We start from the raw sequence: 54,700 nt of genomic DNA on the forward strand, positions 1-54,700 counted from the left end.
GGCAGCTGCGCCCAGTCCACCGCCGTGCGGGTGTCCACCGGCCACGCCAGGGCCGCTTCGGCGGCGCTGAGCGGTTCGCGCTCGGCAAGCTGGCGCGTCAGCACCGCTTCGGTCGCTTCGGAGGGGTCGCCGCCGGCGGCCGCGCGCCGGCGCACGCGCTCGCGCAGGACCGGCTCGGGCGCGTCGAACAGCAGGATGCGGCAGGGCACCCCGAGTTCGCGCGCCAGCGCGATGAATGCGCCGCGGTGCGCGCGCTGCAGAAAGGTCGCGTCCACCAGCACCGGCTGGCCGGCGCCCAGCACGGCGCGTGCGCGTGCGCGCAGCTCGGCATAGGTGCGCGCGCTGGCGTCGGACGTGTAGATGCCGCCGGCAACGCCCGCGCTCGACGCGCGCGGCGCCAGGCCGAACAGGCGCTTGCGCTCGACGTCGGAATGCAGCGCGACGATCCCGCGCTGCTCGATGAGCGCCTGACTCTGGCTGCTCTTGCCGCTGCCCGATACGCCGCTGGCCAGCCACAGCACGGGTGCGCGCGCCTGGCTGAATTGGCACGCCAGTCGCAGGTAGCGCACGGCCTCCTGGGCATGCGCGTCATCCGCCGTGCCCGCGCGCAGCGCCGCCACCTTGGCGCGCACCAGCGCGCGATAGGCGCTGCAATATGGCAGCAGCGCGACGCCGGCGTGGTCGCCCGTCTCGTCGAGCCAGGCGTTCAGCAGGCGCCAGGCCAGCGGCGCCAGGGCATGCGCGTGCAGGTCCATGAACACGAAGGCCACGTCGGCCATGACGTCGATCCAGCGCAGCGCAGGGTCGAACTCGAGCGCGTCGAACAGCACGGCCTGGCCATCGAGCCACAGCAGGTTGCCCAGGTGCAGATCGCCATGGCACTCGCGCACCCAACCGCCGGCCAGGCGCTCGGCCATCAGCGGCGCCAGGCGCGTCGCCTCGGCCCGGCACCAGCGGGCCAGCGCGTGCAGCTCGGCCGCGTGGGGCGTGCCGGCCAGCAGGCGCACCAGCGGGGGAAAGTTGTCGTTGACCAGGCGGGCCAGCGCCTGCGGCTGCCCGAAAGGCCCATCGGGTGCGGCGCGCGCCGCGCCGGCATGCAGCGCCGCCAACTGGTGCGCCAACGCGTCGATGTGCGTGCCTTGCAACTCGCCGCGCGCCGCCATGTCCTGCCATTCGGCGCGGGTGGGAAAGCGGCGCATGTGCACCGCCCAGTCCAGCACCGGGCCGGCGCCGCCGATCTCGGGCGCATCGGGGTGGCCGGTGATGGGCACCACGTCCAGATAAAGCGTCGGCGCCGTGCGGCGGTTGATGCGCAGCTCTTCCAGGCAGGCCGCGTGGCGCCGCTCGAGCGTGCTGAAATCCAGAAAGTCGAGCTTGAGCGGCTTCTTGATCTTGTACGCATCATCGCCCGCCAGCAGCACCCAGGAGATGTGTGTCTCGACGCAATGCGCCCCCGCGCGCGCCGGGCACAGCTGGCGCACCACCCGCGCACCGGCCGCCACGGCGGGCGGATCGGCCGACGGCGGCGCGGCGGCAGACACGTTCAGACGTTGAACAGGAAGTTCATCACGTCCCCATCCTTCACCACGTACTCCTTGCCCTCGGCGCGCATCTTGCCGGCGTCCTTGGCGCCCTGCTCGCCCTGATACGTGATGAAGTCGTCGAAGGCGATGGTCTGCGCGCGGATGAAGCCGCGCTCGAAGTCGCCGTGGATCACGCCGGCCGCCTGCGGCGCGGTGTCGCCGATGTGGATGGTCCAGGCGCGCACTTCCTTGACGCCGGCGGTGAAGTAGGTCTGCAGGCCCAGCAGCTTGAAGGCGGCGCGAATCAGGCGGTTCAGGCCCGGCTCGGTCTGGCCCATTTCCTCCAGAAAGATGGCCTTGTCCTCGTCGCCCATCTCGGCCATGTCGGCCTCCAGCTTGGCGCAGATCGCCACCACGGGCGCGTGCTGGCTGGCGGCGTAATCCTGCAGGCGCTGCAGGAAAGGGTTGCTCGCGAAGCCGTCCTCGGCCACGTTGCCGACGAACATCGCCGGCTTGGCGGTGATCAGGCACAGCGGCTTGATGAGCGCCTGCTCTTCTTTGGATAGCGCGAGCGTGCGCACCGGCCGGGCCTCGTTCAGTGCCGCCTGCACGGGTGCCAGCACCTTCAGCATGGCGGCGGCTTCCTTGTCGTTGCCGCTCTTGGCCGCCTTGCCGTAGCGCTGCACGGCCTTCTCGACCGTGCCCAGATCGGCCAGGCACAGCTCGGTCTGGATCACCTCGATGTCCGAGATCGGATCGACCTTGCCGGCCACGTGGATGACGTTGGGGTCCTCGAAACAGCGCACCACGTTGACGATCGCGTCCGTCTCGCGGATGTGCGCCAGAAACTGGTTGCCCAGGCCCTCGCCCTTGCTGGCGCCGGCCACCAGGCCGGCAATGTCCACAAACTCGACGATGGCCGGCACGATGCGCTCGGGCCCCACGATCTCGGCCAGTTGCGCGAGGCGCGGATCAGGCACCTCGACCACGCCGGTGTTGGGCTCGATGGTGCAAAAGGGATAGTTTTCGGCGGCAATGCCGGCCTTGGTCAGGGCGTTGAAAAGGGTGGACTTGCCCACGTTGGGCAGGCCCACGATGCCGCATTGCAGGCTCATGGCGCAGGTCTCGGATGGATTCGGGGAAAGCGGTGATTGTACCGGCGCGGCGAGAGTGCATCCGCTGGCGGTTTATGAGCTAAATAGGCCCGCAGCGCCCGTCAATCAAGCGCAAGCAGCTATCAAAATGGAATCGACCCGACCGATGTTGCAGGCGATGGCCTGCATCGCAGGGTTGACAGGCTGGCGCGTCACTCCAGTGCCACCACGGTGTCGTACAGCCCGACGTGGGTCAGCCCCTCATGACTCTCGATGCCGGTGTAGCGCAGCGACGCATCTTCGTAGCGCCTGAAGGCAAACACCGCCTGGTTCATCTGCTCGGTGTTGAAAACCTTCAGCCGAACCAGCAGGTGAAAGTCCGCCACCGTCAGGCCGGTCACGATCTGGAACAAGTCCGGCTCGATTTTGGTGATGACATCCTGCAGCGTGTTCTCGCGAAAGTCCGTCAGGTACATGAAGGCCGGGATGCGCGTGGCGAACTTGATCAGCTTTTCCTGCACCAGCCGGCGCTTAGCTTTGAATTCCTTTTCTTCCTCGGTGAGCTGCCTTTTTTCCTTTTCGGTCAGCTTGCCGTCCTTGGCTTTGTTCTTCAGCGCCTTGATCTTCTCGGCCTTGTTGATGATGGTCTCGATCACGTTGTCGCCCAGCGCGCGCCAGCCCTCGATGCGCTCCACGGCGGCCATGGCATCGGCGTCGTTCAGCACGCGCCGCAGCGTGTCGTTGTCCACGTTGACCAGCAGCGCGCTTTCCACTTGCGCGCCAGCAGCGTGGCCGAGGTGCCCGACATGGCAATGTCCAGAATGCCGCCGGCGTCGATCTGCGTCATGTTGGCGCCGTCGTAGGCCAGCACCGGCAAGAACGACACCAGGTCCTTCACCGCCGTCTCGGGTTGGGCTCGTTCGGCGACAGGCCGATGCCGTATTCCGACAACTGGCGCAGCGCGCGCGTGGGCGCAAAGTCGAACACGAAGCACGCCGGCTTGAGCACATCTTCCTCATTCGGGTTGTCGCCGTTGGGGTTCTTGATCGACCACGGCGACTGCACCCGAAACGCTGACTGGAAATAGGTCTCGGGCGACTTGAGGTTGCGCAGCATCAGGATGGCCGACCACTGCGCCACCGTCACGCCGGTGGTCAGCTTGCCGCACGACAGCGTGATGGTCTTGCTGTCAAAGCCGCTGCCAATGGCCGCGCGCACCGGCGGCAGCGCCTCCAGGCCAATGCCGGCGCCCGCCCCCGCGGCCGTGACCACGGTGTAGTCGTGCCAGAACACGTTGTGCCTTGCGGCCAGCAGGTTTGCCATGGCGTGGCACGCCGCCACATTGGGCAAGAACCAGAACGAATGCTGCAGGTAGGGCAGCAAGCGCGTGTCCGAATACGGAAAGGGCGGGCGGGTGCCGGTCTTCAGGTGTTCGGCTGTGCGGGGCATGTAGGCCCCGCGGATGATGTCCAGCCACTTCTGCACATCGTCCAGGTGCTTGAACCTGGCCGCCCCGCCCGTGCCAGTGGCGGCAAAACTCGTTCAGGTCGAACTCGTCGAACTCGCCCGCGCTGGCCACGGCCAGCAGTTCATCGGGCATCTGGTAGGTGAGCAGCCGCATCTGCGGCAGCGCACCGTAGGGTTCCACTGGCCCGGGTGCTTTGCGGCAAACGCTTCCTTGGCGCGCTGCTCGTCGGTGTAGGTCCAGTTGAAGATTTGTTCTTCGATGAACTCGCCCGTGGCCAGCGCCCTGAACGGCGTGCCCGACAGGTACAGGTACGCGCGGGTGGTGATGGGCAGAAAGTCGGCGTCCTTCTCGGTCAGCACCTCCAGGTCGTCGTTCACCCCGTCCAGGTCGGCCGCGTATTCGAGCTTGGTTTCCTTCCTGGCGTCGGCCTCGTCCTCGCCCTCGAACAGCTCCCGGGCCGTGTCGCGCCACGCGCAAAGTGGTATTCGTCAAACACCACCAAATCCCAATTCACCGTGTGCAGCCATTCGTTGCGCGGCTTGATCGCGCCCGTCGCGCGGTCACGCCCCAGCAGGTCCTGAAACGAGCCGAAATACACCACCGGCTTGGCTTTGTCGATCTGGGTGGGGTCGCGCCCCGACGCCTTGGACAGGTACTGCCAGCCCTCGAAATCGAGGTGGCTCTCCAGGTCGGTCTGCCATGCATCCTCGACGGCGGGCTTGAAGGTCACCACCAGCACGCGCCGGGCGCCCAGCTCTTTGGCGAGCTGGTAGGTGCTGAAGGTCTTGCCAAAGCGCATCTTGGCGTTCCACAGAAAGCGCGGCACCGCGCGCGCATCCTCCGCCCAGCGCGAGCGGTAGTAGGCGTGCGTCAACCGCACCGCCTCAGCCTGCTCGGCGCGCATGGCAAAGCGCTCGTGGCGCGCACCCGTCAGCTTTTGGCCCGTGCGCAGCTCGGTCAGCACGGTTTTCACGTCCGCCACGGTGCAGCGCATCCATTCCCGGCCAACGCCGGTCACGTTTTCGTGTTTCTTCGCAATCAGCGCGGCACGCACGTCATGGTCACGGAAGAAGCTGCCGTCGTCGCGCTCGGCGGGTTCATCCAGCTCAATCTTGACCGTCACACCCGCGGTCTTTACCTGCTCGGCGATGCGCTGCTTTACCTCGCGCGCGGTTTGCCCGACCTTGAGCAAGCCCTTGTGCGCGGCGTCGGCAATGGAATAGGCGTAGATGCGCGGGCGCGCCGTCGGTTTGGGGGCGAGGATTTCGTCGATGGGTTTTACTCATCGTCGTCCTCGTCGCCAGCCGCATCGTTGGAAGGTCGCTCTGTGATCAGGAATCGACAAACGCAACTTGGTCCTCGTCGATCCCATATCGTTTGAACAAGGCCTTATCCGTCCAAAGACGATCCATGGGCAACGCGGGTACGAACTTGTAAGAGTCGCGCGTAATGTTCTGCGTTATTTTCCGAAGTGAAACGAGGAACCGCACGAACCGTGTCCGCATGTATGCGGCAAGGTTTCGCGCCTCGTCCTCTGACGCGCAAACGCCAATGACAAGATACGTCTCTGTGCATGCCGAGCCTGGCCCGGCCACCACGGGTTCACCAAGAATGGTGACGTCATCACGTCCGCTCGTACCATGCGCCTTTACGAGCAAGACTTTCCACGCATCAATCCAATCTGCGTTGTTGGTGATCGCAGCTCTCGGCAAATAGGATGTGACCTGATTGCCGAAAATTAGAATCGGATTCTTGACGCCAGTCGTTGTGGGCTTGCCGCGTTGATTCGTAAGTCCGAACGGCTTTCTCGCCGAAACTTGCCCTCCAAGGTTTGTCTCGGGCTTGCCCTTTACCCGGTATCCCGTCACCTTGTCGAGTATGCGGACAGCCTCGTTTCTGCGAACCAGAACATCATAGGCATCCAGCATTCGCACTACTGGCTGTCCGATCACTTCATTCCCGATCATGGTGACGACCTCGCACCCGCCGTCATGCTCTCTCCCCCACAGCCAGTAAGAGACACCACCCCGGATTTTTACGCCAGGAAATACGTCGTACAACTGCGGAAAATCGACCAACTTGACGAAACGATGATCGCGCAACATCCGATCGCGGAAATCGTCCAGTCCCTTACCGCCCGAGAACCACCTCGATGGCGTAATCATCACCGCATAGCGAGGCTCCAGTGCCAACGCTGCATCCACGAACAGGTTATAGATCGGGTAGCAGACGCACCGCCACCGCCGCCGCCATCGCCGAGCTGATACGGCGGATTCCCAATGATCACGTCGAACTGCATGCTGCCTCCAAAAATCTCTTTGATGCGCGCCTGGATGTCGCCGGCATGAATGAACGCATAGGCGTGCGTTTCCATCGCCTCGCCGCGATCCAGCGTTTTTTTGCTGGCCCCGCAGAACGTGCATTTGTCGCCGTCCCACGCGTGCTCCACGCGCTCGAACCAGATGTTGCCCGCGTCGCTGGCAAACGACCTGGCAATCGAATGCGCGCCCTGGGCGTGCTTGCATCGCAGGGTTGACAGGCTGGCACGTCACTCCAGCGCCACCACCGTGTCGTACAGCCCGTCGTGGCTCCAATGCCGGTGTAGCTCAGTGACGCGTCCGGCATCCGGCCCGCCAGCCCTTGCGTCAGCCGCGTGGTGATTTCGCGCAGGAACACGCCGGACTTGGTGCGGGGGTCAAGAAAGCGCACCGTCGGGCCGGCCCAAATATCCGCGCCGCCGTGGCCGGCGGCCCAGGCCTGGGCCTCGGTGTCCAGCATGCGATTCACAAACTCGGACGGGGTGAACACCTCGTCGTTGCTCAGGTTGGCAATGCAGGTCAGCACGTCGGGGTTGCGCCCGCGCAGGGAGAATCCGGATTTCTCCGTGCTCATGCTTGTGGCCTCAGAACAAACCGGGCCTGTTCTGTGCGCAGCATCTGGAACGGCGTCATGTAGCGCACACCAAGCCCAAGGCATGCATTCGGAATCTTGATGCGTGCGTTCGATGTGGCGGGTGTCTCGTTCGTCACCAGCACATGGTCGCCAGCCAGCGCATACGCCACCAGGTAGAAGTCAGCCACTTGCAAAAAGGTATTGATGGCGGCGGGCGCGAAATGCTGACTGGTCGCCCAGGCGCTGACTTGTCCGAACTGCGCTGCCAGGGATGCGGGTGTACGGCGAAACAGGTTGCTGCCGTGATCGACCGCCCAAGTGGACAAGGCATCGCTGCCTGCAGCAATTTCGTCGGCCACCTTGTCGATGCTGAACACGGTGCCGGTGTTTCCTTTGTGAATCAGCCAATCCCAGAACGCAGGACAGAAGTCCAGGCCGTAATGCAGGTTCTTGGCGGAGATAAAGACATTGGCATCCAGAAGGTAGCTCATGCCGTCACCCCAAGCTCGCGTGCAGCTTCGTAAAAGGTTTCGGTTTTGCGCACGCCGAGCATGCGAAAGGCATCCGTGAAGGGGGTCAGTCCTTCCAGAGTGCTGGACACAATGGCGCGGGCAAAGCGCTTGCTCGTGCGAGCGCCCAGCGAGTTGTAGAAGTCACCACCGCCGCTGTCTTTGCGCTCCAGCGTACGCAGCCGATCGAGTTCCTCGCGGTAGTGCTGCCAAAGCACGGCTTGATTGATGTACCCCGCATCGAACAGGCGGCGCAGTGCCACCAGCGTGCTGACCTTGAACAGACGTGCCAGCCGCTGAATTTCCTGCACAAGAGGCATTCCCGGCTCATGCGCGGCGCGCAGCGCTTGCATGGGCATCAACAGTTCCGCCGCCACCTGATTGCACCAGCGCTCGACCCGCTGCTCCGGCACGCGCCCGGTTTCAACATCGGACACTCCCGAAGCCCCCAGCCAGAGATGCGCCAGCTCGTGGGCCAAGGTGAACATCTGCGCGGACTTGCTGTCCGAGCCGTTCAGAAAGATCAATGGCGCCAGATCATCCGCCAATGCAAAACCACGGAATTCGCCAACGTCCAGCTTGCGATGGCTGTTGCTGCCCACGACCGAGGTCGCCATCACCATGACGCCTGCCTCTTCGGCCCTGGCAATCAACTGACGCAGCGCCTCTGTCCACGTGGAAAGGCGTTGCCGCCCCTCGGCAGCCAGCGCCAATGTCTCTCGCATCTGCTGCGCCACGGATTCAGGGGTTTCCTGGATGGTGGCACTGCCGACAAAGGGAAGTTTCGGGAAGCCATGAAGCCGTGCGTGATCGCGGAACCAGTCTTGCCGCTGTTGGCACAGGTAGATTGTGTCAAGCAGGTTGCTGCTGGGTTCGCTGATCACTTCGTCGTGCAGGGTGCGGAAGTCCGGGATCGGCAGCGGCAAGCTCGGAGGTTGCGGCAGGAAGAAGTAGCCGATGGCGGTATGCGTGCGATTGGCGAAGTCCTCCAGCTGTCGCAGGGTGGGCTGCGCTTCGCCGCTGAGCCACAGCGGCCACTTCGGGTAGTGCTTGGTCAGAGCGGCACCATCCAGTCCTGCGCGTTGCGCAGCCCATTGAATGACGGGAATGGATGCGGGTACGGTATTCATGAGGCAGCCTCAGACCGGTGCTTGGGCCAGGGCCTCGATTCAGCCATGTTCATGACGGACAGCAGCATGGGCTTATGGCCCCACGGCAATTGTCCAACAGCCTGTTGGACAATTTCAGCATCTGGCCATGCTTCGGCGAACGCGCGCATGTACATCAGATTGGCGCGTGAGAACCCTTTCATATCCGGAAACGCAACGCGCAAGTCTTGCGACAGTCGCAAGATGACTTTGGCGCCCCAGCCTTGCCGGGCCTGGCGCGCGAGGATGTCGCGGCCGATCTGCCAGTAGAGCAGCACCAGCTCGCGGTTGACCGCCAGCGCCGCGCGTTGCTGGGTGCTGTGGATGCGGGTTTTCAGCTCGGCCAGCCAGTCGGCGTAGCCCTCGGGCGGTGCGCTGAGTTTTGGCGCTCGCCCGCTCATGGGTTCTCGCCCTCCATTCGCGCCAGGTCAGCCACGGTCATGGGCGGGTGCTCCTGGGTCGGGGTGAAGATTTCATGCTTGCCGAGGTGGGCGAACAGCGAGTCCTCGGCACTGAAGGCCGATGAATGCGTGAGCACGTCGAACCGGAAGTCGCGCCGCAGGAATTTGCCCTTGCCCAGATAGCCCCATTCGGCAAAGGTGGCCTCGACCAGCCACGGCGGGGTGAACACCTCTCCGTGGTCGGCGACGCGCTGTTTGGATTTGACAAGGCTCATCGAGATGCTTGGCTTCGAACGGCAACGGCAGACAGGTCCTCACCGATTGGATGCTTGCTTTGAGGTGACACGAAAACACCTTGCATGCGCTTGAACGATTCTACCGACAGGCCTTGGCAAAAAGTCGCTCGATATGACAAGCCAAATCGGCCGCCAGCGCCCGCCCATCCTGCGCAAACAGCTATCGATTTGGCAGTCTCAATCAAACCGCCAGTCCGCCGCCACCGCATCCCCTACGCGCAGCGTGCGACCCACGCCGTCGCCGATGATGGCGTTCATGCCAAAGGTCAGTGCCCCGTCCACGCGCGCATCGGCGCGGTACTGGCTCAGCATGGCCAGCACCTCGGGGCTGCTCTCGGCGGTTTGCGGGTCGATGTTGGGGATGGGGCAGCGCGCGCAGGGCTTGACAGGTTTGAGGATCACCTCGCCCTCGGCCGTGGCGATGCGCAGCTCGGCCAGGCGGTCCTCGTCGTGCGCCTGCACATCGGCCAGCACCAGGTTGGGCCGCAGGCGCTCGATGCCCACGGCGGCGTGGCCGGCGGCCTGCAGGCGGCGGTTGAGCTCGGCCAGCGAGGCCTCGCTGGTGACAAGGAACGGGTAGCCGTCGGCAAACTGGTTGACGGCCTCCACGCCGCCCGTCCATTGCAGGCTGGACAGGCGCCGCACCTCGGGGTCAAAGCGCGCCAGGCGCAGGCCGGGTTGGCCCAGAAAATCGCTGAACCACTGGCTGGCGATGTCGCCCATGTCCCAGGCATCGACCTCGTCCTTCCACACGCGCACGCGCAGGGGGCGCTCGACCTCGTTCAGCCCCAGGTGCAGCGCCAGCATGCCGGGCGCGCGCAGCACCACCTCGCTGGTCTTGATCTGCGGGCGGATCAGCGCCATGCGCGGCCATTCGCGCTGGGTCAAAAACTGGCCCTGGGCGTCCACCACCATCCAGCTGCGGTCCAGGTCCAGCCCGGTCTCGGCCACCAGCGCTTCGTTCAATTCCACGCCGGCGCAGGACTTGACGGGGTAGACAAACAAGCGCGCCACGCGGGCGCGCACATCGGGTTCGGGCTGCGACATGATGATGGGAGCGGGCAGAAAGTCCGTCATTGTCGGCGCAACGGCAACCGACACCCGGCTGCATGCGGGCAACGATGCGGATCGAGCCGACCGGCCCGGACCCATCTTGCGGCCTCGCGCGCTACCATGACCGCCCGGCACCCGCGCCGCAACCCCCTGCATCGCCCATGACCCGCAAACTGTTCAGCTGGCTCGTCGCCATCGCGCTGCTGGCGCTCGCCGCCTACTGCGCCGGCATTGGCTGGCAGTTGTCCAGCGGCGTCAAGCAAATGGTCACGGTGGGCGGGCCGTTCACCAACCCGCCGCTGCAAACGCGCGACCCGCTGGCGCTGGACTACGACGGCGACCCTGAGCGCGCCTTCGGCTGGTCGTTCGAAACCATCTCGATTTCGTCCGAGCTGGGGCCCCTGCCCGCCTGGGTGGTGCCGCCCGCGTCCGGCCGCAGCGCCACCTGGATGATCTACGTTCACGGCATCGGCGCCGTCCGCGAGGATGGCTACCGCGTCATGAGCGTGGCGCGTCCCCTGGGCATCACCACCTTGCTTCTGGCCTACCGCAACGACGCCGGCGCGCCGCGCTCGCCCGACGGCCTCTACCGCTTCGGCCTGAGCGAGTGGCGCGACCTGGACGCCGCGGTCCAGACCGCGCGGCGCCTCGGTGCGCGCCGCATCATCCTGGCCGGCCAATCGATGGGCGGTGCCATCATCGGGCAGTACCTGCGCCACTCGCCCCAGGCCGCAGACGTCACCGCGGCGGTGCTGGACGCCCCGGCGCTGGACCTGCGCGCCACCTTGCGGCACTTCGTTGAAAGCAAGCACCTGCCGCTGAGCGGCGCGGTGACCTGGGTGGCCACGCAGATCACGCCGTGGCGGGTGGGCATCGACCTGGACGACACCCTGACCTTGCCCGTGTTTGCCACCCGGCCGCGCTTTTTGTTCGATGCGCACGGCGACACGGACGCCCTGGTGCCCATCGGCATCAGCGACGAACTGAAGCGCCTGCGCCCTGACATGACCTATGTGCGCACCCACGCGCGGCATGTCGAATCCTGGTCGGAAGACCCGCAGCGCTACCAGGCGGCGCTGCACGGTTTTCTGCAGAAGGTGCTGGCCGCGACGCCATAGACTGACGCCACGGGCGCCAGGCGGTCCGCCCGCACGCGCGCCGCCACCGCGCCTTCATACAATCGGCCCATGGCCTTCGAGCACGATCTTTGCATTCGCGGCGCCGGCATCGTCGGGCGCACGCTGGCGCTGCTGGCGGCGCGCGAGCGGCTGCGCGTGGCGCTGGTGGCACCCACCGCGGCCACGCCCGGCCATGCCGACGTGCGCGCCTACGCGCTCAGCCCCGCGTCACAGGCGCTGCTGCAGTCGCTGCGCTGCTGGCCGGCCGAATCCGCGGCCACCCCCGTGCTGGCCATGCAGGTGCAGGCCGACGGGCAGGGCCACGTGCATTTCAGCGCCGCCGAGCAGGGCGTTGCGGCGCTGAACTGGATCGTGGACGTGCCGGCGCTGGAGCAGCAACTGGCGCAGGCCGTGCAATACCAGGGCCACATCGACGTGGTGAGCGCGCCGGTGGCCGCGCCGCTCACGGTGGTGTGCGAGGGCCGCGCCAGCGCCACGCGCGCCGAGCTGGGCGTGGACTTCGACAGCGTGCGCTATCCGCAGCAGGCCATCGCGACGCGGCTGGATTGCGAGCGGGCGCACGAGCAAATCGCGCGCCAGTGGTTCACGCCCGAGGGCGACATCCTGGCCTTCCTGCCGCTGGGCGGCCCGGCCGGGCGCGAGGTGGCGGTGGTGTGGTCCGTGCCCAGCGAGCGCGCCGCGGCCATCACCGACTGGGACGACGCCACGCTGGCCGCCCATCTGCACGAATTGAGCGGCGCGGCCCTGGGCGCGCTGCAAGTCAAGGGCGCGCGCGCCAGCTGGCCACTGGTGCTGGCCCACGCCCGCCGCTGGGTGGGCGCCATGCCTGGCCGCGCGGGCGAGAGTTTTGCGCTGGCCGGCGACGCCGCCCACGCCATGCACCCGCTGGCCGGCCAGGGCCTGAACGTGGGCCTGGGCGACGCCGCCGAGCTGGCGCGCGTGCTGGGCGCGCGCGAGGCCTGGCGCGGCCTGGCGGACCTGCGCCTGCTGCGCCGCTACGAGCGCGCACGCCAGGGCGAGTGGCTGCGCATGCGCCTGGCCACCGACGGGCTGCAGCTGCTGTTCGGCCAGCCCGGGCCGCTGGCCGGCGCGCTGCGCAACTGGGGCATGACGCTCTTCGAGCACAGCGGCCCCCTCAAATCACGCATCGCCAGGCTGGCGATGGGAACCGTCTGAGCGCCCTGCCACTCTGATCGTGTCCGCCCATATTCGAATCGACCTTTTCAAACCACGACCATGAACCTGCCCTCGACCCTGCGCCGCGCCCTGGCCCTGCTGGCCCTGGCCCTGCCCTTGCTGGCCCCCGCGCAGGAGGCCACCATCCGCAAGGCGCTGACCGAGCGCATCCCCGGTTTGAGCGGCATCGACGAGATCAGCAAGAGCCCCATGCCCGGCCTGTTCGAGGTGCGCATCGGCAACGACATCTTCTACACCGACCCCGAGGGCAACTACCTGATCCAGGGCGCGCTGATCGACACCCGCGCGCGCAAGAACCTGACCGAAGAGCGCATCAACAAGCTCACCGCCATCGACTTCAAGGACCTGCAGCTGAAAAACGCCTTCACCGTGGTGCGCGGCAACGGCAAGCGCAAGGTGGCGGTGTTCGAAGACCCCAACTGCCCCTACTGCAAGCGCTTCGAGAAAGACCTCGAAAAAATCGACAACGTGACGGTGCACACCTTTCTGGTCCCCATCCTGGGCGCCGATTCGACCGAAAAATCCAGGCGCATCTGGTGCGCCAGCGACAAGGCCAAGACCTGGGACGACTGGATGCTGCGCAACGTCGCGCCCAAGGAGGCCGGCGCCAAGTGCGACACCGCCGCACTCGACGCCAACGTGGCCTTTGCCCGCAAATACAACATCACCGGCACGCCCACCCTGGTGTTCGTCGACGGCCACCGTGTGCCGGGCGCCATCAACACCCAGCAGATCGAGCAACTGCTCGCGCGCTGAAGTGAAACACCCCCAGTCTCCACTCGCTTCGCGATGTTCCGCCCACCCCCTGAAGGGGGCATCGCCCCTGGCCGGGGAAACCCCGGCCACGGCGATCGCTGGCCTGGCCTGCTCCGCGGCCTCCGGACTCTTTGGGTTTGCCGCAGTGCCGTCGCATCGAGTGGATGAGCACCCCAACGTCTCAGGTTCATGACCGTTGCCCCGGACCTCCACTATTTCGTTGACGTCGCCAACCGGCACGGCCACTCTTTCGCCGTCGAGTTGCGCATCGCCAAACCCGCGGCCGAGCAGACGGTGTCGCTGCCGGTGTGGATTCCGGGCAGCTATCTGGTGCGCGAGTTTGCCCGCCACCTGAACGGGCTGACGGCCCGGCAGGGTGACGCCGCCTGCACCGTGCGCCAGCTGGACAAGTGCAGCTGGTCCATCACTTGCGACCCGCGCCAGGCCTTGGTATTGCGCTATGAAGTTTATGCATTCGATACCTCGGTGCGCACCGCCTGGCTGGACGCCGAGCGCGGCTTTTTCAACGGCACCAGCCTGCTGCTGCGCGTGCACGGACAAGAGCAGGCCGCGCACGCCTTGACGGTGCAAGCGCCGGCCGATGCCCCCGACTGGCACCTGGCCAGCGCCATGACGCCCCGGCGCGTGGATGCGCGCGGCTTTGGCCAATACACCGCCGCGGACTACGACGAGCTGGTTGACCATCCCATCGAGATGGGCGCATTCTGGAGCGGCGAATTCAGCGCCTGCGGCGTACCGCACCGCTTTGTCGTGGCCGGCGCACCCGCCTCGTTCGACGGCGAGCGCCTGCTGCGCGACGCGCAAAAAATCTGCGAAGCCGCCATCCGCCTGTGGCACCCCGAGGACGCGCCGCCGCACGATCGCTACGTCTTCATGCTGAGCGCCGTGCACGACGCCTATGGCGGTCTGGAGCACCGCGCCAGCACCGCCCTGATCTGCAAGCGCGCCGACCTGCCGCGCATCGGCGCGCCCGACACGGCCGCCGCCGTGGGCGATGGCTACGTCACCCTGCTGGGCCTGATCAGCCACGAGTACTTCCACACCTGGAACGTCAAGCGCCTGAAGCCCGCAGAGTTCGCGCCCTACGACTACACGCGCGAGAACTACACCGAGCTGCTGTGGTTCTTCGAGGGTTTCACCAGCTACTACGACGACCTGCTGCTGCGCCGCGCCGGCCTGATCGACGACGCCGCCTATTGCAAGCTGCTGACCAAGACCGCCAACCAGGTGCTGCAGGCGCCCGGGCGGCACGCGCAGTCGGTGGCGCAGGCCAGCTTCGACGCCTGGGTGCGCTACTACCGGCCCGACGAAAACACCCCCAACAGCACCATCAGCTACTACACCAAGGGCGCGCTGGTGGCGCTGTGCCTGGACCTGACGCTGCGCGGCGAAGGCCATGCCACGCTCGACGATGTCATGCGCGCGCTGTGGCAGCGCTGCCAGGGCGGCCCGCTGCGCGAGGACGACGTCGCCGCCGTGCTGGCCGAGCGGGGCGCTCGCTCGTTTGCGCCCGAGCTGGCCGCCTGGGTGCATGGCACCGATGAGCTGCCCTTGCAGACGCTGCTTCCCGCCCATGGCATCGAGGTGCTGCAAGACCCCTCGCCGCTGGCGCAGGCGCTGGGCCTGCGCGTGAGCGAGCAAGCCGGCATCACCATCAAGGTGGTGCTGGCCGGCAGCCCCGCCGCCGCCGCCGGCCTGGCCGCTGGCGATGAATGGCTGGGCCTGGAAGTGCCGGTGCCGGCTGCGTCGGGCGGCCACGCCAAAGGCCGGCGTGCGCCCACCAACGCCTGGCGCCTCAGCGGACTGGACGACATCCCGCTGTTTGCCGGCCCGGTGCGCGAGGTCACCGCACTCATCGCGCGCGATCAACGCCTGCTGCGCCTGCCCCTCACCCTGCCCGAGCCCGCGACCACCTGGCGCCTGGCGCCCCGCAAGGACCAGCCCGCGCCCTCCCCGTGGCCCGGCGGCTGAGCTCCCGCACCATCGACCGCGGCGATCGGCGGGCCCTGCTCGTCACCCTGGCGGTCGTGCTGCTGCTGCACGCGCTGGCCATCGCGTTTTTCTCGCAATTCTTGCAGGCGCCCAGCCTGCTGGCGCACATGACAGCGCCCATGTACACCCGCACCATCAGCGTGCAGGCGCCGGCGCCCGAGTCCACGGCGCCGGCGCCCATGGCCGAGGCCGCGCCCGATCGACCCACCGCGCGCATCGAAACCCCGCAGCAGGCCGCCCGACGCAAGGCTGCGCGCCCACCGCCGCCCCGCGCCGCCGCCAGCCAGGCACCGCCTGCGATGGAGCGTCCCGTCCAAACGCCGCCGCAGGAGCCCGAACCCGCGGCATCCCAGGCGCTGGCGGCAGCATCGGCCCCCGAGTCCACGCAATCCGCCCAGGCCGCCAGCGCCACACCGCCCGCCGAGCCGGCCGCGTCCGCACCCGCCCCTGTCCCGGCGCAAGCCGGCGCCAGCGCGGCGGCGCCGGCCTATCTGGCTCAGTGGCCGGCCGACACGCGCCTGACCTATCGACTGGGCGGCAACTACCGCGGCGAGCTGCACGGCAACGCCCAGGTGCTGTGGCAGCGCCAGGGCACGCGCTACCAGGCCAGCGTGCAGATCGACCTGGGCCTGCTGCTGTCCATGCGCTTGACCAGCCAGGGCGAGATCACCGAGCAAGGCCTGGCGCCCGAGGTGTACGAAGAGCAGGTGCGCCAGCGCCGGCGCGGCGTGCGCATCGGCGAGGACGTGCGGCTGAACAACGGCGAGCGCGTGCCGCGCCCGCGGGATGTGCAGGACACCGCCAGCCAGTTCGTCGAAATGGGCCACCGTTTCGCCACCGATCCGGCCGCGCTGAAGCCCGGCTCCGAAATCCGCCTGTGGCTGGCCCGCCCCGGCGGCGTCGACGAATGGACCTACGACGTGGTGGGCGAGGACACCCTGCAGCTGCCGCGCCTGGGCGCCGTGCCGGCCTATCACCTCAAGCCGCGCCCGCTGGACAAGCCGCGCGGCCCCATCAAGGCCGAAATCTGGATCGCCCCCACCGTGCAGTACCTGCCCGTGCGCATCCGCCTGACGCAGGGGCCGGACACGTACATGGACTTGATGGTGGAGACCATCGAGCAGCAGTGAAACTATTTATTTGATAGCTGTTTGCGCTTGCCAGTCAAGGGCTGCGAACTCTTTTGATGGCGGTGTTGAACGGCGCGCCGCGCCCCTCACCCCAGCCCTCTCCCCAAAGGGGCGAGGGAGCAAAGCCCCATCGTTCCCCCTCTCCCGCCTGCGGGAGAGGGTTGGGGTGAGGGCCGGCGGCGCCCCACCCACCCGCAGCCTTACTTCTTGCGCAAATCCACCACCCGCCGCGCCTTGCCCACGCTGCGCTCGATGCCGCCTTCGGCCTTCAGCTCGATCTCGACGCTGCTGCCCACGTAGATCTTGATCTCGTGCTGCAGCAGCTTGGCGGCGGCGCGCGCCTCGATGCCTTCGGGGCTCAGGCCCGGGGCGGTTTCCACGGCCACCTTCAGGTTGTCCATCGGGCCCTCGCGCGTCAGCACGCACTGGTAGTTGGGCGAAAGCTCGGGGCGCTTCAAGATCAGCTCCTCGATCTGCGTGGGGAACACGTTGACGCCGCGGATGATCATCATGTCGTCGCTGCGGCCGGTGATCTTCTGCATGCGGCGCATGGTGCGCGCGGTGCCGGGCAGCAGGCGCGTGAGGTCGCGCGTGCGGTAGCGGATGATGGGCAGCGCTTCCTTGGTCAGGCTGGTAAAGACCAGCTCGCCCTCCTGGCCGTCCGGCAGCACTTCGCCGGTGTCGGGGTCGATGATCTCGGGGTAGAAATGGTCTTCCCAGATGGTGGGGCCGTCCTTGGTCTCCACGCACTCGTTGGCCACGCCCGGGCCCATCACCTCCGACAGGCCGTAGATGTCTACCGCGTCGATGCCGGCGCGCTGCTCGATGGCGTGGCGCATCTCATTGGTCCAGGGCTCGGCGCCGAAGATGCCGATGCGCAGACTGAGCGCCTTCGGGTCCAGCCCCATGTGCTCGATCTGCTCGCAGATCGCCAGCATGTAGCTGGGGGTGACCATGATGATGTCGGGCTTGAAGTCCTGGATCAGCTGGATCTGCTTTTCGGTCTGGCCGCCGCCAAAGGGCACCACCGTCAGGCCCAGGCGCTCCGCCCCGTAGTGCGCGCCCAGCCCGCCGGTGAACAGGCCGTAGCCGTAGCTCACGTGCACCATGTCGCCCGGCCGCGCGCCGCTGGCGCGGATCGAGCGCGCCACCACGTCGGCCCAGGTGTCGATGTCTTTCCTGGTGTAGCCCACCACCGTGGGCTTGCCGGTGGTGCCGCTGCTGGCGTGGATGCGCACCACCTGATCGCGCGGCACGGCGAACATGCCGAACGGATAGTTGTCGCGCAGGTCGTGCTTGGTGGTGAACGGGAACCTGGCCAGATCGGACAGTTGCTTGCAGTCGTCGGGGTGCACGCCGGCGGCGTCGAACTTGGCCTTGTACACCGGCGAATGCTCGTACGCATGCGCCAGCGACCACTTCAGGCGCTGCAATTGCAACGCGCGCAGCTCGTCGATGCTGGCTTTTTCGATCGGCTCCAGCGGGAAGGTCTTGGTGCTCGCGTTCATGCGCGCGTCTCCGGTTGTTGGACTTCATCGGGCAGTACATGGCCCTTGATCTGCGCGCTCTTGCCGCGAAACAGCGCCACCACCTGGCCGTGCTGATCGCTCACGCGCATGTCGTACACGCCATGGCGACCGCTTTGCACCTGCTCCACGCCCTCGCAGGTGAGCACGTCGCCCTCGTGCGCGGGCCGCAAAAATTCAATGCTGCAACCCGCCGCCACGGTGTTGTGGTTGCGGCTGTTGCAGGCAAAGGCAAAGGTCGAATCGGCCAGGGTGAAGATGAAGCCGCCGTGGCAAATCTGGTGGCCGTTGAGGTGCAGCGCTTGCACCGTCATGCGCATCACGGCGCGGCCGGGCTCGCAGGCCAGCAGTTCCATGCCCATGGTCTCGCGCGAGGCGCGATCGGCCGCAAACATGGTCTCGCCCACGCGGCGCGCCAGGGCGTTTTCGTCGCTCATCGTCATTCGCCCCTGAACTGCGCGGGGCGCTTTTGCAAAAAGGCCGTCACGCCCTCGATGTAGTCGTGCGTGAAGCCCAGGCGCGACTGGATGTCGCGCTCGATGTCCAGCTGCTCGTCCAGGCTGTGCGTGTGCGCGCCGCGCAGCAGGTGGCGCGTGGCCACCAGCGCGCGCGTGGGCATGGCGGCCAGGCGCTCGGCCATCGCCTTGGCGGCGCCCAGTGCATCGTCCTGCACGTCCCAGATCATGCCCATGGCCTTGGCGTCCTGCGCACTCAGCTTGTCGCCCGTCAGGCACAGCGCCATGGCACGCGCCAGGCCCACGCGCTGCGGCAAAAACCAGGTGCCGCCGCTGTCGGGCACCAGGCCGATCTTGCTGAAGGCCTGGATGAAGCTGGCCGTGGGGGCGGCAATCGTCACGTCGCACGCCATCGCCACCGACGCGCCCGCACCGGCGGCCACGCCGTTGACGGCACACACCGTGGGCACGCGCACCTGCATCAGCCGGCGGGTGGTGGGGTTGAAGGCCTGGTCGATCACCGGGCCCGGGTCGGCGCGCTTTTCAAGATCGGGGCCGTCGGCAAAGTCGAATTCCGACAAATCGGCGCCGGCGCAAAAGCCGCGCCCCGCACCGGTCAGCACCAGGGCACGAATGGCCTTGTTGCCCTCGACCCGGTCCAGCGCCGACCACAGGGCGCGGTGCATGCTGCGGGTAAAGCTGTTGAGCGATGCGGGCCGGTTGAGCGTGAGCACGGCAACGGCGCCCTGCTCCTCGTACAGAACATCGGTGGAAGTGGGTTGATTCATGGGGCCTTGTCTCCGAAACGTGAAATCTACCATTAACCAACCGCTTGGTCGGGTAACCGGATGGCGCGGGCGGGCTCGCTATAGTCGCTGATTTCACGGCATCGAACCCAGAGGAATCGCCCATGCCCTACGAATTCATCAACGTGCGCACCGAAGGCGAGCGCGTCGGCATCATCACGCTCAACCGTCCCAAGCAGCTCAACGCCCTCAGCCCCGCGCTGATGGTGGAGCTGGGCCAGGCACTCAAGGCCTTCGAGGCCGACGACGCCATCGGCTGCATGGTCATCACCGGCAACGAAAAGGCCTTTGCGGCCGGCGCCGACATTGGCGCCATGGCCACCTACACGTTTGCCGACGTGTACGGCGACGACTACATCACGCGCGACTGGGAAACCATCCGCAGCATCCGCAAGCCGGTGATCGCCGCCGTGAGCGGCTTTGCCCTGGGCGGCGGCTGCGAGCTGGCCATGATGTGCGACTTCATCATCGCCGCCGACAACGCCAAGTTCGGCCAGCCCGAGATCAAGCTGGGCATCATCCCCGGCGCCGGCGGCACCCAGCGCCTGCCGCGCGCCGTGGGCAAGGCCAAGGCCATGGACATGGCACTCACGGCCCGCATGATGAATGCCGAGGAGGCCGAGCGCGCCGGCCTGGTCAGCCGCGTGGTGCCGCTGGACAAGCTGATGGACGAAACCCTGGCCGCAGCGCTGACCATCTGCGGCTTTGGCCGCCTGGCCACGATGGCCGCCAAGGAATGCGTCAACCGCGCCTTCGAGGGAGCCCTGGCCGACGGCGTGATGTTCGAGCGGCGCCTCTTTCACGCCCTGTTTGCCACCGCAGACCAGAAGGAAGGCATGGATGCCTTTGTCAACAAGCGCGCGCCACAGTTCAAGAATCGCTGAGCCGAATCGCGCCAGCTTCACCGTATAATCGCGGGCTTTCGGTGGTATAGCTCAGTCGGTTAGAGCGTGGGATTCATAACCCCAAGGTCGGTGGTTCGATTCCACCTACCACCACCAAGTCGTACGAAAAAGCCAGCCTGGATGGGCTGGCTTTTTTCGTTCCTGACCCTTTGGATTTCCGTGGTGAAGCTACAACTGCGACTCCAGCGGCAGCCAGCTCACCACGCGCGCGATCAACCGCTTGAGCAGCGGTGCGCCCGGTTCGCGGTCCAGCTGGATCAGTTGCCCATCCTCCTTGGCCGTCCAGCGCAATCGGCCTGTCTCGGCATCCCAGTGCACGCGGTAGCTGAAATCGGGCGCGGTCTCCAGCGCGAACAACTTGCCCATCTCGGCGATCAACGCCGGGCTGTCGAAGACGATGCCCATCTCGGTGTTGAGCGAGAAGGAACGCGGGTCGAAGTTCAGCGAGCCGATGAAGCCCTCGCGGTCGTCCACCGTGAAGGCCTTGGTGTGCAGGCTGGCGCTGCTGGAGCCGTACAGCGAGTAGCGCACCGCTCCGGCGGACGGCCGCAGCTCGAACAGCGCCACGCCGCCCTGCAGCAGGCGCGGCCGGTACGGCGCATAGCCGCCATGCACGGCCGCCACATCGGTGGCAGCCAGTGAATTGGTAAGCACCGAGACGGCCACGCCGCGGCCGGCCAGCGCCACCAGGGCATCGGTACCCTGCTCGCCCGGCACAAAGTACGGTGAGGTGATGTCGAGTCGCACGCGCGCCGAGCCGAGAATGGGCAGCAGCTCGTGCATGAGCCAGTTGTCGCCCTGCTTGCGAAACACCTTCTCGGGCGGATCGGTGATCAAACGGGCCTGTGGGCACCAGTGCAGGTGGTACGTCAGCAGATCGGGCAGGGACACGCCCTGGCGCACGCGCTCCACGTAGGGGCGAGCCTCGTCGCTGTCAGCCAGTTGTCGCAGTTGGTGCTTGAGATTGGCCAGCGCATGGTCTTCGGCGCGCGCCAGGGCGGCGATGGGCAAGGCGGCGGGGCTGTTCCAGTAAGCGTCGAACATGCCCTCGGTCTGGTCCACCACGGGACCCAGGGCGAGCAGATCCAGGTCGCGAAAGAAGGTGCGTTCGCCCGCGCCGAAGTATTCGTCGCCCACGTTGCGGCCGCCCACGATGGCCACGCGCCCGTCGGCAATCCAGGCCTTGTTGTGCATGCGCCGGGTGATGCTGAAAGCCCGCAGCACCATCTCGATACCGCGCCGCAGGTTGCCGGCGCGCGCCCGCGTGGGGTTGAAGAGTCGCACCTCGATCAGCGGATGCGCGTCGAGCGCGAGCAGACTGGGGTCGTGACTGCCTGCGCCGATGTCGTCCAGCAGCAGGCGCACACGCACGCCCCGGTCGGCGGCAGCCACAGCCTCGGCCATCAGCAGGCGGCCGGTGAGGTCGCGCTTCCAGATGTAGTAGATCAGGTCCAGCGATCGCCCCGCGCCGCGTGCCGACAGGGCGCGCGCGGCGAAAGCGTCGAGATTGGACGAGAGCATGGCCAGCCCGCTGTGTCCCGCGCGTCCCTCTGGGCTGTCCAGGAGGGCGTTGATGCGCCGATCCAACGGCGTGACTGCTTCGCCGGGGGGCAACGCGTATGAAGGAACGCCTTGGACACGCTTGGCAAAGCGGCCGTAAGCCGCGACAGACAGCAGGGACATCGCCACCAGCGCGACAGCCACCGCGAAGGTCCACCCAAGCCAGCGCCGCATGCTCAGAAGCTGCCCAGCCAGGTGCCCAGCACCACCACCACGGTCAGTGCCAGCAAGGCGCTGACGATCGAGGCCATCACGATGTCGCGATAGCTCTCACGGTGCGTGCAGCCGCACACGGCCAGCAGCGACACCACGGCGCCGTTGTGCGGCAGGCTGTCGAGCGTCCCGGCACCGATCACCGCCACGCGGTGCAGCAACGCGGGATCGATCTGCGCCTGGCGCGCGATCTCCATGAAAGCCGGCCCCAGCGTCTCCAGTGCGATGGTGAGACCGCCCGAGGCCGAGCCCGTCAGCGCCGCGAGCAGGTTGGTGGACAGCGCCAGCGACACCAGCGGCCCCGCGCTGATGCCCATGACCCAGTCGCGCACCATGGCAAAGGCCGGCATCTCGGCCACCACCGCGCCAAAACCCACCAGACTGGCCACCGACATCACGGGCAGCACGGCAGCGTTGGCGCCCGCATCCAGACTGGCGCGCAGGTCGGGCAGACGCTGGCGGTGCAGCAGCAGCAAGGCCAACAGCCCCGCAGCCAACCCCAGCAACACCGCCCACACGCCCGCCACTTGTTGCACCTGCAGGCCGCCGAAGCGCGGCTCGGCCAGGTAGCCCAGGTCGGCGCGCGGCAGCACCCACAGGCCGGCCAGCATGTTCACGACGACCACGGCGCCCAGCGGTACCAGGGCCAGCAGCACGCCGGGTCCGCTGCCGGCAGCCGCATCGGCGGCGGGTCGCCGGCCGTGGGCCATCTCGGCCGGGTCGAAGTGCGTGGCGGTGCTGCCGCGCTCGCGCAACACCTCGTCATTCGGGTCAGCCCCGGGCTGCGCCGGCGCCACATAGCCTTCGGCGCGCGCGCGGGCCTGCTTCTCGCAGTGGCCCAACCACCACAGGCCAAAGCCGGCCATCACCGCCGCGGCAATCAGCCCCAGCCCCGGCGCGGCAAAGGCCGTGGTGCCAAAGAACGGCATGGGGATCGCGTTCTGGATGGCCGGCGAACCCGGCAGGGCTGACATGGTGAACGTGGATGTGCCCAATGCGATGGCCGCGGGCATCAGCCGGGGCGGCAGGTTGGCCGCGCGAAACAGCGCATGTGCCATGGGCGCCAGGACAAAGAAGGCCACGAACAGGCTGACGCCGCCGTAGGTGAGCAGCGCCCCGGCCAGCACCACGGCCAAGATGGCGCGCTTGGGTCCCAGCCACTGCGTCATGCCACGCGCGATGGATTGCACGGCGCCGCTGTCGTCCATCAGCTTGCCAAAGATGGCGCCCAGCAGAAACAACGGAAAGTACTGGGCGACAAAGCCCGCAGCGGCGCCCATGAAGGTAATGGTCCAGTGCGCGAGCAACGGCTCGCGCGAGAAGCCCGCTGCCACCAGGGCCGCGATGGGCGCCAGCAGCAGCACGCTCCAGCCCCGGTACGACAACCAGACCAGCAGGCCCAGCCCCAACAGGATGCCAATGAAGCCCATGGTGTCAGACCTCCTCGTCCAGCAGTGCGTCCAGGTCCAGCGTCGAGCGCTGGCCCAGGTCGTCGCCGTGCGCCGCCAGGAAGGCCTCGGCCGCGCGGCGTCCTTCATCGCGCAGCATGCAAAGAAAGGGCCACTCCGCGAGCATCTTGGACGAAGCGCTCAGGTTCTCGATGGCGTCGGTGCCGATGCGGTGCATGCGCATGTGCGCCCACTGTCGGCCCTCGCTGTGACCCGGGTCCGCCACCTGGCGCAGCAGCGCCATCATGCGCAGCTCTTTCAGCAGCGGCGCGTTGAACGAAATCTCGTTGATGCGGTTGAGGATGGACTGCGCGTCCTTCCTGTCCTGCTGGCGCTCGATGGGGTTGATCTGCACCAGGATGGTGTCTTGCGAACGGCAGTGGCGAATCAGCGGCGTGATCGTGGGGTTGCCGGCAAAGCCGCCGTCCCAGTACGCCTCGCCATCGATCTCCACCGCATGAAACATGGTCGGCAAGCAGGCCGAGGCCAGCAGTACGGCCGGGCTCAGTTCCGCATTGGTGAACACGTGGCCTCGGCCGGTACGCACCTGCGTAGCGGTCACGAACAGCTTGATGGGCGAAGCCGCCAGGCGCCCGAAGTCCACATGCTTTTCAAGCAGGCTGGCCAGCGGGTTGCCCCCCAACGGGTTGACCGCGTAGGGCGACCACAGGCGCGCGGCCAGGTCGAACATCAGGTACATGGGCGAGGCGTCGAGTGACCAGCGACCCAGCAGCACATCCAGCGGACCGCGCTGCAGCGGCGACAGCCGAGCCGCATCAGCGACGGCGCGCCAGAAGGCTTCGAGCGAAGCCTGGGCGTCGGCCCGGCCGCCGCGCTCCAAGCCACTGAGCATGACAGCGGCGTTCATCGCTCCGGCCGAAGTGCCGGAGATGCCATCCAGCCACAGCCAGCGCTCATCCAGCAGCCGATCCAGCACGCCCCAGGTGAAAGCGCCGTGCGAACCGCCGCCCTGCAAGGCCAGATCGACCATCACCTCGCGCGACGGCGGCGCCGTGCGAGGTGATGATTTGGCGCTGGAAGTGGAAGACGCGTTGCGCGGCATGGTCCCGATCCTTTCTGCGTGGCCGACAGTTTCCACCAATTTTCAGCCACCGCAGTCCGGGATTCATTCACAGCCAGTTGCAAAAAAGCCGATCCATCCGGACTGGCTTTTGTTCTGGTCGATGTCTCCCCGCGCGTCAGGGCACGGGTCGATCCATGGGGATGCCAGTGGCCGGCAGGTTGGACTTGGCCGCCGCCCCGACGCCCGGCCAGCGCCGCACCACACGCTGAAAGATCAGCGCATTGGGAATCTGCAGCAGCCGCCGCTGCTCGCCCTCGCCTTCTTCCAGCGTGGTGTAGAGCAGGTTGATGTCCTTGACCCGCCCCCTGGCGCCGGGCTTCTCGGCGGTGTCCAGCACCTCGATGTCGTCGCCCAGGCGAAACGGCTGCACCGTCATGATGAGCAGCGCGCAAAACAGGTTGGACAGCACGCTCCAGGCCGCAAAGAAGGCCACCGCGCCGACGGCGGCAAAGCCGGTGAAGGCCGTCCACAGCACTTCGCCCGACACGCCCAGGCGGCCCAGCACCAGCAGGCCGGCGGCCAGGATGATGATCCAGCGCACGATGCCGCGCAGCGGCACCATCAGCTTGAGCGGCAGGCCGTAGTGCCGCTCCAGGCGATGCAGCGCGTGCTTGAAAAGGCCGTTCAGGGCCCAGGCCAGCAGCACGATCAGCGCGATCTGCGCGCCGGGAACGATGACGTCGAGCCAGTCCTTCACCCAGTCGGGCAGACGGCTGCGGTAGTGGCGGATGAGCTCGATCATGGTCGGCAGCGGACGGTGCCCCGGTGCGTGCTCCGAGGGGTGATTCAAGATCAAAATGGCCTCTGACGCCCGTATTGATTGCGCCACAAGCTCCTAATTTCGTAGTATCGCACAGTCCGCCCGGGGCCAACCCGGCGTTTTCCCGATGCGCGCCAGGGAGCTGCGCCATGTAACATGGCGCGCCACACCGACTCCCAACCCAACCCACGCCACCCGCCCGTGACCGCCCCCTCGACACCGCCCCGGCTCGAACTCGTCGGCATCACCAAACGCTATCCCGGCGTGCTGGCCAACGACCAGATTGCGCTCACCGTGCAGCCGGGCGAGGTGCACGCCGTGCTGGGCGAGAACGGCGCCGGCAAGAGCACGCTGATGAAGATCATCTACGGCGCGGTCAAGCCTGACAGCGGCGAGGTGCGCGTCAACGGCCAGCCGGTGGCCGTGCGCAACCCGCAGCAGGCGCGCCACCTGGGCATTGCCATGGTGTTTCAGCACTTCAGCCTGTTCGAGACGCTCAGCGTGGCCGAGAACGTCTGGCTGGGCCTGGACAAGTCGCTCACGCTGGCCGAGGTGACGCGGCGCATCGAGAGCACGGCCAGCGCCTATGGCCTGGACGTGGACCCGCAGCGCCCGGTGCACACCCTGGGCGTGGGCGAGATGCAGCGGGTGGAAATCATCCGCGCGCTGCTGACGCGCCCGCGCCTGCTGATCCTGGACGAGCCCACCTCGGTGCTGACGCCGCAGGCGGTCGACAAGCTGTTCGTCACGCTGCGCCAGCTGGCGGCCGAAGGCTGCTCCATTTTGTACATCAGCCACAAGCTGCACGAAATCCGCGCGCTGTGCACCGCCTGCACGGTGGTGCGCGCCGGCCGCGTGACGGGCGTGTGCGATCCGCGGCAGGAGACCAACGCGTCGCTGTCGCGCCTGATGATCGGCGCCGAGCCGCCGCCGCTGGACCACGTGGAGCGCACACCGGGCCCGGTGGTGCTGGCGGTCAAGCAACTGAGCCTGCCGCGCGAATCGCCCTTTGGCGTGGACCTGGACGGCATCTCGCTGAACGTGCACGCGGGCGAGGTGGTGGGCATCGCCGGGGTGTCGGGCAACGGCCAGCGCGAGCTGCTGTTTGCGCTGTCGGGCGAGGATCGGCGCGCGCCGGCAGCTTCGATATCCATAGCAGGCAAGCCGGCGGGGCAACTGCGGCCGATGCGCCGGCGCGCGCTGGGCCTGCACTTTGTGCCGGAGGAGCGCCTGGGCCGCGGCGCCGTGCCCGAGATGAGCCTGGCGCACAACCTGCTGCTGACGCGCCGCGAGGCCGTGGGCCGCGGCGGCTGGCTGCGCGTGAAGGCGCTGCGCGCGCAGTCCGCCGGCATCATCGAGCGCTTTCGCGTCAAGGCCAGCGGGCCGCTGGCGGCGGCGCGCTCGCTGTCGGGCGGCAACCTGCAAAAGTACATCATGGGCCGCGAGATCGACGCCAAGCCCACGCTGCTGATCGTCTCGCAGCCCACCTGGGGCGTGGACGTGGGCGCGGCGGCGCAAATCCGCGCCGAAATCCTGGCCCTGCGCGATGCGGGCTGTGCGGTGCTGGTGATCAGCGAGGAGCTGGACGAATTGTTTGAACTGAGTGACCGCCTGCACGTGATTGCCAAGGGGCAGCTGTCGCCCAGCCTGCGCCGGCGCGAGGCCACGGTCGAGCAGATCGGGCAGTGGATGAGCGGGCTGTGGCCCGGCGCCGAGGTGGCCACGGAGGACAGCCATGCTGCGGCTTGAACTGCGCCCCGCCCCGTCGCGCCTGTGGGCCTGGGCCTCGCCGCTGCTGGCGCTGGCCATCACGGTGGTGCTGGGCGTGCTGCTGTTCACCGTGATGGGCAAGGACCCGGTGCGCGGCCTGCAGATCTTCTTCTGGGAGCCCATCAAGTCGGCCTACGCGCTGGGCGAGCTGGGCATCAAGGCCACGCCGCTGCTGCTGATCGCCCTGGGCCTGGCGGTGTGCTTTCGCTCCAACATCTGGAACATCGGCGCCGAGGGCCAGTACATCATCGGCGCCATCTTTGCCGGCGGCGTGGCGCTCACGGCCGGCAAGGACACGGGCGGCTGGATCGTGGTGGCGGTGCTGCTGGCCGGCGTGCTGGGCGGCATGCTGTGGGCGGCCATCACCGCCTTGCTGCGCGACCGTTTCAACGCGGGCGAGATCCTGGTCAGCCTGATGCTGGTGTACGTGGCGGTGCAGGTGCTCAACTTTCTGGTGTTCGGCCCCTGGAAGGACCCGGCGGGCTACAACTTTCCGCAGACGCGCACCTTCGAGGCGGTCACGCGCATTCCGCGGCTGATGCAGGGTTCGCGCGTGACCATCGGCGCGGTCATCGCGCTGGTGGGCGCGGGCCTGCTGTGGCTGTACCTGTTTCGCACGCGCAGCGGCTTTGCCCTGCAGGTGGGCGGGCTGGCGCCGGCGGCGGCGCGCTATGCCGGCTTTTCGTCGCGCCGCGCGCTGTGGACGGCGTTTCTGATCTCCGGCGGCGCGGCGGGCCTGGCCGGCGCGCTGGAGGTGGCCGGCCCGGTGGGCCAGCTCACGCCCTACATCCCCGCCGGCTACGGCTTTGCCGCCATCATCGTGGCCTTCGTCGGGCGGCTGCACCCGCTGGGCATGGTGCTGGCCGCCATCCTGATGAGCATGTTCTACATCGGCGGCGAGCTGGCGCAGTCGCGCCTGGGTCTGCCCAAGTCGCTGACCGACGTGTTCCAAGGGCTGCTGCTGTTTTCTTTGATGGCCTGCGACACGCTGGTGAACTACCGCATTCGGCGCAGCGCTGCGCGCCAGGGAGCCCACTGATGGACGCCTACCCGCTGCTGTTTGCCAGCACCTTGAGCGCCGGCACCGTGCTGGCGCTGGCCGCCCTGGGCCTGCTCATCAACGAAAAATCCGGCATCGTCAACCTGGGCGCCGAGGGCATGATGCTGTGCGCGGCCATTGCCGGCTTTGCCACCGTCATCCACACCGGCAGCGACTGGCTGGGCTTTGCCGCCGGCATGGCGGCCGGCAGCGTGATGGCCGCGGCCTTTGGCTGGCTGGTGATCTGGCTCAACGCCAACCAATATGCCTCGGGCCTGGCGCTGACGCTGTTCGGCGCGGGCCTGTCGGCCTTTGCCGGCATCGGCTACGTGCAGGCCAAGATGCCCGAGCGCCCGCGCTTCAACTGGCTGGGCCTGGGCGACCTGCCCGTCATCGGCCCGGCGCTGCTGCGCCAGCACCCGCTGGTGTATGCGGCGATGGCGCTGTGCGTCGGCCTCATCTGGTTCTTGTATCGCACCCGCGCCGGCCTGGTGCTGCGCTCGGTGGGCGAGTCGCCCGAGTCGGCGCACGCGCTGGGTTACCCGGTACGGCGCATCCGGCTGGCGGCGGTCGTCGCCGGCGGCACGCTGTGCGGGCTGGCGGGCGCCTTCCTGTCCATCATCTACACGCCGCTGTGGGTCGAGGGCATGGTGGCCGGCAAGGGCTGGATCGCGCTGGCGCTGACCACCTTCGGCACCTGGCGGCCGGCCCGCGTGCTGCTGGGCGCCTACCTGTTCGGCGGCGTGACCATGCTGCAGTTCTACCTGCAGGGCCAGGGCGTGCAAATCCCCAGCCAGTTGCTGACGGCCATGCCCTACCTGGCCACCATCGTGGTGCTGGCGCTGATCTCGCGCAACCCGACCTGGATCCGGGTCAACATGCCCGCGTCGCTGGGCAAGCCGTTCTATCCCGGGTCCTGAAAATGGCTCACCCCCAGCCTTCACTCGCTTCGCGATGTTTCGTCTCCCCCCTGCGAGGGGGCGCACCCACTGACCGGGGGGACCCCGGGCAGGGGTGCCCGTGCATGGCCTGCTCCGCGGCCCTCGGGACTGCGGCATGTTGATGCCAACGTCGTCGAGTCCGGCGCCTTCATAGAATCCTCTTTTTTACCCACCGCCCATCCATGGAGGCAACTTGATGATCGATCTGAACAAACGCAGCGCCTTGCGCCTAGCCGCGCTGTCCGCTGCCGCCCTGGCCCTGGTGGCCTGCGGCAAGAAGGAAGAAGCCGCGCCGGCCGCCGCGCCCGCGCCCACCGCGGCTCCGGCACCGGCCGCGGCTGAACCGCTGAAGGCCGCCTGGATCTACGTCGGCCCGGTGGGCGACGGCGGCTGGAGCTACGCGCACGACAACGCGCGCAAGGCCGTGCAAAAGGAATTCGGCGACAAGATCATCACCAGCTTTGTCGAGAACGTGCCCGAGGGCGCCGACACCGAGCGCGTGGCGCGCGACCTGGTGGCCCAGGGCAACAAGCTGATCTTCGGCACCAGCTTCGGCTTCATGGAGCCGATGCTGAAGGTGGCCGCCGACAACCCGGGCGTCAAGTTCGAGCACGCCACGGGCTACAAGTCCAGCGAGAACCTGCGCACCTACGACAGCCGCACCTATGAAGGCGCGTACATGGCCGGCGTGATTGCCGGCGCCATGACCAAGTCCAACGTGCTGGGCGTGGTCGCCACCGTGCCGATCCCCGAGGTGGTGCGCAACGTCAACAGCTTCACGCTGGGCGCGCAGCTCACCAACCCCAACATCAAGACCAAGGTGGTGTGGATCAACGAGTGGCACAACCCGCCCAAGGAGACCGAGGCCGCCACCTCGCTGATCAACGGCGGCGCCGACGTGCTGTTCCAGAACACCGACTCGCCCTCGGTGCTCAAGACCGCCGAGTCAATGGGCAAGCGCGCCTTCGGCTGGGACTCCGACATGACCGCCTACGGGCCCAAGGCGCACCTGGGCTCGGCCGTCATCAACTGGGAGCCCTACTACAAGAAGTCGGTGTCCGAAGTGCTGGACGGCACCTGGAAGACCGGCCCCAACCAGTGGTGGGGCGTCAAGGAAGGCGCGATCGACCTGGTGTCGGTGGCCGACGACGTTCCGGCCGAGACCAAGGCCAAGCTCGACGAAGTCAAGGCCGGCCTGAAGGCGGGCACCTATCACATCTGGAAGGGCCCGCTGGCCGACAACGACGGCAAGGAAGTCCTGGCCAAGGACCAGGTGGCCGACGACAAGTTCCTGGGCGGCGTCAACTTCTTCGTCAAGGGCGTGGAAGGCAAGGTGCCGGGCGCCAAGTAAGCGGCGCCATCCTGGCCAAGGCGGCGGCAGGCCCAACCTGCCGCCGTTTTTTTTGCGCGCCGTTCGTACACTGTGCTGCACCGATACGCGGCAACCCGCCACGCCGGCACGCCCCGAGAATGCCCATGACCGCATCGATCCCGCCCATCGCCCCCGCGCATTTGCCCGCCCTGCTGGCCGCAGCCCCAAAGGCCGAGCTGCACATCCACATCGAAGGCTCGCTGGAGCCCGAAATGGCCTTTGCCCTGGCCGCGCGCAACGGCATCACACTGCCCTACGCCGACAGCCAGGCGCTGCGCCGGGCCTACAACTTCAGCGACCTGCAAAGCTTTCTCGACCTGTACTACCAAGGCGCCGGCGTACTGCTGACCGAGCAGGATTTTTACGATCTGGCCCGCGCCTACCTTGCGCAAGCTGCTGCAAACAATGTAGTACACGCCGAAATTTTCTTCGACCCCCAGACGCACACCGCGCGCGGCGTGGCGATGCAGACGGTGATCCGCGGGCTGGCGCGCGCGCAGGAAGAGGCCCGGCGCGAGCTGGGCATCACGAGCGCGCTGATCCTGTGCTTTTTGCGCCACTTGAGCGAGCGCGAGGCGTTCGAGACCCTCGAAGACGCCCTGCCCTTTCGCGAAGCATTCATCGGCGTGGGGCTGGACTCCAGCGAGCTGGGCCACCCGCCCGAAAAGTTTGCCCGCGTGTTTGCACGCTGCCGCGAGCTGGGCCTGCACATCGTCGCCCACGCCGGCGAAGAGGGGCCGCCCGCCTACATCTGGGCTGCGCTGGACGTGCTGAAGGCCGAGCGCATCGACCACGGCGTGCAGGCCGTGAACGACACCGCGCTGATGCAGCGCCTGGCGCAAGAGCGCATCCCGCTCACCGTCTGCCCGCTGTCCAACCAGAAGCTGCAAGTCTTCCCCGACCTGTCGCGCCACAGCCTGCCCGCCCTGCTGGACGGCGGCATGTGCGCCATGGTCAACAGCGATGACCCGGCTTACTTCGGCGGCTACGTCAACGCCAACTTTCAGGCCGTTTTTGCGGCCACCGGCATGGACGCCCGCGCCGCTTGGCAACTGGCGGCCAACAGCTTCGAGGCCAGCTTTGCGGAGGCCGGACAAAAGCAGCGCTGGCTTGAACAATTGAACGGGAGCTTCGAGCGCGCGCACGACGCGGCCCGGTAAAATCACCCTCCGCAGCGCTGCCGCCCCGACGGCGCCGCGCCTTCATTCACTCGGGGCCATGTCGAGGACAACCATGTACAAAAACCTCGTGGCCGCGCTTGCGGCCGCCTGTTTTTTTGCCCCCCTGCACGCCCAATCGCCCGCGCCGGCCCAGCCGCCCACGCGCGCCGCCTGGGTTTACGTCACGCCCATCACGCCCACCGGCTGGACGCACCAGCACGAGCTGGCGCGCCAGGCGGTGCAACAGGCGCTGGGCGAAGCGGTCAAGACCAGCGATGTCGAGAACGTGGCCGAGGGCCCCGACGCCGAGCGCGTGATCCGCGACCTGGCGCGCCAGGGCAATGACATCATTTTCACCACCAGCTTCGGCTACATGGAGCCGGTGCTGCGCGTGGCGCGCGAGTTCCCGCACGTGCGCTTCGAGTGCCAGACCTGCGTGCAGCGCGCGCCCAATGTCGCCACCTCCAACGCGCGCTACTACGAGGGACGCTACCTGTCGGGCATCGCGGCCGGGCGCATGACGAAGACCGGCGTGGTCGGCTACGTGGCGGGCTTTCCCATCCCCGAGATCCTGCAAAGCATCAACGCCTTCACGCTGGGCCTGCGCAGCGTCAACCCCACGGCCACCGTCAAGCTGGTGTGGCTGAACGAATGGTTCAACCCGCCGCGCGAGCGCGAAGCCGCCATGACCCTGATGGACCAGGGCGCCGACGTGCTGGCCTTCAACAGCGCGTCCACCGCCGTCATGAGCGCGGCCGAGGAGCGCGGCAAGCTGGCCATCGCCTACCACTCCGACATGCGCAGCGTGGCGCCGCACGCGCAACTGGCCGCCGTCACCCACCACTGGGGCGCCTACGACACGGCCCGCGTGCGCGCGTTGCGCGATGGCACATGGAAAAGCATGGACACGTGGGGCGGCGTGAAGGACGGCATGGTGCGCATCGAGGCCTTCGGCCCCAAGGTGCCCGCGGCCGTGCGCGACGAGGTGCTGGCGCGGCAAAAAGACATTGCCGCCGGCCGCCTGCGCCCCTTTGCCGGCCCCATCACCGACAACACCGGCGCGCTGCAGGTGCCCCAGGGCCAGAGCGCCAGCGACGCCGAGATCCTGAAGATGAACTACCTGGTCGATGGCGTGCAGGGCAGCCTGCCGCGCTGAGCCTGCGGTTCAAGGCAAAATGCCGGCTTTGCGCTGGGCCATCTTGCGCAATCAGCTATCAATAGATGAGTAACGCGTCATGAGCATCAAGAGCGACAAGTGGATCCGCCGCATGGCGCAGGAGCACGGCATGATCGAGCCCTTCGAGCCCGGCCAGGTGCGCCAGGTCGATGGCCGCAAGATCGTCAGCTACGGTACCAGCAGCTACGGCTACGACATCCGCTGCGCGCCCGAGTTCAAGATCTTCACCAACATCCACAGCACCGTGGTGGATCCGAAGAACTTCGACGAAAAGAGCTTCGTCGATTTCCATGGCGACAGCTGCATCATCCCGCCCAACAGCTTTGCGCTGGCGCGCACGGTCGAGTACTTCCGCATCCCGCGCAACGTGCTGACCATCTGCCTGGGCAAAAGCACCTACGCGCGCTGCGGCATCATCGTCAACGTCACGCCCTTCGAGCCCGAGTGGGAAGGCTATGTGACGCTCGAATTCAGCAACACCACCCCGCTGCCAGCCAAGATCTATGCGGGTGAGGGCTGCGCGCAGGTGTTGTTCTTCGAGAGCGACGAGGTCTGCGAGACCAGCTACAAGGACCGCGGCGGCAAGTACCAGGGGCAGGTGGGGGTGACCTTGCCCAAGACGTGACCCGTTGGCGCCGAGCCGTCGAACCGTCTGCCGAAGACGTGACCCGTTGGATGCCACACGTCGGAATCGCTTCGCGGTTCCGACCTACCCAGGAATAGCCGCCCTCGTAGGTCGGAACCGCGAAGCGATTCCGACGGTTTGGTGACAACGATGCCAACTCCGAAGTCGTTGGTTCACTCCCCCCGCACATCCACCGCCTCCCCAGCCGCCCAATCGGCAGGGTATGTTCCGCGCCTTACGTGCTGAGCAAAACTCGAATGCGGCCACTCGACCGGCGTCTCGGCCCAACCGTGCTTGACCGGGTTGTAGTGGATGTAGTCCATGTGCCTTGCCAGATCGGCGTCGTCCCGAATCTGATGCTCCCAAAAACGCCGCTGCCAGATACCGCGCTCGCCCGTTTTCTGTCGCACGGCTGAGCGGGGCTCCGCCACCGGCAGCGCTTTCGAGAAATCCGTTTTGATGCGCCGCCAGCGGATTGAAAAATCGGCATCCTGCGGCGACAAACGCCACAGCCAATGCATGTGCTCGGGCAGCACGACCCAGGCCAGGATGGCAAAGGGCCGGCGCGCGCGCTCATCGGCCACGCACGCGCGCAACACGTCGATGTGCCGCACCAGCAAGTCGTTGCCGTGGCGTTGCAGCAGATTGACCGTAAAGAACCACGTGGCGCCCGGTGTGTTGGCGCGGATGAAGCGGGGCATGGGCGGCTCGATGTTGAACGTTTGTTCGTCGGAATCGCTTCGCGGTTCCGACCTACCCGCAAAACACCGCCCTCGTAGGTCGGAACCGCGAAGCGATTCCGACGGTTCGAGACGGTTCGAATTCAGACAACGTCATTCACGCGGATCACTCCCGCATCGCCAACCGCGCCGCCGCCAGATCCCACCCCGCCCAGCCGCAGCTCTTGAACAGCACCGGCCCGCGCCCATCACGCTGGCCGGCGCGCACCACGTCGCCCAGGCTCGGGCAGGCCCCAACGTCGATGCCGGCCTGCAGCAGATCACCCGCCTCGTGCTCGGCCTCGCGCGTGTCCACCACGATGCGGCCGCACGCCGCCACGTGGCGGCACAGCCCGGGCGCCAGCTCGACCATCTGCGGCGTGAAGGCACCCACCGCCGCGATGAAGGCGTCGACACGCGGCAGCGCACGCAGCACCACGCCGCTGGCGGGCGTGCAGGTGACGATGAGCGGGCAGTCGGCCAGGACGGCATCAGCGTCGGGCACCACGTCGGCTTGCAGACCCAGCGCTTGCGCGTGATCGACCAGGGTTTGGGCACTGGCCGCGCTGCGCGAGGCAATGCGAAAACGCCGCACGCCCAGCACCTGGGCAAACACCTCCAGATGCGCCCGCCCCTGCACGCCGGCGCCGACGATCAGCATGGGCCCGGCGGTGTCGGGCGCCAGCCAGCGCGCACCCAGCGCCGACACGGCGGCGGTGCGGCGGGCGGTGATGGTGGGGCCGTCCAGGATGAGGCGGCGCGTGCCGCTGGCGACGTCGAACACCGTCACGTCGCCCTGGATGGTGGGCGTGGCGCTGCCCACGTTGGCGGGCGTGAAGCTGATCAGCTTGGTCATGGCCACGCGCGCGTCGCAGCCCGGCATGACAAACAACACGGCACCGTGCGCGGTGGGCATGACGATGCGCTCGGGCACGCGCACGCTCAGGTCTTGCAGCAACGCCTCGATCTCATCGACCAGCGCGGGCCAGGGCAGGCGCTCGGCGGTCTGGCGGGCGTCCAGCGTGGTGGCCATCAGTCGATTGCTCCCGCACCGCGGCGCGCGTCGTGCGCCACCGTCAGCGCCGTGCGAATACCGATGCGCAGGCCGTCCACCATCTGCGCCAACGGCATGCCGTGCCCGGCCTGTTCGGGCAGTGGCGGCACATGGATGAAACCGCCGCGCGTGCGCGCAAAGCCGCGCGTGCTGGCCAGGTGGTGCATCAGCCCGTAGAAGACGTGGTTGCAGACAAAGGTGCCGGCGGTTTGCGACACCTCCACCGCGATGCCCGCCGACTGGATGGCCGCGTGCATGGCCTTGATGGGCAGGCGCGTGAAATACGCCGCCGGCGCACCCGCGATCACGGGCAGGTCGATGGGTTGCGCCCCGGCGTTGTCGGCAATGCGCGCGTCATCCACGTTGATGGCCACGCGCTCCAGCGACAGCGCCGAGCGGCTGGCCGCCAGCCCCAGGCAGATCACCAGCGCCGGCCGGTGCTCGGCCAGCAGTGCGCGCAGCCGCGTGAGCGATGCGCCGAACTGCGTGGGCAACTGCGCCGCCACCACCCGGTGGCCGGCGATCTGGCGTCGGTGCAGGCGCTGGGCCGCCAGCCAGCTGGGGTTGATCGGGTCACCGCCAAACGGGTCGAATCCGGTCAGCAACACCGATTTGCATTCGACGGGCTTTTTTGGCGGATGGCGAAAGGACGATGGCGCTACCATCACGCCAATTTAGCGCAAGCCGCGCGGCACCGGGAGCCAGGCATGAGATGGGAAGACCAACGCGAATCCAGCAACGTGGAAGACCGCCGCGACGGCAGCGGTGGCGGCGGCTTTGGCATCGGCGGGCGCAGCATCGGTGTGGGCACCATCGTGCTGGCGCTGATCGGCTGGGGCGTGTTCGGCATCAACCCGCTGACCACCATCGGCGTGCTGTCGGGTGGCAGCCCGGCGCCGGTGCAGCAGGGCCCGGCGCACGCGCCGCCCAGCAACGACAAGAACGCCGCCTTCGTGTCCGTCGTGCTGGCCTCCACCGAGGACGTGTGGAGCCAGATCTTCCAGCAGGCCGGTCAGCGCTACCCCGCGCCCAAGCTGGTGCTGTACCGGGGCGCCACGCCAACGGCCTGCGGCACCGGCCAGTCGGCCATGGGGCCGTTTTATTGCCCGGGCGACCAGAAGGTGTACCTGGACATGGACTTTTTCGACACCATGACGCGCCAACTCGGCGTGCCGGGCGAGTTTGCCCGCGCCTACGTGGTCGCGCACGAGGTGGGCCACCACATCCAGAACCTGCAGGGCATCACCGGCAAGGTGGACGGCATGCGCGGGCGCATCAGCGAGGCGCAGCAAAACGCGCTGTCGGTGCGCCTGGAATTGCAGGCCGACTGCTACGCCGGCATCTGGGCCAACAAGTCGCAGCAGGCCAAGCAGTGGCTGGACGCGGGCGACATCGAGTCGGCCATCAACGCCGCCCAGCAGATCGGCGACGACACGCTGCAAAAGCGCAGCCGGGGCTATGCCGTGCCCGACAGCTTCACCCACGGCTCCAGCGCCCAGCGCGTGCGCTGGTTCACGCAGGGCTACAAGACGGGCAGCGTGCAGGCTTGCGACACCTTCAACGCGCAGGGCCTCTGACGTCACGCGCGGGCTGCCCTGTTCCGGGGCGGCGTCATGCTTTGTTGCACTTCAAATGGGTCAAAGTGCGACAATAGAAGGTTAATGACGACCAAATACTCCGATCTCGCGCTGGCCGAGCCCCTCAAGCGCGCCGTGGCCGACATGGGCTACGAGACCATGACCCCCATCCAGGCGCAGGCCATTCCGGTGGTGCTGGCGGGCCAGGACGTGATGGGCGCCGCGCAGACCGGCACCGGCAAGACGGCGGCCTTCTCGCTGCCGCTGTTGCAGCGCCTGCTCAAGCACGAAACCGCCTCGCTCTCGCCGGCGCGCCACCCGGTGCGCGCGCTGGTGCTGCTGCCCACGCGCGAGCTGGCGGTGCAGGTGGCCGACCAGGTCAAGCAATACGCCAAATACACGCAGCTGCGCAGCGCCGTGGTCTTTGGCGGCATGGACATGAAGCCGCAGACCGCCGAGCTGCGCCAGGGCGTCGAGGTGCTGGTGGCCACGCCCGGGCGCCTGCTGGACCACATCGAGGCCAAGACCGCGGTGCTGAACCAGGTGGAATACGTGGTGCTGGACGAAGCCGACCGCATGCTCGACATCGGCTTCCTGCCCGACTTGCAGCGCATCCTGAGCCATCTGCCCAAAAGCCGCACCACGCTGCTGTTTTCGGCCACCTTCTCGCCCGAGATCAAGCGCCTGGCCGAAAGCTATCTGAGCAACCCCATCACCATCGAGGTGGCGCGCCCCAACGCCACCGCCTCCACCGTCGATCAGCACTTTTATCTGCTGGACGACGACGACAAGCGCCGCGCCATCCGCCAGGTGCTGAAGGACCAGCAGCTGCGCCAGGCCTTCGTGTTCTGCAACAGCAAGCTGGGCACGGCGCGGCTGGCGCGCGCGCTGGAGCGCGACGGCCTGAAGACCACGGCCCTGCACGGCGACAAGAGCCAGGACGAGCGCCTGAAGTCGCTGGAGGCCTTCAAGGCCGGCGAGGTCGATCTGCTGGTGGCCACCGACGTGGCCGCGCGCGGGCTGGACATCAAGGACGTGCCGGCCGTCTTCAACTACGACGTGCCCTTCAACCCCGAGGACTACGTGCACCGCATCGGCCGCACCGGCCGCGCCGGCGCATCGGGCCTGGCCGTGACCCTGGTCACCAAGCACGACCAGCGCCTGATGGGCGAGCTGGAAAAGCTGCTCAAGACCAAGGTCGAGCTGGAGCACCTGGAGTTCGACGACGAGCGCCCGCGCGGGCGCGCCAACGATGGCCGCCGGCGCTGGCAGGGCGACGAAACCGGCGACAGCCGCGACGACGCCCGGCGCGAGCGCAGCGAGCGGCGCACCCGCACGCCGCACGCCGCGCCGCGTGCCGAGTCGCAAGACCCCTTCTTCAGCCAGCCCTACAGCGCCACGCCGGCTGCGGCCGACGAGGCGCCTCCCGCCTGGGACACGCCCCAGCGCCAGCGCACCGGACGCTCGGCCAACATCAAGCCCAAGCGCACGGTGGCGGCGCTGCTCAAGGCTGCCGCGCCGGTTTCGCAATAGTCGGCGGGACGCGGCACGGCGTGCGCTGTCAGCACTTGGGGACCACCTGGCGCCGGTGATTCGCTCTGCGCCGTTGCCCCTCACCCCAGCCCGAGGGTTGGCGGCGAGGCGCCACCACTCTTTTGGCCGTCCAGTTCCGCGCAGGCGCAACCGGAGCCGCGGCCTTCAGCCCCAAAGGGGCGAGGCAGCAACACCCCTCAGCGTTGGGGCATGTCCTTGTAGGAATAGCCCAGGCTGATCGTGGCGTCGTCGGGGATGGGCGGCATGGTGGCGTTCCAGGCCAGCCAGTCGGCGCGCATCGCATCCAGGCGCGCGGGCTCTTTCCTGGCCAGGTTGGCGCGCTCGCGCTCATCCTGCGGGATGTTGAACAGGTATTCGTTGTCGTCCACCTTCAGGTACTTCCAGTCGCCCATGCGCAGCGCGCGCTGGTCGCGGTGGTTCATGCGAAAGTGCAGCGGGCGGTCAAACGCGTGCGCGGCGTCGCGCAGCACGGGCAGCAGCGACACGCCGTCCAGCGGATAGTCGGGGTGCGCAGCCACGCCGGCCGCATCGAGCATGGTGGCTGACCAGTCCATCGTCATGCACAGTTGCGCGCTGTCGCCGCCCGCGCGGATGACGGCCGGCCAATGCGCGATCCAGGGCACGCGGATGCCGCCTTCGGTCAAATCCATCTTGCCGCCCACCAGCGGCCAGTTGTCCGAAAAGCGCTCGCCGCCGTTGTCGCTGGTGAACACGACCAGGGTGTTGTCCGCCTGGCCCGTGCGGCGCAGCGCCTGCATGATCTGGCCGATGCCCTCGTCCATGTGGTGGATCATGCGGCGATAGACGTGGATGTTGCCCGCGGCCAGGTCGAACAGGTTGTCCCGGATGGTGGGCGCGCGCGCGGCGTCGTCGCGCGTCTCCCACGGCCAATGCGGCGCGGTGTAGTGCAGGCTGACGAAAAACGGCGCGTCCTGCGCGGCCATGCGCTCGACGTACTCGACCGTGCGCCGGGACAGCAGGTCGGTCAGGTAGCCCTCCTGGTGGTGCTCCACGTCGTTTTCCCACAGGTCGTGGCGGCCGCTGGAATCGCAATGCGTGAAGTAGTCCACCCCGCCGGCCAGCGGGCCAAAGCTTTCTTCATAGCCCGACTTGAGCGGCCCGAAATGGGGCGCAAAACCCAGGTGCCACTTGCCGATCAACGCCGTGCGGTAACCCGCGGCGCGCAACAGCGAGGGCAGCGTGGGGTGCTCGGGCGGCAGGCCCAGCGCGGTGCTGCCGCGGCTCTTGCTGTTGATGGGCTCTTCGGCCGCGCCGCGCAGGCGGTACTGGTAGCGCGCCGTCATCAGCGCAAAGCGCGTGGGCGAGCACACGGGCGAGTTGCTGTAGCCCTGGGTGAAGCGGATGCCGTCGGCCGCCAGGCCGTCGAGCACCGGCGACACGGGGCCCCAGGGCTCGTCGCGCCCGCCGTAGCAGCCCAGGTCGGCATAGCCCAGGTCGTCGGCGACGATGTAGATGATGTTGGGTTGGTTTTTGGTCATTTCAACCTCTGGCCCTTGTACGACAAGCGCAAACAGCTATCAAAAATCCAGCATCACTCGACGTGCATGCCGGTCGCGCGAATCACCCGCTCGTAGCGCGCCGACAAGTCCGCCAGCCGCTTGCTGGCGGCCGCGCCGGTCAGGCCCTCCTGGAACATGTCCAGATCGAGCAGGCGCTGCTTGACCTGGGGCTGGGCCAGCGCGTCGGCAAAGCCTTTTTGCAGGGTCTGCACCACGGCGTCGGGGGTGGCGGCGGGCACCATGGCCACGTACAGCACCTCCTGCTCGAGGTTCTTGTGACCGGCCTCGGCCACCGTGGGCACGCTGGGCGCCAGGGCCGAACGCTGGCGGCTGGTGACGGCCAGCGCGGTGATCTTGCCGGCCTTGACGTGCGGCAGCATGCCGGGCGTGGCCAGCACGCCGGCGTCCACCTCGCCCGACAGCACGGCCATCACCGCCGGGCTGTTGCCCTTGTAGGGCACCTGGGTGATCTTCATGCCCGTGGCTTCCTTGAACAGCTCCACCGCCAGGTGGCCGGGGCTGCCCGAGCCGGCGGAGCTGAAGGTGACGCCCTTGCCTTTGCCGGCGGCAATCAGGTCGGCCAGCGTCTTGTAGCCCGTGCCGGGGTTGGCGCCCACCAGCAGGCCGGACGAGGCCATCACCATCACCGGCTTGAAATCGGCGGGCTTGAACGGCAGGCTCTTGTAGATGTGCGGGTTGACGGTGAAGGCCGTGTCGATGCCGATCAGCACCGTGTAGCCGTCGGGCGCGCTCTTGGCCACCTGGTCGGCACCGATGTTGCCCGAGGCGCCGGGCTTGTTCTCGACGATGAAGGACTGCTTGAGCGACTGCTGCAGCTCGTGCGCCAGCGAGCGCGCGATGATGTCCGAGGGGCCGCCGGGAGGGAAGTTGTTGACGAACTTCACCGTGCGGGCCGGATACGCATCCTGGGCAAACGCGGCGGCACCCAGGGTGAGCAGCGCGGCAGCGCCGGTCAGCAGAAATCGTTGAAGGATCATGGCAGTGTTCATGAATTCACGGGTCAGAAGTCAGAGGTCAGCGGCCAGAGAATGCAAGGGAGCAGCAGCACATCCAACGCAAAGAGCCCAATGGCCGCGGAGCAGGCCAATTCAGTTGTCCATAGCGCTGCGCGCCACCCGCAGGGCGTGAAACCCAAAGGGACCAATGGCCGCGGAGCAGGCCAAGCCAGCGATCGCCGTGGAAGGGCTTGGCCCGCCCACAGGCGATGCCCCCTGAAGGGGGCTGAGGTCTGCGGCTCCAGACCTGCCTGCGCAGGTCTGGACAGACCGAAGGGCCGCCGCCTCTGGCGGCGAGCACCAGGCGCAACATCGCGCAGCGAGTGAAGACTGGGGGTGCGCGTCATCTCACGGTTGATAGCCGGACTTTTGCACCACCGGCGCCCACTGCGCGCGATAGGCCTTGAGCATGGCCGCGGCTTGCGCGGGCGTGCTGGCCACGGCCACCATCCTGGCGTCGTGAAACAGGCGCTGCGTATCGCTTTGACGCATCACCTGCTCCACCGCCGCACCCAGACGCGCCACGCGGTCCTTTGGCATGCTGGCCGGCGCAAACAGCGCGTTCCAGCCGGTACCCACCAGGTCCAGTCCCGCTTCCTTGAAGGTCGGGATGTCGGCCGAAAAGGGCGAACGCTTGGCCCCCGAGGTAGCCAGGATGCGCAGCTTGCCCGCCTCGTGCTGCGGCAGCAGGGTGTCCAGCGTGTCCACCGCCACCGGCACCTGCCCGCCGATCAGGTCGGTGGCCAAGGGGCCCGAGCCGCGATAGCCCACCACCTGCACGTCGATGTGCGCACGCTCGCCCATCATCAGCGCAAAAAAATGCGGCAGGCTGCCCGTGGCCGGCACGCCGATGTTGGCCTGCTTGGGGTTGGCGCGCAGCCAGGCCAGCAGGTGGCTCAGGGCCTTGACCGGCACCGAACTGGACACCGCCACGCCAAACTCGTAGTCGGTGACCTGCGAGACGGGTTGAAAGTCCTTGTCGGGGTCATAGCCGTTGTTCTTGAACACCAACGGCGCCACCACCATGGTGGCCGGGTTGGCCAGCACCAGCACGCTCTGGCTGGCGGCCACGCCCTTGGTCTGCTGCATGGCCACGCGCCCGCCGGCGCCGGTCTTGTTCTCGACGATCACCGTCTGGCCCAGCACGCCACCCAGCTTGTCGGCGATGATGCGGGCGGCGCGGTCGCTGGAGCCGCCGGGGGCATAGGGCACCACGATGCTCAGGGCGCCACCGGACTGCGCGCGCGCCAGACTGGCGAATGGAGCGGCCACGGCGGCCGCGGTGGCTTGGAGTGCAAGGCGTCGAAACATGGTGAAATTCCTCGGAGGTGAACATGTAGTGACCAAAGTCAAGCACTGTAGATGCCCCAGATCAATTGACAAAGTCAATCCTTGCCCGGAATTACCCGCATGCCCGACCGCCACCTGCTTGCTCCCCGAACGCTGGACGACATGCTGCTGTACGCCATGTGGCAGCTGCAAACCAGCGCCGGCCAGGTGGTCACGCGCGTGGTCGAGGGCGAATACGGCATCACGCGGCGCCAGTGGCGGGTGCTGGCGCTGCTGGCCACGCATGAGGGAGTGCTCTCGTCGCAACTGGCCGAACGCAGCGGGCTCGACCGCGCGCAGACCTCGCGCGCGCTCACCGTCCTGGCCGGCAAAGGGCTGGTGCAGCGCACCCCGCGCCCCGGCGACCGCCGCGAGGTCCTGGTGCACCTGAGCGCGTCCGGCCGGGCGCTCTACGCCGCGCTGCTGCCGCGCGTGATCGAAATCAATCGACAGCTGCTGTCGGCGCTCGACGCCGACGAAGTGAGCGCGCTGGCCAAAAGCCTGCAGCGCCTGCAAGAACAGGCCGAGCGCATGCGCCTGCAGGGGCGCTGCTGATCGAGCGCCAGGGCCGTGCAAAACAAAAAGCCCGGACGCCTTGAGCGTCGGGGCTTTTTGCATGAATGTCCTGGTCGGGGTGAGAGGATTCGAACCTCCGGCCTCTACGTCCCGAACGCCTATTTATTGTCAATAAAATCAATGTGTTGTACGATTAAAACCATTATTTGGGACACTTCGGGGACACGGGCCGGTGGGCACTATTTCAAAACGCGGAGAGTTGCAGTGGCAGGCCAAGGTCAGGCGCCGTGGCTTCCCTGCTCAGTCACGAACCTTCTCCTACAAGGAGGATGCCGAACGTTGGGTTCGGGCGATGGAGCGCGAGTTGGAGACGACCGGTTTCATCGACCGCCGGGAGGCCGAGCGCAACACCTTGGCCGACATCCTTGTTCGGTATGAGCAAGAAGTCACGCCGCAGAAAAAATCGGCAGCGATGGAGTCCACCAAGATCAAGGTCTTGCTCAAGGACGCAGCCCTTACCCAGATCAAGACCTCGGCCTTGAGCAGCTCGATTGTTGCTGCCTGGCGTGACCGCCGCCTCAAGCAGGTCAGCGGGGCGACGGTCAACCGCGAGATCGACATTCTGTCGGCGGCGATCAACCACGCGCGGCGTGAGTGGGGCATTCACATCGAAAACCCCATCCCCTTGGTGCGGCGGCCGGAGAAGGCCAAAGCCAGGGACAGGCGCTTCTCGGATGAGGAGATGGTGTATCTACTCGCGGCCTTGACAGGCGGTGAACGTCTGGTCGATGGCACGTTCAGCAAAGGAGCGCGCAACCCCTGGCTGCAGCCCTTGGTGGAGTTGGCTGTGGAGACTGCCATGCGCCGAGGTGAGTTGTTGTCGCTGCGGTGGGAATGTGTGAATCTGGCCCGGCAAACGGCGTTCTTGCCCGACACCAAGAATGGCGACTCGCGCATGGTGCCCTTGTCGCGCAAGGCGGTGGCGATCCTGCAGGAGCTGCAGGTCGTGGCTGGCGCAAACGACGCCCATGAAGGGCCTGTGTTCCAGACGACGGCCATGGCTTTGCGCAAAGGATTCAAGCGAGCGTTGGAGCGCGCCCAGCAGCAGTACAAGGAAGACTGTCGAGCCGCCGGTAAACGCGCAGTGCGGGGCTTTCTGGAGGATGTCCATTTCCATGACACCCGCCACGAAGCAGCGTCGCGTTTATCGGAAAAGCTGAGCAACGTCCTGGAGCTGTCCGCCGTGACCGGGCACAAGGACTTGCGCATGCTCAAGCGTTACTACCATCCCCGCGCCGAAGACTTGGCGAAGAAGCTGGGGTAGGTGGCCCGCTCGACTGTGGACAAGGCTGTGTTCTGAACGGGTTGTCCTCGTTATATCGCCCCTTGAGAGTTCGATACATCGCCCCTGATCGTGTTCTGGGGCGGGGTTCGTTAGATCGCCCCTCATTGGTTCGTTAGATCACCCCTTGTCTATACCTATAGGATGTTCTGATTGCTTTCCTATAGTTCTTGCTGGTAGCGCTTGCAGTTTCGGTGGAAAAGTCTGCAGGTTTGCTGGAGCCAGATCAAGCTCCATTGCCTGAAAGCGTGTGACAGACTAAAATGTCAAATATTTTAGACATTTTCAAATGCGCCACCAACCATGAACCTGATCGAAATCGGCCATGTCGTGGGAGCCCGGCGTGTCGAGCTGGGCCTGACCCAGGTGCAACTGGCGCACCTGAGCGGCCTGTCGCGCCAGACCCTGGTGGGCCTGGAAAACGGCACCTTGAGTGATCTGGGTATCAACCGTGTTGGGCACGTCATGGCAGTGCTGGGGCTTGATAGCGCCAAGCCTGATACTCAGGCACGGCGCAAAAAACGCGGCTTGTGGATGGCGGCCAAGACGGCCAGTGTCAGCTATGCGCATGAGTTGGCTCCCGAGGTACTGGAGCAGGTTCTGGCCAGTGGCGATGTGTCGCCTTCGTTCGCCCCGCACCTGACCCATCTGCTGGATGAGGCCCCCGTGCCCACCGTCGTGATGGCGGTGGAAGAGGCGGCCGCACATGCGCACCTGCCGCCTCGGCAGGTCTGGCGCAACGTCGCAAAACTCGCAGAGGCGCTATCCGTCCATCGCCGGACGCTGTGGACATGACAGCCGATGCGTTGCCCGGCGGGGCTTGGGAGAGCCTGTTTCCGCGCGCGTTGGCGTTGATCGACGAGATCAGCAAGTACGGCGGCATAGCAGACCCGTTCTGGACCTTGGGCGGTGGAACCGTGTTGATGTTCCGCTACCGTCACCGGCTGAGCAAGGACATCGACATTTTTGTGCCTGATCCCCAGTACCTGGGCTTTGTCACCCCACGGCTGAGCGACACGGCGGCGGATATGACCGAGGACTACACGGAACAGCCGGGCATGTTCGTCAAGCTCCAGTTCGACGAGGGTGAGGTGGACTTCGTATCCGCCCCCAATCTGCTCGATGACGCCTGGGAAACCTGGGATATCCAAGGCCGCGCCGTCAAAGTGGAAACGGCTGCCGAGATCATCGCCAAGAAGATGTATCACCGTGGCGACCGCGTCACCGCGCGCGACCTGTTTGATTTGGCGCTGGTGATCGAGCGAGAGCCTCTGCAGCTTCTTGCGGCAAAGCCATTTTTGCTGCGCCACCGGAGTGCTTTTCTGGCTCAGATTCGGCAGCCGCATCCCAGTCTGCGGGCTGCGTTTGACGCCATCGCCACGCTGGATTACACGCCGAGCTTCGACCACTGCGTGGCCACGGCTGGCGGATTCTTGGACGGCCTGTAGTGGTTCAGTCGGCGCAACTGAACCAAGCTGGCCTTGCCGTGTCAGCGGGAAGGGTTTGCAGGGTTGTTGGACGGTTTGCCGAAGGGGCTCACTTGATGAAATGATCAATAATTTGACCAATATAATTATTTTGGTTAAATTTATTATCAAATGACTGGTGGTGAATCACATCCTCTCCTTGAGCGCCAACTGCTTCTGCAGCTGGGCGACCGCCTCAAGCGCCTGCGCAAGGCCCAGCGCCTGGGCACGGTAGAGCTTGCGGCGCGCGCAGGCATGACACGTAACACCCTGCGCGCGGTCGAGTCGGGCGACCCGGCGCCTTCCATCGGCACCTACCTTCGCGTCATGTCCATCCTGGGTGTTGGTGGCGATCTGGCATTGTTGGCGGGCGATGTCTTGCAACCGGCACCAGCAGGTTCCGCTGCAGCACGTTCCCGGCATCCTGCGCCCGTGGTACAGGTACGCGTGCGTGCCGATCCAACCAGGCACCAGCTGCAGGATTTGCAAAGCCTGGCCCTGCACGAAGAAGCCGTGCGGCTGGCCAAGGCCGACCCTGCTCAGGTGCAGCAGGCACAGGACACGCTCCAGCGTTGGCTGGCCACCGGGGATGTTCGCTCTGCAGCCTTGTGGCGTGAGTGGGAGGACATTCTGAAAGCGGGCGCCTGGCGCAAGGTGTTGGCCCGCACCCGCCGCGCGCAGCAACTGCGCCAAGCATCACCGCTGGTCACGACCCTGCCGCCCCAGACCCGTCAGGCCATCCTGCAGCAGGTGGGCGAACTCAAGAATGGACTTACGATCGGCGATGAATTGGGCGATGCGCCCGAGGAGCAGCCGTGACGCGCGAAGAGCTGGAGCACATCATCCGTGCCAGCGGTGATATCACCGACCAGTACGAATTCGTCATCGTCGGCAGCCAATCCATCCTGGGCGCGGTGCCCAGGCCCGAGGATGTGTTCACGGTGTCCATGGAAGCGGACATCTACCCCCTGCAGGCACCGGAGCTGGCCGACAGAATCGACAGTGCCATCGGCGAGGGCTCGCAGTTCCATGACACCTACGGCTACTACGCACAAGGCGTGGGGCCGGAAACGGCGTGCCTGCCAGCGGGCTGGATGCAGCGGGTGCATCGCATCCAGAACCGCAATACCCAGGATCGCATCGGGTATTGTCTGGACGTTCTCGACCTATTCTTGGCTAAGGCTGTGGCCGCCCGCGAGAAGGATCGGATGTTCTGCATCGCGCTGCTGCAGTTCGGCTACGTGAACCTAGAAGCCGCCTTGGCGCTGGTGGGCGACATGCCCCTGGATGCCAAGGCGCAGCAGACATTGCGGGCGACGATACGGCGGTGGGCAAGGAGTGCTATCTGAACCGGCTGTATCGCGAATATCAACACCCATCCCCCCGTGCGCCGCATGTTGGCGAAGACTCTTACATGCACCGAGCTCCCGAAAGCACCAGTCGGGTTACCTGATTGGACTTCTGCATCTGCGGATCGGCGATCACGTCTTTGCTGATGAGCGCCTTCGTGCCTGCCGTGTATGGGCCGACGACGATGGGCTCGTTGCGGATCAGACCACCGGCATCGTTGAACATGCCCGCGTTGAACATCAGCATGTTCTTGCAGCTCTTGGCGTAGGCCACGTCGCCAAGCAGTTTGTCGTAGAACTTCGATGCAGCGGGGCCGGGGATGCCGCTGCCTTCGCCCTTGCCGTAGGAGAGATTCACCGTCATGCCTTTGGGCAGCGCCGAAGCGTCCACTGTTTGCTTCCCGTACAGCATCTCCGTCCAGCCGGAGTTCATCTTGCGGTTGGTGCTTTCTGCCCATTGATCGTAGCCCGCGCAGCCAGCGAGCGTCGAGATCGAGGCTGCGAAAGCCGCGACCTGAAAAAGTTTCTTCTTCATTTTTTCTCCGTGGTGAAATGAACTTGGTTTCCAGACGGCTCACTTGAGCTGCTGACAAGCCACCGCCGATTGGTACTTGATGCTGTCGTTGCCCATAAAAAGCTCGGACGCCGCGCCGACCAGCAAGGTCGTCTTCTTGCTGGTCTGCTTGAAGTAGGACGGCTCGTCGGTGTCCGCCTGTTCGTCGATCCGGTTGACGCCCAGGCGTTTGGCAAGTTGCTTGCCTGTCTGGCGTTTGAGATATACGAACGCCTTCTTTTCGCCGTCGGCGGCAGTCACCAGCGCGGCCACCACTTCGTCCCCGAACAGCAACGGTCGAGGGCTTTTCTGTGGAATCAGAAAGAAGCCATCGGCCCCTTTGACCAGGCCGATGGCGCGGAGCTTGGATTCCACTTCATCGGTCTTCAACACCGTTCCGGCCTTGCATTGCAGCAAGGCTTCAAGCTGCTGTGCAGCGGCTGAGGCTGTTGGAGCATTGGTATCGAGCAGTGGCACTGGCATTTGTGCCCACGCCAGGCCGACGCCAGATAGGGCCAGGCCGCAAACCATCCAGCGGCGCAGAGCGCGAAGATTCCGATTCACAGAGAGTTCCTTTCTGAGCGACGTTGCAACCGCCACTGCTGGCGCTCCAGCAGGGCCTGAAAATGATCCTCACCGGGCGCATTCCACTGCGGCCACTCGGGCGGCAGATCGGGCTCGGGGCGCGGGGCCATGCGCAAGGCCAGCAACTCCAGCCGCCCCGGAAAATGCCTCAGCAGATCGGCGGCCAGGGACTGCTCCTGCCCCACGATGACGTTGACGCACAGCAGCAGGTCTTGCGCGGCCTTGCGCAGCTCAGCCGCCAGCTCGGCGGCTTCGGTGGTGTTCATGGATGGCATCCTTTGACATCAGGTGACTGCATCCGCAGCCCGGCATAAACGTAGGTACGTGCCTCGGGTGCGTAGGCAATGAGCTCACCGCTATCCCACAGCGGGAAGGTGCAGACTGCTTTCTCCATGCGCAGGAACTCCTGCCGCACGTACTGCGCCAGGGCCTCCAGGTCATGCAGCGCAATGTTCTGCGGCGGCTCTGCCGCAGAAATCACCAGATCGGTGGGCGCCACATGCACCAGCTCCAGGCCGACGCGATGAAACGCCAGCACCACCAGCGAGCGTGATGGTTCCTGGTCAAGATAGTCCGGCAGGGCGGCGAGCGTTTCTTCATAGTGCAGCGGCTTGCGCTTGGCCATGATGAACTCGCGCAGCCGCGCAAACGCATCGTCGAGCGCCTGCAGGCCCTTGGTGTTGATCTTGGTGCCGATGTCCCTGTCCTGGTTCAGCTCGCCATAGGCATCACTGGTCAGCCAGGCATGGCGCGTCACCGTGTCCACCACGCAATGCAGGATGTTCTGCGCCAGACCGTCAGTGCGCTCGACCAGGCCGAACTCGATGGCGTCCAGTCCGTTGAGCGTGACCGTGGCCCACAGGCCATTGCGCTCGTCCCCGTGCAGGCACTGTGTGGCCATGCCCTGCAGTGGAATGATGAAACCCAGTTCCTCCAGCTTGCCCAGCAGCAGCTCGACCGTGGCGTTGATGGGCGTTGGCGGCGGGGTGGGGGCAGCGGCGTCCTGGGGCGGCTCGGGCTGGGCCGGTGGCAGCCGCCCGCCAAACCGTGCCTCGTACCACTCGCCCAGGATTTCTGTCGCGAGTTCGGACTCGCGCAGGCCACGTGTCTTGGCTTCGTGCCGGATCGCATCCGTCAGGCGCACGTCCAGCATCCAGTTGGTTTGCGCCATGGCGCCCTGGGTTTTTTTGCGCTCGCGGTAGCGGCGTTGGTATTCGGCGGAGGTCTGCCTGCCGGTTCGTGGACGTGCCATGCTTGTTTAATTAACAACACTAGTTAAACTAACTATCCATGAAATTGCCGATCCATGCAAGCCCATGCGTGTGACAACAATCCTTCGCGGGAGATGAACATGACAGCCAGCAATCCCCAACCCATGAGTCAGAAGCAGGCCGACGCCCTGCCACGGGCATTGACCCGGCAGGAATTGCTGGCCAGCGTGCCCATCCGCAAGGCGGAAGGCGGGCGTCCCATCGTCGAGTGGGTGGAGCGTGCTGCCTACGCCTGGGACAGGGAGGGTTGGGTGGAGAACCAATTGCCGACGGGGAGGGCGCCATGATTTACTTCTTTGGCGACACCCACGGCCACTTCCGGCATGTGCTGGAGATCGTCTCCAGGGATCGTCCGGCAGCCATCGTCTTCCTCGGCGACTTGCAAGCGCAGCGCCCGCTGGACGTGGAGCTGGAACACATCCTGGGGATGACCGAAGTGTGGTTCATCCACGGCAATCACGACACGGACTCCGATGCCGACTATGACCACCTGTTTGGTTCGGCACTGGCAGACAGGAATCTGCATGGCCGCGTCGCCGTGGTCAATGGCGTGCGCATTGCCGGGCTCGGTGGTGTGTTCCGGGGGCAGGTGTGGACGCCGCCTGTGGATTGGCTGTACGAGAGCTCCAAGGAATTCACTGCGCGCTGCGGCAGGGGCAATCGCTGGCGCGACGGTTTGCCGCGTAAGCACCGCAGCTCGATCTTTCCGGAGGACTACTTTCGCCTGGTGTCCCAGCGCGCCGATATTCTGGTGACGCACGAGGCGCCCAGCGCTCATCCGCATGGCTTTGATGCCATTGATGAATTGGCGCGCAGCCTGCGTGTGGGCAAGGCGTTCCATGGGCACCACCATGACTGCCTGGACTACAGCCGTGATCAGGTGCGGTTGGGGTTCGCGGCCTTTGGTGTGGGGTTTTGCGGGGTGACCGACATGAATGGCGACTGCATTCAGCCGGGGAAGTTTGACTATGCTCGGGCAGGGCGCCTGCGGTAAAGGAATAGATGACTCACCCTGTTCCTACAAGGTCGAAATCACGGTGACGAGTCACATCTGCCCTGCGTGTATCGGCGCCAACATGCGTGCGATGACACATGAAGATGGCTCCGCCACGTAGGTGCAATCCGAAGGACATTTCTTGAAAGATCAAGGTGATTCTTTTTCTGGATTTTGATGGAGTCCTGCACCCTGACGAGGCGTATTTGGTCAAGGGCCGTCCAGTGCTGCGCGCAGAAGGCGCTCTGTTCATGTGGGCACCGCTGCTGGTGGACACGCTGAAAAATTACCCAGGCGTGCAGATCGTTCTCAGCACGAGCTGGGCGCGGGAGTTGAGGTTCACGAGGGCGCGCAGTTTCCTTCCGCCCGAACTGCAACAGCGCGTTATCGGTGCGACGTGGCACAGTCACATGGCCGCCAACGACTATGGCGATTTCCGCACCCGAAACAGAAATACATGGTGGGATCGGGCGACTCGCTATCAACAAATTCGGCGCTATGCAGACAGGGCGCAACTGGTGAACTGGCTTGCTATTGATGATGCTCCAGAGGGGTGGGCAGAAGCTGACCACGACCGACTGATCCAGACCGATCCGCAACAAGGGTTGGGCGATCCTGCGGCACTGGCCCGTTTGCAGAGACTTCTGGAGTCTGCAACGAGGCAAACACAGCCTCGGCGGATAGAACGTGCCAGTCCAGGGCCGTGAAAAATAAGGACACATCGCAACTGGCACCAACCCGTCAATGAATCTGCCGGGCCATCTCCTTGATGACGGTGTGCGAAATGGCCTTGACACAGCGGGACTCACCCGCCATCGTGGCCGCCAGCTCAGGGCGTGCATGGGTGATCCGGGCGTTCTCGGCTTCGACCTCGGCATACAGCGCCTCAGCCTCGGCAACGATGCGGCTGCGCAGACTCTCCAGAAGGCGCTCGGCTGTGCCTTTGACCAGATTCAGCGCCGCACCCGCCTCCAGCAGCAGACCACGGCGGATGTCCGAGAAATGGCGCACGCCCAGCACCGGCCAGGCCAGCTGGGTGTGTGCAGGCCAGCCGGTTTTGTCGAAAGCCGGTGAGTCATACGTGGCGACGCTGAGCAGATCGTAGAACGGCGCCAGCTGGACGCCTTCGTGCGACACCAGGAAACTCAGGTTTTTCAAGTGCGCGTCGCTGTTGCCGACAAGCACATTGAACGCCAGCCAGCCAAACAGCCGCGCGCGCGCCACCGCCGGACTGCGGCAGGCATTGGCCAGCGCGGCCAGGCTTTCCAGGCTGCCCTGGCTGTACTTGAAGCTGCGATCCAGCCCCAGCAGCTGGCAGGCGTCGATCGCATGTCGGCGCTGCCAGCCTTGCGCAGCTGCAACCCGGTCAAAGCGGTCAATCAGGTACACCGGCGATGGCACGTAGCGCCGATGTACCTCGGGCACCACCAGGCCCAGCCGCCTGGCCAGCCGCATCACAAACCATTCGTTGATCACGGAATGGGGGTAGTCCGCGTCCGGGTGATCGGGCTTGAGGATATGGGTGGAAGGCGTGGCGCCCGCCGGTTCAAACAGCGCGCCATCTTGCAGAACAACAGCCAGCTTGTGCTGCGCACCGGCCAGCGACATGCGCTTGACGGCGGCGTGCGTCAGCGGTGCCCTGGGCAACTGGCGGATGCGCGCCTGCAGCGCATCGTCGGGCAAGGGGCGCAGGGGCTCGGTGGTTTGCGGTGCGGCATCCGGCGATAGCAAGGTCACTGACCCTGCCGATTCCGCCCCGTACCAGGCCAGCAGGCCAAAGGCGTCGGCTGCGTCGAGCCGGGCATCCTTGGCCAGCAATACCCGTTGATCTTCTTCCGGCAGCAGGTTGTCAAAGTACCATTGCACCGGGCGCTGGCTGGCGCCGTCCAGCAAAGGCTGCGCAGACAAGGGAATGTGCGGGCTGAGCGCAAAGCCCTTGGGGTTGGCCAGCCAGTCCGGGGTGTACTGAAAGCTCCACAGGCCCGCCACCTCCTGCAAGCGGCCAACTTCTTGCTGGTTGATCGACGCGCGCAAAGACCGGCCATTCATGGCCTACCCTTGTGATTGGCCGGGTCGTTCAGATAAGCCTCCACACTTTCGGGCACGTCCACCATGACCTGTACGCCCAGACCCTCCAGCACCTGAAAGAGCTTGCCCCACTGCACGGTCTCACCGCCGCGTTCGATCTTGCCCAAAAAGTTCTCGCTCACGCCGATGCTGCCTGCGGCGTCGTCCTGACGAATCTTCTGCGCCTTGCGGCTGGCGCGCACCACCTGGCCGATGGCGGCGGCGTTGGGGATGGGTATGTGCATGGGTAATCCTCTTGACCGAGAGGATTTTTAATTAATTGCGGAAGTTTGGCAACGAATCCTTGCAATTGTGTGGACTTTGTTGAGCGCGGTGCGATGAGGCGGTAAATCCTTCCGATCTCAAGGATTGGTGAGCCTGGGCGGGCTGGATTGCTCCAAGGTAACACCATCGCTGCAGGCCACAAGACCGCGAGTGGCGGCAACGCGGCAAGTGGCCGCAAAAGGAGCCGTCGCTTCGGACGCAGGAACGCGCGGCTTTGTCCCCAGGATGCCGCCGTGCCCGATTTCTCCCGAAATCTGACCCAGTGGCCCCATTCTTTGTGCTTCATCGACCAGCACAAAGAATGGGGGCGATTTGCGCTGGGGACAGGTGTTCTCTGTAGCTTTTGCGTCCAGGTGCGGTGCTACAAAGGTGCCATATAGGCGCTGCCAGCGTGCTACGGTGGTGTTGGGAGAGAGACTCCATGGTGCTGGAGTGCAAAAAACGAAGCCTGTCTCTGGCAGCGTGCCGTCAAGGAGCCATGACGGAGCCGTATGCGTGCTCGTTGGGTGCTCTCGTGGTGCTGCCGTGACCTGTGCCATTTGCGACCTGTGTGTCGTCACGGTGCCGTGAGCGTGTTGTGAGCGTGCCGTGTGGGTGCCACCAAGGGGACAAGTTGGTTCATTTTGGTGTTAATTGCGTGCTGCGAAGGAGCAGTTTGGTGTCACCATGGTGCTGGAGTGGTCAGTCAACCAAGTCGATGGCGATTCCACAGCAGGTTCAAACGGCCTCATTCGGCTCAAACTTGGTCAAACCGGACTCAGCCTCGTCAGGCTGGCTTACACTGTGTTCAACTGTCGCCGTTGTCACGGTACGTTTCCGTTCGCACGTGCATGGATATTGATATGGACGACCGCTGGCTTTCCGTGGATGAAATCGCTGACTATCTTGGCGTTGCCAGGGACACCATTTACTCCTGGGTCACCTCCAAAGGCATGCCGGGGCACAAGGTCGGGCGCTTCTGGAAGTTCAAGAAGGAAGACGTGGACGCCTGGGTGCGGGAAGGAGGTGCCGCCTCCGGCAGCGACGACTTTGACGACAAGGAGCCGCGCAATGCCTAAGCAGCGCCCCACACAGGACAACAGCGATATGAGTGACCTCGATCCAGAAGCCCATGCGCCCGAGAGTGCGCTCGAAGAGGGCAAGGTCTTTGACTACATCACTGGCAAGCAGGTCAAAGAAACTGACAAGGAGCGGGTGCGTCAGCGCGTCGCCCGCGCCATCATTCATGAATACGGCATTGCCGCCGAAGACATGGAGCCGGACTTCAAGGTCAAGCTGCACGGCAAGAACCGCAAGATTGATATTGCCATCTTCAAACCAGGGCAGCCTCACACCGAAGACAACCTCTACCGCACCGTCGTGGTCGAGAAAGAGCCCAAGATCGGCATCAAGGGCGCTTACCGCATGCGTGACCCGGAAGAGGCGCGCAAAGAGTTTGAGCTACTCGAAACCGTGATGGCCGAAGTCGCTAGTTGCGACTACGGCCTGTGGACCAACGGGCTGGAATTCTTCTTTTTCAAGAAGGAAGTCACCCGCTTCGACACCAAGTTCAAGGCCATCGGCGACTGGCCCTTGGGCGACGACACCTTCAGCGTCGAAGGCCGTTCCATGGGGCGCTTGCGCCGTGCCGAGCCGGAAATGCTGCGCATCGCCTTCAGGCGCTGCCACAACTACATCCACGGCAATGAAGGCATGCCCAAGGACGCTGCGTTCTGGCAGTTTCTGTATCTCATCTTCTGCAAGATGTATGACGAGCAGCAGCCCAACGAAGCGCGGCGGTTCTGGGTGGGCGCGTTCGAACCCTTCGACCCTGCTGGACGTGAGCAAATCCGCAAGCGCATCAAGCCGCTTTTCGAGGCGGTCAAGAAGAAGTACCACGGCCTGTTCAAGGGCAACGAAGAAATCACCCTGTCCGACCGGGCGCTCGCCTTCATCGTTTCCGAGCTGGCACGCTATGACTTTGGCCGCACCGATGTCGATGCCAAGGGCACGGCCTACCAGGAAATCGTGGGCACCAACCTGCGTGGGGATCGTGGCCAATAC

Annotated in this window: 58 protein-coding genes, 1 tRNA gene and 1 pseudogene (2 of these 60 only partly in view); 27 read left to right on the forward strand and 33 right to left on the reverse strand. The window is 66.1% G+C overall.

The window, feature by feature from the left end:
• The 14 genes and pseudogenes from U1F38_RS12285 to U1F38_RS12350 form a co-directional block, all read right to left on the reverse strand.
• Positions 1-1,541 carry the 5' portion of an AAA family ATPase gene (locus tag U1F38_RS12285; protein ID WP_409987359.1) on the reverse strand. The gene continues 16 nt to the left of window position 1, outside the view, so only the first 1,541 of its 1,557 coding nucleotides appear in the window; the start codon lies at positions 1,539-1,541; its stop codon lies off the left edge, out of view.
• Between the two features lie 2 nt (positions 1,542-1,543).
• Complete coding sequence (gene ychF / locus U1F38_RS12290; protein ID WP_409987360.1) at positions 1,544-2,638, reverse strand: redox-regulated ATPase YchF; 1,095 nt, start codon at positions 2,636-2,638, stop codon at positions 1,544-1,546.
• Positions 2,639-2,829: 191 nt separating this feature from the next.
• On the reverse strand, positions 2,830-3,390 hold the full coding sequence (locus U1F38_RS12295) for a hypothetical protein (RefSeq protein ID WP_409987361.1): 561 nt from the start codon (positions 3,388-3,390) through the stop codon (positions 2,830-2,832).
• On the reverse strand, positions 3,336-3,515 hold the full coding sequence (locus U1F38_RS12300; protein ID WP_409987362.1) for a hypothetical protein: 180 nt from the start codon (positions 3,513-3,515) through the stop codon (positions 3,336-3,338). The genes U1F38_RS12295 and U1F38_RS12300 overlap by 55 nt, the downstream gene beginning before the upstream one ends.
• Positions 3,512-4,102, reverse strand: a complete 591-nt coding sequence (locus U1F38_RS12305; protein WP_409987363.1) for a hypothetical protein — start codon at positions 4,100-4,102, stop codon at positions 3,512-3,514. Before U1F38_RS12305 ends, U1F38_RS12300 begins: the two co-directional genes overlap by 4 nt.
• Positions 4,103-4,159: 57 nt before the next feature.
• Positions 4,160-4,462, reverse strand: coding sequence for a hypothetical protein (locus U1F38_RS12310; protein WP_409987364.1), 303 nt, complete (start codon positions 4,460-4,462; stop codon positions 4,160-4,162).
• Positions 4,459-5,358, reverse strand: a complete 900-nt coding sequence (locus U1F38_RS12315) for a GIY-YIG nuclease family protein (RefSeq protein ID WP_409987475.1) — start codon at positions 5,356-5,358, stop codon at positions 4,459-4,461. The genes U1F38_RS12310 and U1F38_RS12315 overlap by 4 nt, the downstream gene beginning before the upstream one ends.
• A gap of 58 nt (positions 5,359-5,416) precedes the next feature.
• Positions 5,417-6,289: an Eco57I restriction-modification methylase domain-containing protein gene (locus U1F38_RS12320; protein WP_409987365.1), complete on the reverse strand. Its 873-nt coding sequence runs from the start codon at positions 6,287-6,289 to the stop codon at positions 5,417-5,419.
• On the reverse strand, positions 6,250-6,534 hold the full coding sequence (locus tag U1F38_RS12325) for an Eco57I restriction-modification methylase domain-containing protein (protein ID WP_409987366.1): 285 nt from the start codon (positions 6,532-6,534) through the stop codon (positions 6,250-6,252). The genes U1F38_RS12320 and U1F38_RS12325 overlap by 40 nt, the downstream gene beginning before the upstream one ends.
• A gap of 439 nt (positions 6,535-6,973) precedes the next feature.
• Positions 6,974-7,468, reverse strand: a complete 495-nt coding sequence (locus tag U1F38_RS12330) for a DUF4411 family protein (protein WP_409987367.1) — start codon at positions 7,466-7,468, stop codon at positions 6,974-6,976.
• The gene (locus U1F38_RS12335; protein ID WP_409987368.1) at positions 7,465-8,616 is read right to left on the reverse strand and encodes an ImmA/IrrE family metallo-endopeptidase; all 1,152 of its coding nucleotides are present in this window, start codon (positions 8,614-8,616) and stop codon (positions 7,465-7,467) included. Before U1F38_RS12335 ends, U1F38_RS12330 begins: the two co-directional genes overlap by 4 nt.
• Before the next feature lie 32 nt (positions 8,617-8,648).
• Positions 8,649-9,035 (reverse strand): annotated as a pseudogene (locus tag U1F38_RS12340) (DUF1016 N-terminal domain-containing protein); the annotation flags it as partial.
• Positions 9,032-9,310 (reverse strand): hypothetical protein, encoded by a 279-nt coding sequence (locus U1F38_RS12345; protein ID WP_409987369.1) that lies wholly within the window; start codon positions 9,308-9,310, stop codon positions 9,032-9,034. The gene U1F38_RS12345 and the pseudogene U1F38_RS12340, both read right to left, overlap by 4 nt.
• A gap of 198 nt (positions 9,311-9,508) precedes the next feature.
• Positions 9,509-10,378 (reverse strand): MOSC domain-containing protein, encoded by an 870-nt coding sequence (locus U1F38_RS12350; RefSeq protein ID WP_409987370.1) that lies wholly within the window; start codon positions 10,376-10,378, stop codon positions 9,509-9,511.
• A gap of 167 nt (positions 10,379-10,545) precedes the next feature.
• Here U1F38_RS12350 and U1F38_RS12355 point away from each other — a divergent pair, with 167 nt between their 5' ends.
• The 5 genes from U1F38_RS12355 to U1F38_RS12375 all read left to right on the forward strand — a co-directional run bounded on the left by U1F38_RS12355 (position 10,546) and on the right by U1F38_RS12375 (position 16,619).
• A complete protein-coding gene (locus U1F38_RS12355) occupies positions 10,546-11,502 on the forward strand; it encodes an alpha/beta hydrolase (protein ID WP_409987371.1) in 957 nt (318 codons plus the stop codon).
• A gap of 69 nt (positions 11,503-11,571) precedes the next feature.
• Entirely contained in the window at positions 11,572-12,699 is a 1,128-nt protein-coding gene (locus U1F38_RS12360; protein ID WP_409987372.1) for an FAD-dependent monooxygenase, read from the forward strand.
• Positions 12,700-12,759: 60 nt separating this feature from the next.
• Entirely contained in the window at positions 12,760-13,476 is a 717-nt protein-coding gene (locus tag U1F38_RS12365; RefSeq protein ID WP_409987373.1) for a DsbC family protein, read from the forward strand.
• Positions 13,477-13,665: 189 nt separating this feature from the next.
• Positions 13,666-15,468, forward strand: a complete 1,803-nt coding sequence (locus tag U1F38_RS12370) for a M61 family metallopeptidase (RefSeq protein WP_409987374.1) — start codon at positions 13,666-13,668, stop codon at positions 15,466-15,468.
• The gene (locus U1F38_RS12375) at positions 15,453-16,619 is read left to right on the forward strand and encodes a DUF3108 domain-containing protein (RefSeq protein ID WP_409987375.1); all 1,167 of its coding nucleotides are present in this window, start codon (positions 15,453-15,455) and stop codon (positions 16,617-16,619) included. The genes U1F38_RS12370 and U1F38_RS12375 overlap by 16 nt, the downstream gene beginning before the upstream one ends.
• 200 nt (positions 16,620-16,819) lie before the next feature.
• Here the strand turns inward: U1F38_RS12375 and paaK are convergent, their stop codons facing one another.
• Genes paaK through U1F38_RS12390 form a run of 3 tightly spaced genes read right to left on the reverse strand, consistent with a single transcriptional unit; the run spans position 16,820 to position 19,388 of the window.
• Positions 16,820-18,127, reverse strand: a complete 1,308-nt coding sequence (paaK, locus tag U1F38_RS12380) for a phenylacetate--CoA ligase PaaK (RefSeq protein WP_409987376.1) — start codon at positions 18,125-18,127, stop codon at positions 16,820-16,822.
• A complete protein-coding gene (gene paaI, locus U1F38_RS12385) occupies positions 18,124-18,582 on the reverse strand; it encodes a hydroxyphenylacetyl-CoA thioesterase PaaI (protein ID WP_409987377.1) in 459 nt (152 codons plus the stop codon). The genes paaK and paaI overlap by 4 nt, the downstream gene beginning before the upstream one ends.
• Before the next feature lie 2 nt (positions 18,583-18,584).
• Entirely contained in the window at positions 18,585-19,388 is an 804-nt protein-coding gene (locus U1F38_RS12390) for an enoyl-CoA hydratase-related protein (protein WP_409987378.1), read from the reverse strand.
• A gap of 122 nt (positions 19,389-19,510) precedes the next feature.
• On the opposite strand from U1F38_RS12390, the gene U1F38_RS12395 reads away from it, so the two are divergent.
• Together U1F38_RS12395 and U1F38_RS12400 are read left to right on the forward strand one after the other, a co-directional pair.
• Positions 19,511-20,290 carry an enoyl-CoA hydratase gene (locus U1F38_RS12395; RefSeq protein WP_409987379.1) on the forward strand — a complete coding sequence of 260 codons (780 nt, stop codon included), beginning with the start codon at positions 19,511-19,513 and terminating at the stop codon, positions 20,288-20,290.
• Positions 20,291-20,330: 40 nt separating this feature from the next.
• Positions 20,331-20,407, forward strand: a tRNA-Met gene (locus U1F38_RS12400).
• Positions 20,408-20,479: 72 nt separating this feature from the next.
• On the opposite strand, the gene U1F38_RS12405 is transcribed toward U1F38_RS12400, so the two are convergent.
• From U1F38_RS12405 to U1F38_RS12420, 4 genes are all read right to left on the reverse strand, one after another.
• Positions 20,480-21,832, reverse strand: a complete 1,353-nt coding sequence (locus U1F38_RS12405) for a phospholipase D family protein (protein ID WP_409987380.1) — start codon at positions 21,830-21,832, stop codon at positions 20,480-20,482.
• Between the two features lie 215 nt (positions 21,833-22,047).
• Positions 22,048-23,514, reverse strand: coding sequence for a GntP family permease (locus U1F38_RS12410; RefSeq protein ID WP_409987381.1), 1,467 nt, complete (start codon positions 23,512-23,514; stop codon positions 22,048-22,050).
• A gap of 4 nt (positions 23,515-23,518) precedes the next feature.
• On the reverse strand, positions 23,519-24,595 hold the full coding sequence (locus tag U1F38_RS12415; protein WP_409987382.1) for a patatin-like phospholipase family protein: 1,077 nt from the start codon (positions 24,593-24,595) through the stop codon (positions 23,519-23,521).
• Between the two features lie 136 nt (positions 24,596-24,731).
• The gene (locus U1F38_RS12420; protein WP_409987383.1) at positions 24,732-25,358 is read right to left on the reverse strand and encodes a mechanosensitive ion channel domain-containing protein; all 627 of its coding nucleotides are present in this window, start codon (positions 25,356-25,358) and stop codon (positions 24,732-24,734) included.
• Positions 25,359-25,532: 174 nt separating this feature from the next.
• Here U1F38_RS12420 and U1F38_RS12425 point away from each other — a divergent pair, with 174 nt between their 5' ends.
• The 7 genes from U1F38_RS12425 (at position 25,533) to dcd (ending at position 33,460) form a co-directional block, all read left to right on the forward strand.
• Positions 25,533-27,125: an ABC transporter ATP-binding protein gene (locus U1F38_RS12425; protein ID WP_409987384.1), complete on the forward strand. Its 1,593-nt coding sequence runs from the start codon at positions 25,533-25,535 to the stop codon at positions 27,123-27,125.
• Entirely contained in the window at positions 27,112-28,185 is a 1,074-nt protein-coding gene (locus U1F38_RS12430) for an ABC transporter permease (protein ID WP_409987385.1), read from the forward strand. The genes U1F38_RS12425 and U1F38_RS12430 overlap by 14 nt, the downstream gene beginning before the upstream one ends.
• Positions 28,185-29,105, forward strand: coding sequence for an ABC transporter permease (locus U1F38_RS12435; RefSeq protein WP_409987386.1), 921 nt, complete (start codon positions 28,185-28,187; stop codon positions 29,103-29,105). The genes U1F38_RS12430 and U1F38_RS12435 overlap by 1 nt, the downstream gene beginning before the upstream one ends.
• A 217-nt stretch (positions 29,106-29,322) precedes the next feature.
• A complete protein-coding gene (locus tag U1F38_RS12440; RefSeq protein ID WP_409987387.1) occupies positions 29,323-30,477 on the forward strand; it encodes a BMP family ABC transporter substrate-binding protein in 1,155 nt (384 codons plus the stop codon).
• 125 nt (positions 30,478-30,602) lie between these two features.
• On the forward strand, positions 30,603-31,658 hold the full coding sequence (locus U1F38_RS12445; protein ID WP_409987388.1) for an adenosine deaminase: 1,056 nt from the start codon (positions 30,603-30,605) through the stop codon (positions 31,656-31,658).
• 73 nt (positions 31,659-31,731) lie between these two features.
• Positions 31,732-32,814 carry a BMP family ABC transporter substrate-binding protein gene (locus U1F38_RS12450; RefSeq protein WP_409987389.1) on the forward strand — a complete coding sequence of 361 codons (1,083 nt, stop codon included), beginning with the start codon at positions 31,732-31,734 and terminating at the stop codon, positions 32,812-32,814.
• A gap of 79 nt (positions 32,815-32,893) precedes the next feature.
• Positions 32,894-33,460, forward strand: coding sequence for a dCTP deaminase (dcd, locus tag U1F38_RS12455; RefSeq protein WP_409987390.1), 567 nt, complete (start codon positions 32,894-32,896; stop codon positions 33,458-33,460).
• 173 nt (positions 33,461-33,633) lie between these two features.
• Here the strand turns inward: dcd and U1F38_RS12460 are convergent, their stop codons facing one another.
• The 3 genes from U1F38_RS12460 to pcp all read right to left on the reverse strand — a co-directional run bounded on the left by U1F38_RS12460 (position 33,634) and on the right by pcp (position 35,898).
• The gene (locus U1F38_RS12460) at positions 33,634-34,161 is read right to left on the reverse strand and encodes an REP-associated tyrosine transposase (protein ID WP_409987391.1); all 528 of its coding nucleotides are present in this window, start codon (positions 34,159-34,161) and stop codon (positions 33,634-33,636) included.
• A 145-nt stretch (positions 34,162-34,306) separates the two neighbouring features.
• Entirely contained in the window at positions 34,307-35,212 is a 906-nt protein-coding gene (locus U1F38_RS12465) for a delta(1)-pyrroline-2-carboxylate reductase family protein (protein WP_409987392.1), read from the reverse strand.
• Complete coding sequence (pcp, locus tag U1F38_RS12470) at positions 35,212-35,898, reverse strand: pyroglutamyl-peptidase I (RefSeq protein ID WP_409987393.1); 687 nt, start codon at positions 35,896-35,898, stop codon at positions 35,212-35,214. The genes U1F38_RS12465 and pcp overlap by 1 nt, the downstream gene beginning before the upstream one ends.
• A gap of 42 nt (positions 35,899-35,940) precedes the next feature.
• On the opposite strand from pcp, the gene U1F38_RS12475 reads away from it, so the two are divergent.
• Positions 35,941-36,810, forward strand: coding sequence for a neutral zinc metallopeptidase (locus tag U1F38_RS12475; RefSeq protein ID WP_409987394.1), 870 nt, complete (start codon positions 35,941-35,943; stop codon positions 36,808-36,810).
• A gap of 84 nt (positions 36,811-36,894) precedes the next feature.
• Positions 36,895-38,343, forward strand: a complete 1,449-nt coding sequence (locus tag U1F38_RS12480) for a DEAD/DEAH box helicase (protein WP_409987395.1) — start codon at positions 36,895-36,897, stop codon at positions 38,341-38,343.
• Between the two features lie 197 nt (positions 38,344-38,540).
• On the opposite strand, the gene U1F38_RS12485 is transcribed toward U1F38_RS12480, so the two are convergent.
• From U1F38_RS12485 to U1F38_RS12495, 3 genes are all read right to left on the reverse strand, one after another.
• Positions 38,541-39,863: a sulfatase gene (locus U1F38_RS12485; RefSeq protein WP_409987396.1), complete on the reverse strand. Its 1,323-nt coding sequence runs from the start codon at positions 39,861-39,863 to the stop codon at positions 38,541-38,543.
• Positions 39,864-39,916: 53 nt separating this feature from the next.
• Entirely contained in the window at positions 39,917-40,894 is a 978-nt protein-coding gene (locus U1F38_RS12490; protein WP_409987397.1) for a Bug family tripartite tricarboxylate transporter substrate binding protein, read from the reverse strand.
• Positions 40,895-41,248: 354 nt separating this feature from the next.
• Complete coding sequence (locus U1F38_RS12495; RefSeq protein ID WP_409987398.1) at positions 41,249-42,211, reverse strand: Bug family tripartite tricarboxylate transporter substrate binding protein; 963 nt, start codon at positions 42,209-42,211, stop codon at positions 41,249-41,251.
• A gap of 99 nt (positions 42,212-42,310) precedes the next feature.
• Here U1F38_RS12495 and U1F38_RS12500 point away from each other — a divergent pair, with 99 nt between their 5' ends.
• The 6 genes from U1F38_RS12500 (at position 42,311) to U1F38_RS12525 (ending at position 46,902) form a co-directional block, all read left to right on the forward strand.
• A complete protein-coding gene (locus U1F38_RS12500) occupies positions 42,311-42,784 on the forward strand; it encodes a MarR family winged helix-turn-helix transcriptional regulator (protein WP_409987399.1) in 474 nt (157 codons plus the stop codon).
• 193 nt (positions 42,785-42,977) lie between these two features.
• Positions 42,978-44,069 (forward strand): site-specific integrase, encoded by a 1,092-nt coding sequence (locus tag U1F38_RS12505; RefSeq protein WP_409987400.1) that lies wholly within the window; start codon positions 42,978-42,980, stop codon positions 44,067-44,069.
• 321 nt (positions 44,070-44,390) lie between these two features.
• Positions 44,391-44,882, forward strand: coding sequence for a helix-turn-helix domain-containing protein (locus U1F38_RS12510; RefSeq protein WP_409987401.1), 492 nt, complete (start codon positions 44,391-44,393; stop codon positions 44,880-44,882).
• Complete coding sequence (locus tag U1F38_RS12515; RefSeq protein ID WP_409987402.1) at positions 44,879-45,535, forward strand: nucleotidyl transferase AbiEii/AbiGii toxin family protein; 657 nt, start codon at positions 44,879-44,881, stop codon at positions 45,533-45,535. The genes U1F38_RS12510 and U1F38_RS12515 overlap by 4 nt, the downstream gene beginning before the upstream one ends.
• A gap of 150 nt (positions 45,536-45,685) precedes the next feature.
• Positions 45,686-46,372, forward strand: coding sequence for a helix-turn-helix transcriptional regulator (locus tag U1F38_RS12520; protein WP_409987403.1), 687 nt, complete (start codon positions 45,686-45,688; stop codon positions 46,370-46,372).
• Positions 46,369-46,902, forward strand: a complete 534-nt coding sequence (locus U1F38_RS12525; RefSeq protein WP_409987404.1) for a DUF6036 family nucleotidyltransferase — start codon at positions 46,369-46,371, stop codon at positions 46,900-46,902. The genes U1F38_RS12520 and U1F38_RS12525 overlap by 4 nt, the downstream gene beginning before the upstream one ends.
• Positions 46,903-46,963: 61 nt before the next feature.
• Here U1F38_RS12525 and U1F38_RS12530 read toward each other — a convergent pair whose 3' ends face one another.
• The 4 genes from U1F38_RS12530 to U1F38_RS12545 are packed head-to-tail and all read right to left on the reverse strand — an operon-like array spanning position 46,964 to position 49,292.
• On the reverse strand, positions 46,964-47,437 hold the full coding sequence (locus U1F38_RS12530; RefSeq protein ID WP_409987405.1) for a hypothetical protein: 474 nt from the start codon (positions 47,435-47,437) through the stop codon (positions 46,964-46,966).
• Between the two features lie 39 nt (positions 47,438-47,476).
• Complete coding sequence (locus U1F38_RS12535; RefSeq protein WP_409987406.1) at positions 47,477-48,019, reverse strand: hypothetical protein; 543 nt, start codon at positions 48,017-48,019, stop codon at positions 47,477-47,479.
• Positions 48,016-48,306 carry a hypothetical protein gene (locus U1F38_RS12540; RefSeq protein WP_409987407.1) on the reverse strand — a complete coding sequence of 97 codons (291 nt, stop codon included), beginning with the start codon at positions 48,304-48,306 and terminating at the stop codon, positions 48,016-48,018. The genes U1F38_RS12535 and U1F38_RS12540 overlap by 4 nt, the downstream gene beginning before the upstream one ends.
• The gene (locus U1F38_RS12545) at positions 48,303-49,292 is read right to left on the reverse strand and encodes a hypothetical protein (RefSeq protein ID WP_409987408.1); all 990 of its coding nucleotides are present in this window, start codon (positions 49,290-49,292) and stop codon (positions 48,303-48,305) included. Before U1F38_RS12545 ends, U1F38_RS12540 begins: the two co-directional genes overlap by 4 nt.
• Before the next feature lie 99 nt (positions 49,293-49,391).
• On the opposite strand from U1F38_RS12545, the gene U1F38_RS12550 reads away from it, so the two are divergent.
• The 3 genes from U1F38_RS12550 (at position 49,392) to U1F38_RS12560 (ending at position 51,012) form a co-directional block, all read left to right on the forward strand.
• Positions 49,392-49,598, forward strand: a complete 207-nt coding sequence (locus tag U1F38_RS12550) for a hypothetical protein (RefSeq protein ID WP_409987409.1) — start codon at positions 49,392-49,394, stop codon at positions 49,596-49,598.
• Complete coding sequence (locus tag U1F38_RS12555; RefSeq protein WP_409987410.1) at positions 49,595-50,305, forward strand: metallophosphoesterase; 711 nt, start codon at positions 49,595-49,597, stop codon at positions 50,303-50,305. Before U1F38_RS12550 ends, U1F38_RS12555 begins: the two co-directional genes overlap by 4 nt.
• Positions 50,306-50,460: 155 nt before the next feature.
• Positions 50,461-51,012 (forward strand): HAD domain-containing protein, encoded by a 552-nt coding sequence (locus tag U1F38_RS12560; RefSeq protein ID WP_409987411.1) that lies wholly within the window; start codon positions 50,461-50,463, stop codon positions 51,010-51,012.
• A 34-nt stretch (positions 51,013-51,046) separates the two neighbouring features.
• Here U1F38_RS12560 and U1F38_RS12565 read toward each other — a convergent pair whose 3' ends face one another.
• Both U1F38_RS12565 and U1F38_RS12570 read right to left on the reverse strand, forming a co-directional pair.
• Positions 51,047-52,354, reverse strand: coding sequence for a HipA domain-containing protein (locus U1F38_RS12565; protein ID WP_409987412.1), 1,308 nt, complete (start codon positions 52,352-52,354; stop codon positions 51,047-51,049).
• Complete coding sequence (locus U1F38_RS12570; RefSeq protein ID WP_409987413.1) at positions 52,351-52,617, reverse strand: helix-turn-helix domain-containing protein; 267 nt, start codon at positions 52,615-52,617, stop codon at positions 52,351-52,353. The genes U1F38_RS12565 and U1F38_RS12570 overlap by 4 nt, the downstream gene beginning before the upstream one ends.
• An 882-nt stretch (positions 52,618-53,499) precedes the next feature.
• On the opposite strand from U1F38_RS12570, the gene mads1 reads away from it, so the two are divergent.
• Positions 53,500-53,715 carry a methylation-associated defense system helix-turn-helix domain-containing protein MAD1 gene (gene mads1 / locus U1F38_RS12575; protein ID WP_054254674.1) on the forward strand — a complete coding sequence of 72 codons (216 nt, stop codon included), beginning with the start codon at positions 53,500-53,502 and terminating at the stop codon, positions 53,713-53,715.
• Positions 53,708-54,700, forward strand: partial view of a methylation-associated defense system DNA methyltransferase MAD2 gene (mads2, locus tag U1F38_RS12580; RefSeq protein ID WP_409987414.1) — the start only. Its footprint extends 1,050 nt past the window's final position; only the first 993 of its 2,043 coding nucleotides appear in the window; the start codon lies at positions 53,708-53,710; its stop codon lies beyond the right edge, outside the window. Before mads1 ends, mads2 begins: the two co-directional genes overlap by 8 nt.

The organism is Ottowia sp., from assembly GCF_046348305.1.
Classification (GTDB): domain Bacteria; phylum Pseudomonadota; class Gammaproteobacteria; order Burkholderiales; family Burkholderiaceae_C; genus Ottowia.

What these genes read in the sequence shown, in the direction of transcription:
- ychF (WP_409987360.1), bottom strand. Translation starts at nt 2,638, where the DNA reads ATGAGCCTGCAATGCGGCATCGTGGGCCTGCCCAACGTGGGCAAGTCC.
- U1F38_RS12330 (WP_409987367.1), bottom strand. Translation starts at nt 7,468, where the DNA reads ATGAGCTACCTTCTGGATGCCAATGTCTTTATCTCCGCCAAGAACCTG.
- U1F38_RS12335 (WP_409987368.1), bottom strand. Translation starts at nt 8,616, where the DNA reads ATGAATACCGTACCCGCATCCATTCCCGTCATTCAATGGGCTGCGCAA.
- U1F38_RS12345 (WP_409987369.1), bottom strand. Translation starts at nt 9,310, where the DNA reads ATGAGCCTTGTCAAATCCAAACAGCGCGTCGCCGACCACGGAGAGGTG.
- U1F38_RS12350 (WP_409987370.1), bottom strand. Translation starts at nt 10,378, where the DNA reads ATGTCGCAGCCCGAACCCGATGTGCGCGCCCGCGTGGCGCGCTTGTTT.
- U1F38_RS12355 (WP_409987371.1), top strand. Translation starts at nt 10,546, where the DNA reads ATGACCCGCAAACTGTTCAGCTGGCTCGTCGCCATCGCGCTGCTGGCG.
- U1F38_RS12360 (WP_409987372.1), top strand. Translation starts at nt 11,572, where the DNA reads ATGGCCTTCGAGCACGATCTTTGCATTCGCGGCGCCGGCATCGTCGGG.
- U1F38_RS12365 (WP_409987373.1), top strand. Translation starts at nt 12,760, where the DNA reads ATGAACCTGCCCTCGACCCTGCGCCGCGCCCTGGCCCTGCTGGCCCTG.
- U1F38_RS12370 (WP_409987374.1), top strand. Translation starts at nt 13,666, where the DNA reads ATGACCGTTGCCCCGGACCTCCACTATTTCGTTGACGTCGCCAACCGG.
- paaK (WP_409987376.1), bottom strand. Translation starts at nt 18,127, where the DNA reads ATGAACGCGAGCACCAAGACCTTCCCGCTGGAGCCGATCGAAAAAGCC.
- paaI (WP_409987377.1), bottom strand. Translation starts at nt 18,582, where the DNA reads ATGAGCGACGAAAACGCCCTGGCGCGCCGCGTGGGCGAGACCATGTTT.
- U1F38_RS12390 (WP_409987378.1), bottom strand. Translation starts at nt 19,388, where the DNA reads ATGAATCAACCCACTTCCACCGATGTTCTGTACGAGGAGCAGGGCGCC.
- U1F38_RS12395 (WP_409987379.1), top strand. Translation starts at nt 19,511, where the DNA reads ATGCCCTACGAATTCATCAACGTGCGCACCGAAGGCGAGCGCGTCGGC.
- U1F38_RS12405 (WP_409987380.1), bottom strand. Translation starts at nt 21,832, where the DNA reads ATGCTCTCGTCCAATCTCGACGCTTTCGCCGCGCGCGCCCTGTCGGCA.
- U1F38_RS12410 (WP_409987381.1), bottom strand. Translation starts at nt 23,514, where the DNA reads ATGGGCTTCATTGGCATCCTGTTGGGGCTGGGCCTGCTGGTCTGGTTG.
- U1F38_RS12415 (WP_409987382.1), bottom strand. Translation starts at nt 24,595, where the DNA reads ATGCCGCGCAACGCGTCTTCCACTTCCAGCGCCAAATCATCACCTCGC.
- U1F38_RS12420 (WP_409987383.1), bottom strand. Translation starts at nt 25,358, where the DNA reads ATGATCGAGCTCATCCGCCACTACCGCAGCCGTCTGCCCGACTGGGTG.
- U1F38_RS12425 (WP_409987384.1), top strand. Translation starts at nt 25,533, where the DNA reads ATGGCGCGCCACACCGACTCCCAACCCAACCCACGCCACCCGCCCGTG.
- U1F38_RS12430 (WP_409987385.1), top strand. Translation starts at nt 27,112, where the DNA reads ATGCTGCGGCTTGAACTGCGCCCCGCCCCGTCGCGCCTGTGGGCCTGG.
- U1F38_RS12435 (WP_409987386.1), top strand. Translation starts at nt 28,185, where the DNA reads ATGGACGCCTACCCGCTGCTGTTTGCCAGCACCTTGAGCGCCGGCACC.
- U1F38_RS12440 (WP_409987387.1), top strand. Translation starts at nt 29,323, where the DNA reads ATGATCGATCTGAACAAACGCAGCGCCTTGCGCCTAGCCGCGCTGTCC.
- U1F38_RS12445 (WP_409987388.1), top strand. Translation starts at nt 30,603, where the DNA reads ATGACCGCATCGATCCCGCCCATCGCCCCCGCGCATTTGCCCGCCCTG.
- U1F38_RS12450 (WP_409987389.1), top strand. Translation starts at nt 31,732, where the DNA reads ATGTACAAAAACCTCGTGGCCGCGCTTGCGGCCGCCTGTTTTTTTGCC.
- dcd (WP_409987390.1), top strand. Translation starts at nt 32,894, where the DNA reads ATGAGCATCAAGAGCGACAAGTGGATCCGCCGCATGGCGCAGGAGCAC.
- U1F38_RS12460 (WP_409987391.1), bottom strand. Translation starts at nt 34,161, where the DNA reads ATGCCCCGCTTCATCCGCGCCAACACACCGGGCGCCACGTGGTTCTTT.
- U1F38_RS12465 (WP_409987392.1), bottom strand. Translation starts at nt 35,212, where the DNA reads ATGGCCACCACGCTGGACGCCCGCCAGACCGCCGAGCGCCTGCCCTGG.
- pcp (WP_409987393.1), bottom strand. Translation starts at nt 35,898, where the DNA reads ATGGTAGCGCCATCGTCCTTTCGCCATCCGCCAAAAAAGCCCGTCGAA.
- U1F38_RS12475 (WP_409987394.1), top strand. Translation starts at nt 35,941, where the DNA reads ATGAGATGGGAAGACCAACGCGAATCCAGCAACGTGGAAGACCGCCGC.
- U1F38_RS12480 (WP_409987395.1), top strand. Translation starts at nt 36,895, where the DNA reads ATGACGACCAAATACTCCGATCTCGCGCTGGCCGAGCCCCTCAAGCGC.
- U1F38_RS12485 (WP_409987396.1), bottom strand. Translation starts at nt 39,863, where the DNA reads ATGACCAAAAACCAACCCAACATCATCTACATCGTCGCCGACGACCTG.
- U1F38_RS12490 (WP_409987397.1), bottom strand. Translation starts at nt 40,894, where the DNA reads ATGAACACTGCCATGATCCTTCAACGATTTCTGCTGACCGGCGCTGCC.
- U1F38_RS12495 (WP_409987398.1), bottom strand. Translation starts at nt 42,211, where the DNA reads ATGTTTCGACGCCTTGCACTCCAAGCCACCGCGGCCGCCGTGGCCGCT.
- U1F38_RS12500 (WP_409987399.1), top strand. Translation starts at nt 42,311, where the DNA reads ATGCCCGACCGCCACCTGCTTGCTCCCCGAACGCTGGACGACATGCTG.
- U1F38_RS12510 (WP_409987401.1), top strand. Translation starts at nt 44,391, where the DNA reads ATGAACCTGATCGAAATCGGCCATGTCGTGGGAGCCCGGCGTGTCGAG.
- U1F38_RS12515 (WP_409987402.1), top strand. Translation starts at nt 44,879, where the DNA reads ATGACAGCCGATGCGTTGCCCGGCGGGGCTTGGGAGAGCCTGTTTCCG.
- U1F38_RS12520 (WP_409987403.1), top strand. Translation starts at nt 45,686, where the DNA reads ATGACTGGTGGTGAATCACATCCTCTCCTTGAGCGCCAACTGCTTCTG.
- U1F38_RS12530 (WP_409987405.1), bottom strand. Translation starts at nt 47,437, where the DNA reads ATGAAGAAGAAACTTTTTCAGGTCGCGGCTTTCGCAGCCTCGATCTCG.
- U1F38_RS12540 (WP_409987407.1), bottom strand. Translation starts at nt 48,306, where the DNA reads ATGAACACCACCGAAGCCGCCGAGCTGGCGGCTGAGCTGCGCAAGGCC.
- U1F38_RS12545 (WP_409987408.1), bottom strand. Translation starts at nt 49,292, where the DNA reads ATGGCACGTCCACGAACCGGCAGGCAGACCTCCGCCGAATACCAACGC.
- U1F38_RS12550 (WP_409987409.1), top strand. Translation starts at nt 49,392, where the DNA reads ATGACAGCCAGCAATCCCCAACCCATGAGTCAGAAGCAGGCCGACGCC.
- U1F38_RS12555 (WP_409987410.1), top strand. Translation starts at nt 49,595, where the DNA reads ATGATTTACTTCTTTGGCGACACCCACGGCCACTTCCGGCATGTGCTG.
- U1F38_RS12565 (WP_409987412.1), bottom strand. Translation starts at nt 52,354, where the DNA reads ATGAATGGCCGGTCTTTGCGCGCGTCGATCAACCAGCAAGAAGTTGGC.
- U1F38_RS12570 (WP_409987413.1), bottom strand. Translation starts at nt 52,617, where the DNA reads ATGCACATACCCATCCCCAACGCCGCCGCCATCGGCCAGGTGGTGCGC.
- mads1 (WP_054254674.1), top strand. Translation starts at nt 53,500, where the DNA reads ATGGACGACCGCTGGCTTTCCGTGGATGAAATCGCTGACTATCTTGGC.